Source organism: Collinsella sp. AM24-1 (assembly GCF_003470325.1).
Lineage (GTDB): Bacteria > Actinomycetota > Coriobacteriia > Coriobacteriales > Coriobacteriaceae > Collinsella.
Genome location: NZ_QRHM01000001.1, coordinates 135,647 through 178,709, shown reverse-complemented (window position 1 = coordinate 178,709; position 43,063 = coordinate 135,647). Strand labels below are relative to the sequence as shown.

The following is a 43,063-nucleotide window of genomic DNA, read 5'->3' as shown; positions in this document are numbered from 1 at the left end:
ATGAATGTGGGAGGTGTTCGGATAAAGTCGATAATCAAGGGATTAGTTATATGTGCTAGAAAACTAAAATTGTTCTTGCAACATACAAGCGGAGCGCATATACTGCAGTCATAGCGTATGAGATGGGGTCTCTAAAAGAGGCCAAGCACAGCAATTTGAGTTTATGTAGACGGGACTTGAGCATGAACACCAGCAGTTTCTCCTTTAACAACGATAATAGTGGTTACATTAATCTCGAGACTATCTTTGGTTGCACTGTCGGTTCTCGCGCAGAGAACGGGCTTGTATTTCTAGATGAAGAGAAGCCATGCGGCGAAGAACTCGAGTATTTAGATGAGATTGAGCGCGAGCGGAACTATGAGTTTGGTTTTTGCGGAGATCAGTTTCATCACGATTCAATTCGCTCAATTTAATTACCCCGTTATCACCTCTTTTTAATGGGGCAAGTCAGATCGACTATCTGTGGCAAACAACGGCTCACCGTGGGAAGGAATCGGCAATGAGCAAGAACATGAACAAGGACATGAACGGCAAGGCTTTGGGTAAGGCCAAGGCGGCTGGACGCGTGGCGACAGTTGCTGCGGCGACGATTGCCATGACGGGCGGCTCGCTGCTGTCGCCCCTGGCCGCGGCGGCGCAGGGTGCGGATGGCATTGGCGCTGCGGGCGCAACGGCTGCGGTGATGTCGCCGCTGACGAGCGCTGCGGCCGCCGGTGCTGGCGCGGGTGCTGTGTCTGCGGCGCAAAAGGTCGCCGACCTGCAGGCTGCAGTTGATGCGGCGCGTGCCAAAGCTGCTGCTGCCAAGGCCGATCTGGAAGCGGCTGCTGCTCCCTACGATGCTGCTGCCGCCAACCAGCAGCGGGCGCAGGGCGTCTATGACGCGGCCCGCGGTGCAAGTGATAGCGCGGTTTCCGCTGCCTCGGCCGGGCTGGAAAAGCAGCTGGGCGCTGCGCAGGACAAGGCCGATTTGGATGTCAAGACGCTTGAGGACGCTCAGGCTGCGCTCGATGCCGCCAAGAAGAACCTGACGGACAAGGACGAAGCCCTGGTTGCCGCGCAGAAGGCGGCCGCCAATGCCCAGTCTGCGCTTGAGACCGCACGGGCTGCTGCATCCGACGCCACGCCCGAGGCCGTAGCCGCCGCTCAGGCGGCCGCAGAGCAGGCTGCGAGTGATTTGGAGCAGGCAAAGCAGCAGGCCGCTGATGCGCAAGCCAAACTCTCGGATGCCCAGGCGGCTGCCGATGCCGCCGCTGCCAAGCAGCGGGAAACGCAGGTCAAGCTTTCGGCAGCTCAGCAGGCAAAGACCGCGGCAGATGCGGACGTGGACGCCGCACGGGCGAGCTATGACGCGGCCAAGGCCGATCTGGATCGAGCCGAGCAGGGCGCTGCGGGCCCGGAGTACGAGGACGCCAAGGCAAAGGTGACTGCTGCGTCCGAGGCGCTGACGGCCGCCAAGGCCACGCAGGCGCAGCGCGAGGGCGAGCTTGCCGCCGCCGAGCAAGAGGCGACTGCCGTCGAGGGCGAGGTGCAGACTGCCCAGCAGGCAGTTGCCAATCAGCAGCAGGTTGCCACCGATGCCCAGACCAAGCTGGATGACGCGGCTGCCGCCAAGACGGCAGCCGATGCCGCCCTTGACCAGGCCAAGGCCGATCATGCCTCCGCGCTTACGGAGTTGGCCGACGCCCAGGTCAAGCTCTCGGCAGCCAAGGACGAGAAAGACGCTGCAGACAAGGCGCTCAATCAGGCGAAGGCCCAAAAGCAGCAGGCCGATCAGGCTGTGGCTCAGGCCCAGGCCAAGCTCGATGCCGCTCAGGCAACGGCGAACGCGTCGGCGGAGAATTACCGTCAGGGTGCTATCGCGTTCTTTAAAAGTGTGGGCGCCGACGATGCGGCGAATATCATCCTCAACTGCAAACTCGCTAACTACAACAAGGTGGGCGAGGAGGTCGACGCGACAAGCCTGACCAATATGAAGCAGGCGGTCGTGTGGCTCAAAGCGTGCAACGAGTATCGCGCAAGCGTTGGCCTAGGCGAGCTCAAGGTGACGTATGCCATGATGGCGACTGCCATTGCCGATGCGAACTTCTCGGATACGAAAGTCGCGCACGCTCAGCAGTTTAACGTGGGCGAGAATGTGGCGTGGAACTACGGAAGCAATCCGTTTAAGCAGTGGGTCGATCAGGAGAAGGCCATCTTTAATGCTGCCGCCGCCTCGCTGGGCGCATCGGGCCTTACGGGAAAGGCCGCTTACGATTTCTATACGGCGCATAGCTCCCAGATTGATAACTACGCCGCACTGCACGGTGGATCAAGCCCCTCGGTCGGCCATTACATCAACGTGATCAACCCCGATTACACCGTGACGGGCATGGGCGTTTGCACGCGAGGGACGCTGTACGGGAGTACACAGGCGCAGACATTTGTATATTCTGGTCAATGGTACAAGCCGTATAACCTCAATCCGATGACGGTTGCAGAGTATGAGGCTGCGTTGAACGCGTGGTGTGACGCTCTGGCAAATCCCGAGCAGGGCGTGGACGCGGCACGCAAGGAGCTTGCTGCGGCGCAGGGCGTTGCCGAGGATGCGGGCAACAAGGTGAATGTTGCATCGCAGGCCGTTGCGGCAAAGCAGGCCCAGGTTGAGCGTGCTGCCGCTGACGTCGATACTGCGGCTGCCAAGGCCTCTGATGCCCAGGCTGCTGTGGAGCAGAAACAAGCTGTAGCTGATGCCGCCGCGCGTGCCGTGAGCGATGCCCGCGCCGATTTGAGCGCTGCCAACGCCGTTGTTGCGGCGGCACAGGATGCCGTGGCTGCCAAGTCTGGCGAGCTCGACATTGCCAAGGGCAAGGCGGCTGCTGCCAAACGCGCGCTGGACGCCGCTCGTACCGGTGTTGACGAAAAGCAGGATGCACTTGCCGCGGCCCAGGATGAGCTGGCGGCATACTCAGCCGATATCGCCGCTGCTCAGCGTGCGTTTGATGCGGCATCGTCTGCACTCGAAGACGCTCGTGCCAATCAGCGCGTGGCGGAGGCCGAACTTCTTGCCGCCCAAGGCGATGCCGATCAGGCAGGCATCGATGCTGCTGCCACTCAGGCGGAGCTCGATATGGCCCAGCAGGCTGCGAGCGATGCCGACGCCGTCGTGGCAACGGCTCAGGCAAAATCTGATGCAGCTGCCGGGCGTGCCTCTCAGCTTAAGAATGCCGCTGCGGCACTTGCCAGGGCCACAGAGGGCAAAGCCACTGCCGATGTCGCGCTCGATGCTGCGGAGGTGGCCGTGAGCGATGCCGAGTACGACGTGGTGGAGGCTGGCGATGCCGTGGCGAATGCAACTGCCGCCCGCGATGCCTCTGCCGCCGCGGTTGCCCGCCTGCGCAGCGTCAATCTTGCCGAAGCCATCGTCAATGGCAGCGCTGACGATGCGGACGAGGCGCTCAACGTCAAGATCGCTGCGGCCCACGATGCCGCCGAGCGTGCCGCGACCGCCAAGGCCGAGCTCGATGCCGCCGTGGCTGCGACGGATGCCGTGGCGCCGGCATACTTGGAGGCGCTTGCAAACTACACCGCCGCCAAGGCCGAGCTCGACCAGGCTATTGCCGAGCTCAACGCCGAGATTGCTCGCCAAGAGGCCGCCGAACGCGGGAATGGCGAGCAGGCTCAGACCGCTACGCAGGTGACGTACCAGGCCAAACATGCGGTGGCAACAACCGAGATTGCGACGCAGCAGACGGCGATGCCTGCCACGGGCGATGCGTTCGACCTGCTGGGCGAGACCTTCGTTATCGGCGGCACGGTCCTGGTAGCCGCCGGTGTCTTCCTGTCCGATAAACGCCGCCAGCTGATTCGTTAGGGACAGAAGGGGCTGCGGGCCATTTTCGGCGCGTACCGTGGGGGGTGATGAGGCTCCATGCGGCGCGCGCTGCCTTGTTCTTTAAGAGCGATTAAGGAGGGACATATGCAAATTAGGGGAGAGGCCGCGATCGTCTGTGGATTCATGGCGGGCCTGGCAACGGGGCTGCTGTTCGATGGATGTTTCGACAGCTATATCAATCGGTTCTGCGATTCTGGTTTTTCGAGAGGCAAGCCTTGGAAAACAGCGTCGGCTCATCGAGAAGCGACCGCGCCCATCGAGCCCCGCAGTGTGGATACCTCAAAAATCAAGGTAATCGTCACTAAGAACGGCAAGATTTATCACCGCTCTGCTGGATGCAAGAACCTTCCTCAAAACGCCATCAGAACAAGCGTGCCTTTGGCGACCGCGCTCAAGCGAGGAAAGATCCCCTGTTCAGCATGTTGCCCGTCGGCGGTTTAGGAGATTCTTCAGGGCTGCTCTGCAAGGATATGGGTCCCTGCGGACGCGTGGGTTTAAAAACGTGTCCGCACGACATGTGACACTTAACCTGCCGTCATGCTCCGTCGCGGCGGCATGCATCTGAACAGCGACCCTCTAAGGAGTTCGATATCGATGAGTGACAACACCAAACATCTCGCAAAGAAGTGCGTCAAGGACGCGGGGCCGTGTCTCGCGCTGTGCGCAGCCGGCGCAGCGATCGCGCTGCTGGCTGTTCTGGGGCCATTCGACGTGCTCCGAAGTGCCAGTTCCCTGCACGTCATCATCGCCCTTGCCGGTGCCATGATGACCGGCGGCGTGCTCGATCTGATCTTTTGGGTGTTTGACCCGTTTGGATGGAAGAACGAGGGGTAAGCCCTAAGGGATGCAGATGCCGGGGCAGACCCGCAATTTCTGCTATCGATTTGTCCAGAGTCGCACAGCGCGGAGGTGTTGTTTGATGTCCATTTTCGTTACCGGAGACGTTCACGGTGTTGCCGAGTACGGGGCGAGCCGCTTCTCGTCGCGCGTTTGGCCATTGGGTCGTACGCTGACGCGCGATGACGTGGTGATCGTTGCCGGTGACTTTGGCTTTATATGGAGTGGCTCAAACACCGACAAATACTGGCTCGACTGGTTTGAGTCCAAGCCCTGGACCACGTGTTTTGTCGACGGTAATCACGAGAATCACCATTTGCTGGCGGGGCTGCCGATCCGAGAGTGGAACGGGGGCCTCGTTCACGAGGCTCGCCCACATGTGCTGCACCTGATGCGCGGCGAGGTGTTCGACATCGCGGGGAACACGGTGCTCGCCATGGGTGGAGCCGCGAGCCATGACAAACAGTGGCGCCGGGAGGGAAAGACGTGGTGGCCCGAGGAAATGCCGAGTGAGAGCGAGGTGGAATACTGTCGCGCCTCGCTCGATCGTGTGGGCTGGAAGGTCGACTATGTTGTGACTCACGAGGCGCCGGTCGATTTGGCAGACGAGCTGTGCATGGAGTGCAATCGCGAGTTCTACGACGATTCGCTGCAGGCCTTTTTGGGCGAGCTCGATGGGCGACTCGACTACCGCACCTGGTTCTTTGGCCATTACCATGACGATGAATGGCGCGATGAAAAGCATCGCCTTATCTACCAAGATATCGTGCGGATCGAAGCGCGATGTGCCGACGGATTCGGCGAGACGACGAGCAACTATTCCGAGCAAGAGCGTTAGGAGGTCCCCGTGATCTGGTTTACCAGCGATACTCACTTTGGACACGAGAACATGCTACGGCTTAGCGATAGGCCTTGGTCGACTGTTGCGCAGATGAACGACGCCATGGTCGCCAACATTAACAGCAAGGTTGCTGTGGACGACGAGCTCTACATTTTGGGTGACTTTAGCTTTAAGATGACGGTCAAAGAGGCCTACGAACTGCGCAAAAGCATCGTATGCAAGCGCGTCCACCTGCTGCCCGGCAACCACGACAAAGACTGGACGCAGCCTGCGGTGGCGGATGCCTTTATCGTCGAGCCGTCCATTTGCGTGCTCAAGATCGACCGCCAAAAAATCGTGCTGAGCCACTATCCCATGGCTGACTGGCAGGGCATGTCGCACGGCAGCTGGCATTTGCACGGGCATATCCACAGTTGCGGCGGCGCGTACAACAATTTCAACTGCAGGCAGGGACTGCTGCGCTATGACGTGGGTGTCGACGCCAACGGCTACGCCCCGGTGAGCCTGGGGGAGCTCAAGACGTGGTTTGCGCAGGTCGACGAGCCGACGTGTTGCGTTAAATGGCCGTGGTGGGTCAACGCCACGGGCGACGAGCAGGTCGAGCGCGATCTCGAAGCCTATAAGAGGGAAGTGATGATCCGATGACGGTCTATGTGACGGGTGATGTCCACGGTGGTCTCGACATGCAAAAGCTGCGCGACTGGGATCTTGGGGATAGCCTGACGAGCGACGACTATCTGATTGTCGCGGGCGACTTTGGCTTTCCGTGGGATTTCTCTGCCGAGGAATGCGCCGACATCGCCTGGCTGGAATCGCGTCCCTATACCGTGCTGTTCGTCGACGGCAATCACGAGCGTTTCGATTACTGGGCGGAGCGCCCCCTGGAGTTGTGGCACGGTGGACTGACGCAACGCCTGTCGGACACCTCGCCTATACGGCGCCTGACGCGCGGCGAGGTTTTTGAGCTCGGTGGGTCAACGATCTTTACCATGGGCGGCGCCACGAGTGTGGACAAGGAATACCGCATCCCGTATTCCAGCTGGTGGCCGCAGGAGCTGCCGGGCGAGCGCAACTTTGAGGAGGCGCGGGCAAAGCTCGATAGCGTGGGCTGGAAGGTCGACTACGTGATCACCCATACCTGCTCCACGCGCATGCTCTCGCCCACGCTCTATCCGGCACCTGGCTGGAATTATCCAGCTGTCGATCGGCTTACGGCATTTTTCGACGAGCTGGAAGATCGCTTGGACTACAAGCGCTGGTACTACGGGCATTTTCATCGGGATGCCAACCCGGCCGAGCGCCACGCCGTGCTCTACGACTGCATCGTTCGCTTGGGCGACGAACTCCAGTCCTGGGATGTTGCGTAGAGGCGGGGTGGCTGGCTACTCGACCGTTACAGTGATGTTCTCCCGATGCGCGCGGATGACGTCCCAGCTAAAGTGCTCGACCAGCTGCTCGGCGGTACGCGGCGTGGTGTCCGGCGCGATGCCTGTTTGCCCGGCGAGCCATCCCAACAGTGCCTTGGGTGTGCCAAAGCGGGTGCGGAGCTCGCCCAGGTCCAGATCGCAATCGCGCTTGGAAAGGCGGCGGCCGTCCGGCGACATGAGCAGCGGAATGTGCGCGTAGCGCGGTGTGGGCAGTCCCAGCAGATGTTGCAGATAGATCTGGCGCGTCGTGGAACCAAGCAGGTCGCATCCGCGTACGATCTCGGTGACGCCCATGGCAGCGTCGTCGACCACCACGGCCAGCTGATAGGCAAACACGCCGTCGCTGCGGCGCACCAAAAAGTCGCCGCACTCGGTGGCGAGTGCCTCGCATTGGGCTCCGTACGTGCGGTCCACGAATTCGATCACGTCGCCGGCGAGGTCGTCGACGTCGGGCACACGCAGACGCGTGGCCGGAGCGCGCAGGATGCTGCGGCGGGCAACCTCCTCGGCAGAAAGGCCTCGGCAGGCGCCACGGTAGATGGGCGTGCCGTCGCTCGCGTGCGGTGCACTCGCGGCGTGGAGCTCGGCGCGTGTGCAAAAGCAGGGATAGGTGAGGCCGGCGTATTGCAACTGGTGCAGGGCGTCCTCGTACAAGTCCAGGCGGTCGTGCTGGTAGTAGGGGCCTTCGTCCCACTCCAGCCCCAGCCAGGCCAGGTCGTCAATCAATTGAGCGGCAAGTTCGGGGCGCTTGCAGCGATCGTCCAGGTCCTCAATGCGTAACACGATGCTGCCGCCCTGGCTGCGGGCCGAAAGCCACGCGCACAGGCAGCTGAACACGTTGCCCAGGTGCATGCGGCCCGAGGGTGACGGGGCAAAACGGCCCACGACAGGCGCGGGGGCGGGGACGAGCTTGCTGTTGGTCGCCGTCGACGTGGCCACGGCGGGCGTTGCTATGTTGCATGCGTTGATATCCATGCGGACGAGTATAGCGCGGGGTGAGGTGAGGGGAGGCGTCGTCGATGCTCGCAAGTTGCCGCGGCCACACGTTGCGCGTGCCGGACCACCGGCTCGGCGCCTTAATCGTCGTCAATCAATCTAGCCCTCAAACGACAGAAACCCCGGCAGCTCTTCGCAACTGCCGGGGTTTCCGCGGAAAAGGGGGACATGATCCTCAAGCGGACGGCAAAGGGGCAAACCGTTTTCGCTCAACTGCTTTATGCCCCTCAACTGGCGGCTCAATCAGCGAATGCCGCGCCCACACAAAGCCGCTACACCTGTGATGGAGCTATGAAGTGGTATCTATTGCCGGAGCGGGCTATGCCAAGGAGTGTTCCAGATTACCGGCAGATAGGGAACGTCACCAGGTGCCGGCGGCGGGCGTGACTTTTGTCCCGTTTTGACGCTCCGCTGACCTAGATGTTCGTCACATGAACCCGCAAACGTGGGACAATGACGCTACTGGTACCACAGACAAAGGATGTGCCTATGAACGCCCCCGTTGCCCAGCCCTGTCGGCAGCGCCGCCTGTTTGCGCGGTTCGCTTCCGTCTGCGCACTCGTCGCGCTTGCGTTGTTGCTGCTGCCTGCCGTCGCGCACGCCGACGGCTACTCCATGAGCCAAACCTATATCGGTGCCACGGTTGAGGCCGATGGCTCGCTGACCGTTGTCGAGGGACGCCAGTTCGATTTCGACGATGACATTAACGGCGTGTATTGGGATATCAATACAGGCTCTAACCAGCAAGGCGGCTCGGTGGTCGTCAATGTGCTGAGCGTCGAGGAAGACGACACTGCGTTTAACAAGGTCGACAGCGCAAATAAAGGCGACGACGGCGTTTACACGGTGGAACAGTCCGACGACGGCGTAAAGATTAAGGTGTTCAGCCCTCACGAGAGCGGCGACAGCGCAATCTACTACGTGAGTTATTCCATGACCGGTGCGGTTATGAACTGGGCCGATACCGCCGAGCTCTACTGGAAATTCGTCGGCGACGGCTGGTCGGCGGACTCCGATGACGTCGAGATGGAAGTCTACTTTGCAAATGCCGCTGCCGGGACGGCTGCCGTCAAGGGCGATAACTTCCGCGCATGGGGCCACGGCCCGCTGACGGGCGACGTGTCGCTCGATGCGGACGAGCCCATGGTCACCTATACCATTCCCTGCGTGCACCAGGGCGAATTCGCCGAGGCACGCATCGCCTTCCCTAGCGACTGGGTGCCGCAGCTTGCCGCTTCGGGCGAAGAGCGCATGTCAACGATCCTGAGCGAAGAGAAGGAATGGGCCGACGAAGCTAACGCCCGCCGTGAGCACGCGCGTGCGGTTGCCAGCGCGATTGCCGTGGTGTGTGTTGTTGTGGCGGTTGCCTATACCGGTGTAATCGTGATGCTCAAGCTGCGCAGGCCCAAGCCCAAGCCGCTCTTCCAGGACGAGTACTTCCGCGATGTGCCCTCCGCCGATCATCCCGCGGTGCTTGCAACTCTTATGAGCTGGAACGACGTGCCCGATCAGGCATATATCGCCACGCTGATGAAGCTGACCGACGACCGCGTGATCAAGCTGGAAGAAGCGACCGAGACCAAGAAGAAGGGTCTGCTCCGTCGCGAAAAAGAGGAGCAGACGTATCGCATCACAGTGACCGACGAGGCCTGGAAGGCTGCCAAGAAGGACGGCATCGATCGCGACGTGCTCAAGGTCTTCTTCGCTGGCGTTAAGCCCGATAAAGACGGCGTCCGTTCGCGCACGTTTAGCGAGCTGGAGGAGTATGCCAGCGAGCGTACTGAATCTGTTGGCGACAAGCTCGAGGACTATCAGAGCACGGTTAAGGGCAAGCTGGAGGAGTGCGAGTTTATCGCATCGGATGGCACTATCGCGATGGTGGCCGGCCTGGTTCTCGGCATCATCATTGTCTTTGGCATTTTGGGCTCTCTGTTCTATACCGACTTTGCGGACGCCAACGTCGGTGCCGCTATGATTTCGATCCCCGTCACGATCGTGGGCTTTGTCCTGAGCTGCACCTTCCGCCGTTACACGCCGGAGGGCGCCGAGGTGGCGGCTCGCTGCAAGGCGCTCAAGCATTGGCTCGAGGACTTTACGCGCCTGAAGGAGGCCATTCCCAGCGACCTGATCTTGTGGAACAAACTGCTGGTGATGGGCGTTGCTCTGGGCGTTTCGAAAGAAGTGCTGCGACAGCTGGCCGAGGCCGTGCCGCCCGAGGTGCGCGAGGCCGACGATTTCTACGACAATTATCCCTGCTACTGGTGGTACTACCATCATTACGGTATCGAGTCTCCGCTCGATTCGTTCGATGACGTGTATCACGAGAGCATCCGTGAGCTGGCGTCGAGTTCCGATAGCTCGAGCGGCGGCGGTGGTGGCGGCTTCTCGGGCGGCGGCGGAGGCGGCGGCGGCGGAGGCGGCGGCGGAACGTTCTAGCGAGTTCTGATTTTTGGGATGGATCTTCTCCGGCGACTGCCGACGGATCCATCCCATTTTTATGCGCTACCTACGAAGACTGTCCCCAACGACTAGTCATTTAAGAACGTCCCCAACGACTAGGTGCTGCTGCTTGGGCTAGGCTGTTAGGTCGAGTTCGTAGAGAAAGCTTTCGCGCGGCATGTCGTGACGACGCTCTTCGCGGTTGGCGCGGTGCGTGGCCGTGCGCTTAAAGCCGTGCAACTCGTAGAACTTCCACGAGCAGTTGGAGTCGGTGTACAGGTGCGCCCTTGTCGCCCCGCGCGAGGACAGGTACGAGACCGCGGCATCGAGCAACACTGAGCCTACACCCAGGCCGTGGACATCGGGATCGACGGCGAGCAGCGTGACTTCGTTGTCGTGCGGCAACGGGCTGCTCTCGAGCAGGCGGTTGTTGGTTCGGATGGTTGCGCGCACAAACGAGAGATACTCGGCGCAGACATCGGGCTCCAGCTCGCGCATCTGCGAAAGCAGCGCGCGTTCGGTATCCATCCAGTGTTCCTTAACGGTGGCGCCGGAACTCTGTCCCGCGCGCGCGAGCGCAATGCCACGCGCCTGACCGTCAATCACCGCAACCTGCGAAAACGTCGACGACGAAAGGCAGTAGGCAAGGTCGCACGCGGCCTCGAGGCGGTTGTACTCATCGTTATCCGAATTGTTATGCCAAAGCTGCTGCAGAATCAGCGCGATGGCGTCGAAGTCTTCGGTGTCAAACGGTCGGTAGAGAACCCGCGAGACCATAGTGCCTCTTTCTTTTGCGGATGCATATCGAGCACAGTTCTACCACGCCATTGGCATCTAATTATGGTGCCCCTGTGTTCCATGAACTCACCGCGCCCGGTGCTGCGCCCATGCCCTCCGCTCGCAAGCTTTTTCTGCACATGCGACCGTTGCGGGGTGCATCGACGCGCTCGATGCGCTACATTAAATCAGTATTTTCAATGCCGCTGCGCGAGCGCTGCAGATCGACGTATCACCGACTCACAGAGCACGGCGGCGTACCAGACAGGAGGACTGCATGGGATCTGATGTGAAGATCGCACGCGCGTTGATCTCGGTTACCGATAAGACGGGCGTCGTCGATTTCGCACGGACGCTGGTCGATGACTTTGGCGTCGAGATCATCTCTACGGGCGGCACGGCTCGTGCCATCGAGGACGCGGGCGTTCCCGTAACCCCCATCGAGGAGTTCACGGGCTATCCCGAGATGATGGACGGCCGCGTTAAGACCCTGCACCCCAAGGTTCACGGCGCGCTGCTGGCCCGCCGCGATTCCGAGCAGCACATGCAGGAGGCCGCTCAGCACGGCATTAAGCTGATCGACCTGGTCGTCGTCAACCTGTACGAGTTCGAGAAGACCGTTGCCAACCCCGAGGTCACCTTCGCGGATGCCATCGAGCACATCGACATCGGCGGTCCCTCCATGCTGCGCTCTGCTGCCAAGAACGCCACGAGCGTTACCGTCATCTCCGATCCGGCCGACTACGACGCCGTCCTGGCCGAGATGCACGAGACCGGCGGTTGCACCACGCTTTCCACCCGTCGTCGCCTGCAGGTGAAGGTCTACCAGACCACCGCCGCCTACGACACGGCTATCTCCCGTTGGCTTGCCGCCCAGGCAAGTGACGTGGCGGATACCTCTGCCAAGCTCGAGATTTCGCTGGAGAAGGTCGACGACCTGCGCTATGGCGAGAATCCTCAGCAGAAGGCTACGGTCTACCGCTTTGCCGAGGGTTGCGAGAACACCGCGAGCTCGCAGTTTCCGCTCGTGGGCTCCGAGCAGATCCAGGGCAAGCCGCTCAGCTACAATAACTATCTGGATGCCGATGCCGCTTGGAACCTGGTCCGCGAGTTCGACGAGCCTGCCTGCGTGATCCTCAAGCACCAGAACCCCTGCGGCTCCGCCGTTGCCGAGGACATTACGTCCGCTTACGACCGCGCCTTCGCCTGCGATCCCAAGAGCGCCTTCGGCGGCATCATCGCCTGCAACCGCGAGGTTCCCTTTGAGCTGGTTGAGCACTTTGCCGATCGGAACAAGCAGTTCGTCGAGGTCATCATCGCCCCGAGCTACACCGATGAGGCACTCGAACGCATGGCTAAGCGTCCCAACCTGCGCGTGCTGGCTACCGGCGGCGTGGACCACGGCGCCCAGGTGGAGCTGCGCTCCATCGACGGCGGCATGCTGGTGCAGGAAGTTGACCACGTGACCGAGGATCCCGCGACCTTTACGTTCCCCACCGACCGCAAGCCCACCGACGCCGAGATGGCCGAGCTTGAGTTTGCCTGGAAGGTTTGCAAGGGCGTTAAGTCCAACGCCATCCTGGTCTCCAAGGGCAAGGCCGGCATTGGTATGGGCCCCGGTCAGCCCAACCGCGTGGATTCCGCGTTGCTGGCCTGCGAGCGCGCCGAGGACTTCTGCGAGCGCGAGGACGTGGAAAAGGGCGGCTTTGCCTGCGCAAGCGACGCGTTCTTCCCGTTCCGCGACAACGTCGACGTGCTTGCCGAGCATGGCGTGACCTGCATCATCCAGCCCGGCGGCTCCAAGCGCGACGACGAGAGCATCCAGGCCTGCAACGAGCATGGTATTGCGATGGTCTTCACGGGCGCTCGCCACTTTAGGCACTAAGTAGGGAAGCGGCGCTGCGGCTTGCCCAGCCACCGCACCTTGCCGTTCATTCGTCGCTCGCGTACCCAAGTACGCGTCGCTCCTCTTTCACGGCAATCTGCGGCACCTGGGCAACCCTCGCCGACCTGTTAGGTTGACTGGGGAGGATGGGATGTTATCTCGTCCCTTGGACTGGCCTCGCTTCTAAAATAATCTCTGCAAAAGACGGCCGCTCCGTTTGGAGGGCCGTCTTTTTGGTATAAGAGGACGGAATGACTAACACGAAAGGTATGACCATGCCCCAGATTGATGATGCAGAGCTGTTTGGCAATGCCGAGGACCAGCGTGCGTACGAGGACTTTTGCGCCAATCAGGAGGCGGTCGAGAAGTTTACGCTCGACAAGCCCGCGCTTATCTGCCGTTGGCGCATGTCCAACAAAAAGGTGCCCATGCTCAACCGTCACATTCGCGCGCTGTCCGAGCGCTTGGTGCAGGGCGAGCCGCTTACCCATAACATGCTCAGCTGGGCCAAGCAGCACGTTGAGTGGTCGCTTGCCGAGGGCGATTACACCGCGCACGACGGCGTACTCATGCTGGTGATCGACATCAACGGCAACGCTGCCATGACGGTGGGGGAGTACGAGCCGCTAGCCGATACGTCGGCCAAGGCGCTGCGTGCCCGCTCCGCCGAGGCCCGCTCCGAGGCCGACGAAACCGGCGTGGCGCCCGAGCTGCTCGCTGCCGTCAACAACGGCGAGCTGGCCTTTGTGGCGCCGGCGGACGAGTGCCTGTGTGGCACGGCGACGCTCATCGAGCAGCTGGCCCAGACCAAGGGCATCTCGGTCACGCGCGTAGACATTCCCGCGCAGCTCAAGGGTGCCTTGTTCCTGGTGAGCGACGAGCACGGCGTGGTTCCCGCTGCCGATGCCGACGCCGCCGAGTCCGATGCAGCGACGGTCGCCTTTTTTGCCGACGGCTACGAAAAGCTCCGCGCCCGCCGCTAAATGATTTTTCTGGGACGGGGATTTTATAATCATTTGATCCCCGCACCCGTTGCGAGCGAGGGCGAGTCGGACCTTTCGTTCGCGAACAGTTCTGTCACCTTGTTGCCGCGCGAGGCGCGTACTTGCGGCTCCGCAGCCATAATGGTGGCAAGACAACCAAGAAGGGAACGGAATCCATGGCGCTGATCTATATCGTTGAGGACGACGAGCCCATTCGTCGCGAGCTTGCCGACATCCTTGCCCGTGCCGGTTTTGAGGTCGAGGCCTGCGAGTCGTTCGAGCATGTCTCGCGTGACATCCTGGCCGCTGCACCCGACTTGGTACTGCTCGACCTGACGCTTCCCGTCAAAGACGGCCAGCATATCTGCCACGAAGTCCGCCACGAATCCGAGGTCCCCATCATCGTCCTCACCTCGCGCACGACCGAGATCGACGAGGTCATGGCCATGACGCTCGGCGCGGACGACTTTGTTCCCAAGCCCTATAGCGCGCGCGTGCTCGTGGCGCGCATCAACGCACTGCTGCGTCGCACCGCGGCGTCAGGCGAGCGCAGCACGCTCGTCCACAAGGGGCTGGAGCTCGACCTCGCCCGCTCTATGGTCACCAACACGGCGACCGGCGACAGCACCGAGCTCACCAAAAATGAGCTGCGCATTCTCTCGCTGCTCCTGAGCCGCGCGGGCAAGATCGTCTCGCGCTCGGCCATCATGCAGGACCTGTGGGACTCCGACGCCTTCGTGGACGACAATACGCTCACCGTCAACATCAACCGCCTGCGCACCACGCTCGAAAAAATCGGCATCAAGGGGTATTTGACGACGCATCGCGGCCAAGGCTATTCGGTCTAGGGGCCGGCTATGTCGTTTGGCAAGTTCTTTAAAGATGCACTGCTTCCCGTCGCCGTGTGGACGTGCGGCGTGCTGCTGAGCTGCTTTGTGCTGACGGTCGCCGGCGCACCCGTTTCTATCGTGGTCGTGGCGGTTGGCGTGTCCTTTATCTTCGGTATGCTCGGCATCGTGATCGAGTACGCTCGCCGTCGCCGTTTTCTGCGTCAGTTGGAGCGCGCGGCAGAGGAGCTCGAGAGTCCCGCATGGGTGCAGGAGATGGTGCAATGCCCAACCTATGCCGAGGGCGAGCTCGAGTACGAGGTCCTGTGCCGGGTGGGCAAAGCCGCCTGCGACGAGGTTGCCGAGGGCCGGCGTCAGACCGAAGACTATCGCGACTATATCGAGAGCTGGGTCCACGAGGCCAAGCTGCCCCTGGCGGCGGCCCATCTGATTCTTGAAAACCTAGACGGCAGCGAAGACGACCTGTCGCGTGTGGATGACCTGGGTCGCGAGCTGGCTCGCGTTGAGCGCTATATCGACCAGGCACTGTACTATGCGCGCTCGGAAGTCGTGGAGCGCGATTACCTGATTCGCCGCTGGGATCTCAAGACCTTGGTGACGGGTGCGATTAAGGCCAACGCGCGCGAACTCATTGCAGCGCACGTGGCTCCGGTGTGCGAAAACCTCGACTTCGAGGTCTTTACCGACGAGAAGTGGCTGGAGTTCATCTTAGGTCAGCTCATCCAGAACAGCATTAAATATGCGCGCGAGGACGGCGCGAAGATCGTGTTTTCGGGCGCGTTGCTGGATGAGGGCCTGGCGAGTGAGCGCATTGAGCTTACCGTTGCCGACAACGGTTGTGGCGTGAGCGCGGCCGACCTGCCGCGCGTGTTCGAGAAGGGCTTTACCGGCGACAACGGCCGCACCACCAAGCGCGCAACGGGCATCGGCCTCTACCTGGTGGCGCGCCTATGCTCCAAGATGGGCATCGACGTCACGGCGGCATCCGACTCCGGCGAAGGCTTTGTCGTAACGTTCGCGTTTTCAACGAATAAGTTCCAATATTTCGAGTAACGCATGCGGCAGACGTCCGCCCAAACAAAACGTGCCACCCCAAACGGGGCGGCACGCCATCTTTTATCAGCCAACTCGCTGAAGTAAGGCTGCGAAGGCCGCGAGGCCGGGAGGGGTTTCCTAAGGGCACATCCCGCAGCCGCAACGCGGCGAGGACGTGCCCGTGGAAACCCCTCAGGCCCCGCGGCCGGTGGGAGCAACGCTACTTTACGACCAAAATGTCGCAGTCGGTATTGCGCAGCAGGAACGTCGAAATCGAACCCAGAAGCGCATACTTGATCGAGGACAGGCCGCGAGCGCCGCAGAGCACCAGGTCGGGCTTGACCACGTCGAGCATCTCGTCTTTGAGCGTCTCGCGAATACGACCGGCGCGTATCATGACCTCGACCTCGGGAATATCGGGATTGGCCTTGGCCTCTTCGAGCTGCTTTTCGATGGAGTTCTTAAAGGCCTCCTCCAGACCGTTGACCAAATCGACCGGATAGGAGCCGGCGCTCTCGAGCGCCGTGGAATCGATAACGTGGCCGATAATCAGCTTGGCGCCGTTGTTCGCGGCGACCTTGATGGCGCGTGCGAGCACAAAATCCTGCTGCTCAGTACCGTCGAGTGAAACAAATACCTTGGTGTAACCCTCGTTCATGGTTTCCTCCTTGGTCTATCGCACGGGCGCGGGGCTCGTGCGTCGGGCGGGCGCGGGTGCGTTGACCGCCGGACACTTTATCTTGTTGCAGTTATACCCAAGGATTTCGGTTTAACTGCTCGCAATTCTGTGAACGGGCGAGTTTTTTGGTAAGGGTAGGCGCGGTCGCACCGCCAACGGTTGATAATGGGACATCGCCCGCATCGTCCGCAGAACATCTACCGGCGGGTGTCTAACGAGGGGGTCCCTTTGGATATTATCGAGCTTCTAAAATCTGCCTTCATGGGCCTGGTCGAGGGCATCACCGAATGGCTGCCCGTTTCGTCGACGGGCCACATGATCTTGGTGGACGAGTTCGTCAAGATGAACGTGAGCGAGACGTTCTGGAATATGTTCCTGGTCGTGATTCAGCTCGGCGCCATTCTGGCCGTCTGCGTGCTGTTTTTCCACGAGCTCAACCCGTTCTCGCCCAGCAAGGGCAAGGAGGGCCGTCGCGACACCTGGGTGCTGTGGGGCAAGATTGTGCTCGGTTGCATTCCTGCGGCGGCGATCGGCCTGCCGCTCAACGACTGGATGGAGGAGCATTTCTACAACGCTCCCGTCGTGGCGCTGGCGCTCATTGTGTACGGCGTGCTGTTTATCGTGATCGAGAACTGGCGCGCGAGCAAGCGCGAGGAAATGGCCGTTGCCGGTTCGTTTGGTTCGCGTGCTGTGGTGTCGGGTGGACGTCCCGCCGGTGCGCACTTTGCGGCGCCCCCCACGGCTACCGCTGAGGATGAGGACGATGACGAGAATCTGGACTTTGGTTCCATCGCCACGCTCGAGGACCTCAGCTGGAAGACTGCGCTGGGTATCGGCTGCTTCCAGGTGCTTTCGCTGGTGCCTGGTACGTCTCGCTCCGGTTCTACCATCATCGGCGGCCTGCTTTTGGGCTGCACGCGCTCGGTGGCGTCTAAGTTCACGTTCTTCCTGGCTATTCCTGTTATGTTTGGCGCGAGTGCGCTCAAGCTGGTCAAGTACTTCATCAAGGGCGGCACGTTCGGCACCAACGAGATCGCCATCTTGGGCGTGGGCTGCGTTGTGGCCTTTGTGGTTTCGCTCATCGCCATCAAGTGGCTCATGGGCTTCGTCCGCCGTCACGACTTCAAGTGCTTCGGCGTCTACCGCATCATCCTGGGCATCGTAGTGCTCGCGTACTTCTTCGTTCTGGAGCCTATGCTCGGCCTGTAACTTGGTTGACGCTGCGCGGCGGCCAGAGCGACAACTTGTCATTCAAAGAGGACGGCATGACCAAAAGGTCTATGCCGTCCTCTTTTTTGGGCGATGGGGCGGGCTTGACGGTGGCGCACGGAGTCGTGGTGTGATTTGCGTCGGTGTCCGCGCGGCTCGGTATACTGGTACGGCTCAAACTATGGCGCTGCCCGCAGGCGCGCCGTCTGTCAGATGAGGAGTCGCCCATGACCCAGCCCTTGCCCTGGGAAAAGAACGCTGCGGTACCCGTGCCGCCCGCGCCGGAGCCCGTGCCGCTCGATGCATACACCGTCCCCGCCGCGCCGGAACCCGAGCTCGTTCCGCTCGACATCTACGACGCCCCGGCTCCGGCGCCCAAGCCCGCCAAGCCGTTCGTCGATATCGATAGCCTGAACCCCGCCCAGCGCGAGGCGGTCCTGACCACTGAGGGCCCACTGCTGGTCCTTGCCGGCGCCGGCTCGGGCAAGACCCGCGTCCTGACCTTCCGCATCGCGCATATGCTTGGCGACCTGGGCGTTAAGCCCTGGCAGGTTCTGGCCATCACGTTTACCAACAAGGCCGCGGCCGAGATGCGCGAGCGTCTGGCAGCACTTATTCCCAGCGGTACCCGCGGCATGTGGGTGTGCACCTTCCATGCCATGTGCGTGCGCATGCTGCGCGAGGACGCCGACCTGCTGGGCTACACCGGTCAGTTCACCATCTACGATGACGATGATTCCAAGCGCATGGTGCGCGACATTATGCAGGCACTCGGCATCGAGCAAAAGCAGTTCCCCATCAACATGATCCGCAGCAAGATCAGCTCGGCCAAAAACGCCATGATCGGGCCCGAGGACATGCTCAAATCCGCCGACAGCCCCAATGACAAAAAGACCGCACAGGTCTATATGGAGCTGGAGCGCCGCCTGCGCGCCGCCAACGCGATGGACTTCGACGACCTGCTCGTGCGCACGCTCGAGCTGCTGCGCACCCGCCCCGAGGTGCTCGACAAGTATCAGGAGCGCTTCCGCTACATTAGCGTCGACGAGTATCAGGACACCAACCACGTCCAGTACGAGATCGCCAACCTGCTGGCCGCCAAGTACCAAAACCTCATGGTCGTGGGCGACGATGACCAGTCCATTTATAGCTGGCGTGGCGCCGACATCACCAATATCCTGGACTTTGAGAAGGACTTTAAAAACTGCAAGACCGTCAAGCTGGAGCAGAACTACCGCTCCACGGGTCATATCCTGAGCGCCGCCAACGCCGTGGTGCGCCACAACTCGCAGCGCAAGGACAAGCGCCTGTTTACGGCCGAGGGCGACGGCGAGAAGATTCAGGCCTTCCAGGCGAGCGACGAGCGCGACGAAGGCCGCTGGATTGCCGGCGAGATCGAGAAACTGCATGCCAAGGGTACGAGCTACGACGATATCGCCGTGTTCTATCGCACCAACGCCCAGTCGCGTATCCTCGAAGATATGTTCCTGCGCGCGGGCGTGCCCTACAAGATCGTCGGCGGCACGCGATTCTTCGACCGTGCCGAGATCCGCGACGTCATGGCCTACCTCAAGATGATCGTGAACCCGGCCGACGAGATGAGCGTCAAGCGCGTCATCAACACGCCGCGCCGCGGCATCGGCTCCACCTCGATTCAAAAGATTGAGCAGCTGGCGCGCGACAACCGTTGCTCGTTCTTCCAGGCCTGCGAAATCGCAACAGCCGAAACGGGCATGTTTAGCGCCAAGGTGCGCAATGGCCTGTCGAGCTTTGTCTCGCTGGTGCGCGAGGGTCGCCGCATGGACGGCGAGCTCAAGGACGTCGTCGAGATGATCGTCGATAAGACGGGCCTGCTGCAGGCTTTCCGCGCCGAGGGCACCATGGAGTCCGAGAGCCGCGCCGAGAACATCCAGGAATTCCTGGGCGTCGCCGCCGAATTTGAGGAGACGCACGAGGATATCGAAGGCACGCTCGAGAGCTTGGAAGAGCTGCGCGCGGCTGGCGTTGCCGATGTGCCGGTTGGCGCTGAGCCCGAGCCCGTTGTGGTGAGCACACCTGCGCCCGAGCCGGGACCGTCCGCACCTGCGTCCTCGTTTGAGGCGCTCGTTGGCGCGCGTGATGCCGCAGGTTCCAATCCGCTCGATAGCCTAGCCGCCCCGGCGCTCTCGCCGCAGGATGCCCTGGCCGCCGCCATTGCGGGCAACGCCTATGCCGCGCCGACGGAGATGCCGGCGGGCGCCGTGCATGCTGACGAGATTGAGCGCACCTACGGCCCGCTCACCTGTAAGGCGCTGCCCGCTCTCATGGAGTGGCTTGCCCTGCGCTCCGACCTGGATTCCCTTGCCGGCGAGACGCATGCCATCACCATGATGACCATCCACTCCGCCAAGGGCCTGGAGTTCCCGGCGGTGTTCGTGGCCGGTATGGAGGAGGGTATCTTCCCGCACGTGCACGACTTTGGCGGCAGCGATGATCCGGGCAAGCTCGAGGAGGAGCGCCGCCTGGCCTACGTCGCCATCACGCGTGCCCGTAAGCGCCTGTTCTTGACCTATGCGGCCACGCGTCGCACCTACGGCTCGACCTCTGCCAACCCGCGCTCGCGCTTCCTCAACGAGATTCCGTTTGAGGATATCGAGTTTAGCGGTATCGGCTCTGCCGGTTTTGAGGGCACGGGCTGGGAGAAGCGCGGCGACCGTCACGGCACCTTTGGTTCGGGCATGGGCTCGGATATGTATGGCGGCAAGGTGTTCGGTTCGCATACGCGCTCGACCGGCGGTTCCGGTTCGCGCGGCGGATCGAGCTTTGACGACTTCTTTGGCGGCAGCACTTATGGCACCGAGCGCCATCGTGGGGTTTCGCCCGACGCCGGCCGCGTTGCCTCGACCTTTGGCTCGGGCGCGCCGCGAGCCAAAAAGCCGTCGTCCAAGGTGTCGCCGACGGTGGAGCGCAAGGTCGATCACGCTAGCGCGTCGCAGGACTTTGCCGCGGGCGATACCGTGAGCCACAAGACCTTTGGCACGGGTACCGTGATCTCGGTCGCCGGAGACATGATCGAGGTCCAGTTCGAAAAGACCGGCCAGACCAAAAAGCTGATGAAGGGCTTTGCACCGATCGTTAAGCTGTCGTGATCCCGGCGGACCTGGGCGGGCGTATAGGGCAACATCGCCTGCTCGGGCAGTCCTGCGCAAGACGGAGAGCACATTAAGTGCTCTCCTTTGCGTGCGGAACTCGCGACCGATGTTGCCCTATACGCCCGCCCAGGTCCTTAGGTAACGGTGCTTGCGAACATCGCTCTGCTCGTCCGCCTTTTTGGTCTGGAGAGCCGGGTGGGCTGATATATGGATATGAGTAGGGGCTCTCCCGTATGTGGACGGGGGAGCCCCTTGTTGCGTTTGGGTTGTTGTGGTGGCTTACAGGTGGCTGATGATTAGCTCCATTTTGCCTTCGAGGTCGATGGAGGCGACGGTGCTGGGGGCTAGCAGATGGCTTCCCTTATGGACTGCCTCGCCGCAGACGGTGCCTTCGCCGTCGATGACCGACAGGCACATGAAGGGCCAGTGCTGGTCGAGGGTCTTGCTGCCGTCGACGCGCACGCGATCGACGGTGTAGCAGGGGTTGGACTCGAGCTCGGTCACGCCGTCGATCTCGGGTGCGGTCACAGTGCCGTCGGTCGGAGCCTGGACATCAAAATCGATGCAGTCGAGGCTCTGCTCAATGTGCAGTGGACGCAGTTTGCCGTCGGTGCCGGGGCGGTCGTAGTCGTACAGGCGATAGGTCACATCGCTCGACTGCTGCGTCTCCAAAATGAGCGTGCCGGTCTTGATGGCGTGCACGGTACCGGAGTCAATCTGGAAAAAGTCGCCCTTGTGGATCGGCAGCACGTTGAGCATGTCGTCCCAGCGGCCGTCCTTGATCATCTGTGCGGCCTCAGCGCGATCCTTGGCGCGCTGCCCGACGATAATCGTGGCGCCGGGCTCGCAGTCCAGGACATACCAACACTCGGTCTTGCCCAGACTGCCGTTCTCGTGCTCGGCGGCGTACTCGTCGTTGGGATGAATCTGAATCGAAAGGTCGTCCTTGGCGTCCAGAATCTTAATGAGCAGCGGGAACTCCTTGCCCTCGCAGTCGCCAAAGAGCTCACGGTGCTCGGACCACAGCCACGACAGCGTGTGGCCGGCATACGGGCCCTCCGCAATCTGGCAGTCGCCGTTGGGGTGGGCCGAGATGGCCCAGCACTCACCGATGGGGCCCTCGGGAATGTCGTAACCAAACACGGTCTCCAGCTGGCGGCCGCCCCAGATCTTCTCGTGGAAGATCGGCGTCAGTTTAATCAAATCGGACATGTGCATACTCCCATAAGGTTGTGCGGGCGCCGCGTAAGACAGCTCAAAACGAGCACCCACCGGATTACAAAACTAGGCCAGCGTTACGTTGTGCAGCTCAAAGCGGTCGCCTACGTTGTGCGAGATAGAATATTCAAACGCGGTGCCGCTATCCAAGAAGCCAATCTGGTTGAGTTCGAGCAGGGGAGAGCCGGGTTTGGTATCCAGGCGCTCAGCCTCTTCCTCAGTTGCCGCGACAGCGCGAATGGTGCGATGGAAGCTCGAAATCTTCAGCCCGCATTGCTCGCGGATAAAGCCGTAGACCGATCCGTACAGGTCCTTCTTTTTAAGGCCCGGGATCAGTTCGAGCGGCATATAGGTGTACTCGATGACGATGGGCTTCTCGTCGACCTGGCGCACGCGCACGATGTGATAGGCGAAGTCATCCTCGGCCATTCCCAGCTGGGTCGCAACCTCTGCCGGCGGATTGACGATCGAGAAATCGTAGACCACCGAGGTCACCTTTTCCCCGCGGTGCTCATACGAAAAGCCCTGGGCACGGTCGTTCTTGCCTTGAAAAAACACCTGGCCGGGAAGCCCCGCCGTGTCCTTGACGTAGGTGCCCGATCCGCGCCGGCTGGTAATAAGGCCTTCCTCGGTGATCTGCTCAATCGCTCGTTTGACGGTGATTTTGGAAACGCTATAGAGCTCACAGAACTCAACGACGGTGGGCAACTTATCGCCCGGCTTAAGGGCGCCATCCTCGATGCTTCGACGGATATCTGCAGCTATTGCCTCGTATTTGGGAATCATGCAATCCTCCCTTCATATTTGCGTCGATATTTAGAAAGTATACCTACTTAAAAAGCATCCATATGGCTTTCATGAAAGAAGTTCGATAAAGAAAAATGAAAAAGACGCTTTACATAGAAAATTAGAGCGCTATAGTTACAGACAACAAGCGAGATGCATTGGCGTTTCCTTGTACTGTTTGAGGACGGTTTTATTTTGGCGGGTTGGATATCGGTATGACCGGTGTGCGCCCGCGCCGGATAACCTGCCAAAGCAAACCCGTCTCCAACCGGAAGCTCTAAGACACGAAAGCGAGGACTTTGATGGCACAGTATCAGCTGCCCCGTGACTTCTTCTTTGGCGCCGCTATGTCCGGCCCGCAGACTGAGGGTCAGTGGAACCAGGGAGGCAAGCTCGAGAACCTGTGGGACACCTGGTCCATCCAGGATCTGGGTTCGTTCTACAACTGCGTTGGCTCTTATGCCGGCAATGACTTTATGGCCAAGTACCAGGAAGACCTTCGCATTCTGAAGGACTTGGGCCTGAATACCTATCGCACTTCCATCCAGTGGAGCCGTCTGCTCGATGCCGACGGCAACCTCAACGAGGAAGGCGCCGCGTGGTATCACGAGTTGTTCCGCGCCTCTCGCGAGGCCGGCCTGGAGCCGTTTGTCAACTTGTACCACTTTGACATGCCCACCTACCTCTTTAACCGCGGCGGCTGGGAGAGCCGTGAGGTCGTCGAGGCTTACGCGCATTATGCCGACGTCGCCTTCCACGAGTTTGGCCAGGAGATTAAGTACTGGTTCACCTTTAACGAGCCCATCGTCGAGCCCGAGCAGCGCTATCAGGAGGGCGTGTGGTTCCCGCAGCTCCACGACTTTAGCCGCGCCCGCACCGTGCAGTATCACATTTCGCTGGCGCATGCGCTGGCCGTGGCCAACTATCGCAAGGCCTATGACGAGGGCGCTACTCGCGCCGATGCCAAAATCGGCATGATCAACTGCTTTACCCCGGTCTATACCAAGGAGAACCCCAACGAGGCAGACCTCGAGGCCGTGCGTATGACCAGCGGCATCAACAATCGCTGGTGGCTCGACCTTATTACCAAGGGCGAGCTTCCTGCCGACGTGCTCGACAGCCTGGCCAAGGGCGGCGTTAAGCTCCCGTTCCGTGCCGGCGACCAAGAGATTCTCAAGCAGGGTGTTGTTGACTGGCTCGGCTGCAACTACTACCACCCCACGCGCGTTCAAGCGCCGGCGAGCAAGGTCGACCAGTACGGCCTGCCGCACTTTGCCGACGAGTACGTATGGCCCGACGCCGTTATGAACGAGAGCCGCGGCTGGGAGATCTACCCGCAGGGCCTCTACGACTTTGGCATGGACTGCGCCAAGAACTACCCCGATCTTGAGTGGTTCGTTTCCGAGAACGGCATCGGCATCATGGACGAATATAAGAACCGTGACGCCGAAGGAACCATTCAGGATGACTACCGCGTCGACTTTGTACGCCAGCACCTGGAGTGGGTTGCCAAGGCAATTGCCGAGGGCGCCAAGTGCCGCGGATACCATTATTGGGCCGTTATCGATAACTGGTCTTGGGCCAATGCCTTTAAGAATCGTTACGGCTTTGTCGAGGTCGACCTTATGGACGGCTACAAGCGCCGCCTTAAGAAGTCGGCGGCCTGGCTCAAGCAGGTCGCCACGACCCACGTGGTTGACTAGCGACCGGGCGAACGCCCAGACCGCGCGCCGCCGCGCGCAACACATGGCACATCTGGTGGCAGAGGGCGACAGGCCACCGTGCGTATAGGAAAAGGCCGGATTTGAAAGTTAGGAGCAATCATGGCCAGTGACAACGGAAAGAGCTTCCTCGACAAGTTTGCCGAGGTCTCTGCGAAGGTGGGAAACCAGGTTCACCTGCGTTCCCTGCGCGACGCCTTCGCGACCATCACGCCGCTCTATATCCTTGCGGGTATCGCGGTTCTTATCAACAACGTCGTGTTCCCCCTGTTCCCGCTCGATGCGGCGGGCCTTGCCAACCTTCAGACGTGGGGTTCGGCAATTACGCTGGGCACCCTCAACGTCTCTGCCATTATCTTGGCCGGATTGATTGGCTACAGCCTCGCTAAGAACAAGCGTTTCGATAACCCGCTCGCTTGCGTGGTCGTCGCCATCTCTGCTTTCGTCATCATGATGCCGCAGCAGATCACCGCCACGCTTGCCGCCACGAGCCCGCTGCTCACCGACAAGATCACCTCCGCCGAGGTCACGGGCGCCCTTTCGACTGCCAATACCGGCACCAACGGTCTGTTCTCGGCTATTATCATCGCCCTGCTTTCCGTCTCGCTCTTCATCAAGATTTCTGGCGTCGAGAAGCTCAAGGTTAAGCTGGGCGAGGGTGTGCCTCCCGCGGTCTCCAACTCCTTCAACGTCATGATCCCGATGCTGCTCAACCTCGCGATCTTCGCTCTTGCCGCAGCCCTGCTCGCCGTGTGTGCCGGCACCGATCTGTGCACCATCATCTCCACGTGCATCTCCAACCCGCTCAAGAACATCATGAACGCCGGTCCGTGGGCTGTTATCCTTATCTACACCCTTGCCAACCTGCTGTTCTGCGTCGGTATTCACCAGTCCACCATCTCTGGCGCTACCGTCGAGCCGATCCTGACCATGCTCATCGTCGACAACATGGCTACCTTTGCCGCCGGTGGCACCATCCAGCCCGATCACTACATGAACATGCAGATCGTTAACAGCTTCGCCCTCATCGGCGGCTCGGGCTGCACCCTCATGCTTCTGCTCGACACGCTCCTGTTCTCCAAGAACAAGGCTTCCGAGACCGTTTCCAAGATGGCTATCCTGCCTGGTCTGTTCAACATCAACGAGCCGGTTATCTACGGTTACCCCATCGTGTACAACCTGCCGCTCATGATCCCGTTTGTCCTCCTCCCCGATCTGTTCATCGGCATCACCTATGGCCTTACCTGCGCAGGCATCATCAGCCCCTGCATCGCCCAGGTGCCCTGGACTATGCCTCCCGTCATCAATGCCCTGCTCGCTACGGGCTTTGACTGGCGCGCCGGCGTGTGGCAGGCTCTCGAGATTGTCATTGGCATGGCCGTCTACCTGCCCTTTATGAAGATTTCCGAGAAGGCAATCGCCAAGCAGGAGGCTCTCGCCGAGCAGAACGCCTAACGTTCGTCCCTTTCACCTTTGCGGGCGCCGGTACGCGGTGCCGGTGCCCGCAGCTCTCTCCCTTGCGTAAAGATGCAGGGGGGGTGGGAACAATAGCCGCAAAGAATGAAACCAGTCGTCGTCTGCGCGCCGCGCAGTTATAAGGAGGAAACCATGAAGAAGATCATGCTCTGCTGCAATGCCGGTATGTCCACGAGCCTGCTGGTCCAGAAGATGCAGGCCGAGGTCGCGAACCGTGGCCTGGAAATTGAGATCGAGGCTCGCCCCATGAACGAGGCCCACGATCACCTGGACGAGTGCGACATGTTGCTGCTTGGCCCGCAGATCGGCTACACCAAGGGCGATTTTGAGAAGGAGGCCGCTGGCCGCTTCCCAGTCGAGGTCATCAACATGGTCGACTACGGCCGCATGAACGCTGCCGGCATCATCGACCACTGCGTCAGCGTGATGGGCTAGGTGCAGCATATGGAGGATATGAACGAGTTGCAGATGACCTGCTTCGAGATTATCAGCTACGTCGGTACCGCCAAGAGCATGTATATCAATGCCGTGCAAAAGGCCAAGGAGGGCGATTTTGACGCCGCCGAGGAGCTTATCAAGCAGGGCGACGAGGCCTATAGCGGTGGCCACGATGTCCATATGGGGCTCCTTAAAAAGGAGGCCAACGGCGAGCGTAACGGCGAGGCCCCGTTGATTCTGCTGCATGCCGAGGACCAGATGGCCGGCACCGAGACCATGCGCGTCATGGCGACGGAGCTCATCGAGATCCACAAGCAGCTGCAGGCGCTTCAGGCCTAGTCGGCGTTATCGCCGCGATGGACCGTGCAGTCCAACAGACAATACAGTCCCTTTCACGGGCGCCGGGAGCCTCCGCCTCTCGGCGCTCGTTGTTTTTGGCAAAGGTTTACGCGGCCTGTTGGCTGGTACCGCGTGTTTCCCCAGATAAAACCTGCCAAAACAAACCTGTTCCTTTTTGGTAGGTTTTTGCCTTGGGAGCGGTACCATACAGGCAATGTTTAAACGAGAAAGGTGGGCTCCCATGGAACCTAAGCAGTACTATATCGGCATTGACGTCGGCGGCACTTCGGTTAAGGAGGGCCTGTTCGACGAAGACGGTAACCTGCTTGCCAAGGCCAGCGTGCCTACGCCTCCCATCGTTGACGCTGCGGGCTTTGCCGCGGTGACCGAGGCTATCGACCAGGTGGTCGCCAAAGCCCAGATTCCGCGTGCCTTTGTGGCGGGTGTTGGCCTGGCCGTTCCGTGCCCCATCCCGGCATCGGGCGATGCCAAGGTCAAGGCCAACATTGCCATTAACCTGCCCGAGCTGAGGATCGCCATTCAGGAGCACTGCCCCGACGCGGTCGTTAAGTACGAAAACGATGCCAACGCCGCTGCCATGGGCGAGGCCTGGCTCGGCTCTGCCAAGGGCGTGCAGAACGTCGTGATGGTCACCATCGGTACCGGCGTGGGCGGCGGCGTTATCGTTAACGGCGACGTGGTGTCGGGCGTTGTGGGTGCCGGCGGCGAGATTGGCCACATGTGCCTGAACCCGGCTGAGGAGCGCACCTGCGGCTGCGGCGGCCATGGCCACCTGGAGCAGTATTCCAGCGCTACCGGCGTGGTGAGCAACTATCTTGCCGAGTGCGAGAAGGCGGGCGTCGACCCCATCGAGCTCACCGGCCCCTCCGATTCCAAGGACGTGTTCCAGGCCTGTCGCGAGGGTGACAAGCTCGCGCTAGCCGCGGCCGATACCATGGCCGACTATCTCGGCCGCGCTCTGGCGCTTATCGCCAACGTGGTCGACCCCGAGATGTTCCTGATCGGCGGCGGCGCATCCGCCTCGGCCGATGTCTACCTCGACAAGGTCCGCGAGCACTTTAAGCAGTACGCGCTTTCTGCCTCGCGCGAGACGCCCATTAAGGTCGCCTCGCTCGGCAACGACGCCGGCATCATCGGTGCCGCCTACGTAGCCCTGCGCGCCGCCGGCAAATAGCTAGTGCAAGGAGGCCAGGTTACTTTGCACTAACATGGTGCGAAAGGGATAGACTTTGCTCCAACGCCTGCTCCAAATTGTGCCGCGGCCCTTCCGTGCCCAAGGGTTCGCCGCCAGCGTGCTACCATAGCTACGTCCAAGTACACATATCAAGTGGAGGATATCCATGGCAAACGTTCTTGTCTTTGGTCACCAGAACCCCGATAACGACGCCATCATGAGCGCCGTCGTCCTGTCCCAGCTGCTCAACCAGGTTGAGTATGCCGGCAACACCTACGAGGCCTGCGCGCTGGGCCAGCTTCCGGCCGAGTCCGCCAAGCTGCTCGCCGACGCCGGCATTGCCGAGCCCCGCGTGATCGAGTCCGTCGAGGCCGGTCAGCTCGTCGTCCTCACCGACCACAACGAGTCCGCCCAGTCCGTCGCCGGCCTTAAGGACGCCACGGTCTTTGGCGTTGTCGACCATCACCGCATCGGCGACTTCGAGACTGCCGGTCCGCTGCACTACATCTGCCTGCCCTGGGGCTCCAGCTGCACCATCGTCACCAAGCTCGCCGGCGTGCTCGGCGTTGAGCTTTCCGACGTTCAGGCCAAGCTGCTGCTCTCGGCCATGATGACCGACACGCTCATGCTCAAGAGCCCCACCACCACCGATGTCGACCGCGCCGTCGCTGCTAAGCTCGGCGAGCAGGTGGGCGTCGACCCGGTCAAGTTTGGCATGGAGGTCTTCCTCACTCGTCCGTCCGGCTCCTTCACCGCAGCCGAGATGGTCGGCAACGACATCAAGATGTTCGAGCCCGCCGGCAAGAAGCTGCTCATCGGCCAGTACGAGACCGTCGACAAGAGCCGCGCGCTCGGCATGATCGACGAGATTCGCGAGGCCATGCGCGCCTACGCCGCCGAGAAGGGTGCCGACGGCATCGTCCTGTGCATCACCGACATCATGGAGGAGGGCTCGCAGGTCCTGCTCGAGGGTGAGACCGAGGCCGCTCAGAAGGGCCTGGGCATCGCTGACGAGCACGACGGCGTCTGGATGCCGGGCGTCCTTTCCCGCAAGAAGCAGGTCGCTGCTCCCATCATGGCCGCCTGCTAGGTTTTGTTGACCTAACACCGACGACCGGACCGCGGACGCCCCGCGCTCCGGTCGTTTTTTGTGCGCGGGACCGCGTCCCCTATTGGACAGGGGCGCTCGCACCGTTGAGCAAATAATGTTCAACCTGTGGTTCCGCTTTTCGGCCGCGCTTGCGCGTTTGTCGCGCAGGGTAGGCTAGATGCAAGCGTAATACGTTGGAGCGCGGCGCCGCCATTTGGGCGGGCCGTGCTTTTTTAAGACGGGAACCTTCCCGCGAAAGGAGCCGCCCATGGCAGCAACCGAGCAGCTGTTCAACACCCGTGAGCGCAAGCGTTTTGAGCGTCACGACATTTGGGAGCGCATTGCCGAGAACGGCACGATTTCCGCCGCCGTCATGGTGATCGCCGCCATCGCCGCCGTCATCTGTGCAAACACCGATGCCTACGAGGCCATTCATCACTTTTTGGAGACCCCGCTGTATGTGGGTCTGGGCAACCTTACGGCCGGTCTCACCGTTGAGCTTTTCGTCAACGACTTCCTCATGGCGATTTTCTTTTTGTTGGTGGGCATCGAGCTTAAGTACGAGATGACGGTCGGTGAACTCAAGAATCCGCGTCAGGCCATGCTTCCCATGCTGGCGGCCGTGGGCGGCGTTGTCGTTCCCGCCTGCATCTACCTGATCTTTAACCATGCCGGCGCCCGCAACGGTTGGGCCATCCCCATGGCAACCGATATTGCCTTTGCGCTGGGCGTGCTGTCGCTTTTGGGCAATCGCGTGCCCAACGGCGTGCGCGTGTTCTTCTCGACGCTCGCCATCGCCGACGACCTCATCTCCATCGCCGCCATCGCCATCTTCTACGGTCAGAGCCCCAATCCGTTTTGGTTGGGCGCCGCCGCGCTTGTGACCTGCGCGCTCGTGTGGCTCAACAAGACGCAGCACTACCGCCTTGCCCCGTATTCGGTACTGGGTCTGCTGTTGTGGTTCTGCATGTTCAAGAGCGGCGTGCACGCTACGCTTGCTGGCGTCATCTTGGCCTTTACCATCCCGGCCAAGTGCGGTGTCAAGCTCGATAGTCTCACCGATTGGTTGGGCGAGTGCCTGCCGCTGCTCGATGATCGCTACGACGACGAGGCGCACATCCTGGGCCAGCATGACTTTACCGTCTCGACCACCAAGGTCGAGCGCGTCATGCACCGCGTGACCCCGCCGCTCATCCGCATGGAGCGTCTGATCTCCACGCCGGTCAACTTCGTGATCCTGCCGATCTTTGCGTTCGTGAACGCGCAGGTTCGCCTGGTGGGCGTGGACATGAGCACGCTGCTCACCGACCCGGTGACGCTCGGCGTGTACTTTGGCATGCTGCTGGGCAAGCCGATCGGTATCTTTGGCATGACGTTTGCCCTGGTTAAACTCAAGATTTCCGAGTTGCCGCGCAACGTTAACTGGCACATGATTGCCGGCGTGGGCATTCTGGGCGGTATCGGCTTTACCATGTCGATCCTCATCAGCGGCCTCGCCTTCCCGACGGCCCAGTTTGAGGTTCTGGCCGCAAAGGCCGCCATTCTTGCCGGATCCGTTACCGCCGCGGTGCTGGGCATGATCTACATGAGTGTGGTCTGCAAGCACCCCGCGTCCAAGGACGAGTAAGGGCACATGCAAGTTTGAAAACGCCGCCTGTGAACACCATCACAGGCGGCGTTTTAGTCATTGGGGACGTTCTTAAATGACTAGGTTTATTCCACCGTTCCGTAGACGGCGCCCCAGCCGTGGGCGGCCAAGGCGGAGTTGAGCTGGTCGCAAAGTGACTGGCGATCGTAATAGCCGGGCGGCAGCAGGTTGACGATTTCCATGAGATCGGGCGCCAGGTCCAAGATTTCGGCCTGTACGATCAAATCGAGGCGGTCGATGGCGTGGCGGTCGTAAAACAGTCCGTCGACCAGGCGCTGCAGGTCGCCGAATTCCTCGGCCTGAAACGATCCGTACTCCATAGTGCCTCCTTGGGCGCCCCACGCCGGCATGCGCGGCGATTCGTAATTCATTGCGATGAACTTAATCTATCACGGCTTCATAACGTTGCGGCGGTGGCGGTCTATACTTAGACAAACTGCAACGTACCGCTTCGCGAAAGGTCGCACCCATGCAGACGATCTACCAGAAGATGGAAACCACCGAACTCGATGCCGCCATCGAGGCGCTCAAAGCCGAGGTCGCCGAGGTCAAGGCCAAGGGCCTGGCGCTTGACATGGCCCGCGGCAAGCCGTCGCCCGCCCAGGTGGACATCTCGCGCCCCATGCTCGATATCCTCAATGCCGACGCCGATCTGCACGACGGCAACGTCGATTGTTCCAACTACGGCTGCTTTGAGGGCATTCCCTCGGCACGCAAGCTGGCGGGGGAGTTTCTGGGCTGCCCCGCCGAGCAGACGCTTGTGCTGGGTTCGTCGAGCCTTTTGATCGAGCATGACATCGCCGGCATGTTCTGGCGCTGTGGCTCGTGCGGCAGCGAGCCCTGGGACGCCTACGAGGCCGCGCACGACGGCAAGAAGGTCAAGTTCCTGTGCCCCGTTCCCGGCTACGATCGCCACTTTGGCATCACCGCCGACTTGGGTATCGAGAACGTCCCCGTCGCGATGACCGACAACGGCCCCGACATGGACGAGGTCGAGCGCCTCGTTGCCGCCGACGATTCCATCAAGGGTATCTGGTGCGTGCCCAAGTATTCCAACCCCACGGGCATCACCTTTAGCGAGGACACCGTGCGCCGCCTGGTTGAGATGCCCACGGCCGCGCCCGATTTCCGCATCTTCTGGGACAACGCCTACTGCGTGCACGACCTGTACGACGAGACCGACGAGCTCGCAAACATTTTTGACCTCGCTCGCGCGGCGGGCACCGAGGATCGCGTGGTGGCCTTTGCCTCGACGTCCAAGATCACCTTCCCGGGCGCCGGCATCGGCTTTATCGGTGCGAGCCCCGCGGTTATCGCCGAGTTCTCCAAGCGCCTGAAGGCCGGCCTCATCAGCGCCGACAAGCTCAACCAGCTGCGTCACGTGCGCTTCCTTCCCACCATCGAGGCGGTCAAGGAGCACATGAAAAAGCACGCCGAGTTCCTGCGTCCGCGCTTTGAGGCCGTCGAGCGCAAACTCACCGAGGGCTTGGGCGACACGGGTTGCGCCACCTGGACGCATCCCCGCGGCGGCTACTTTGTGAGCTTCGATGGCCCCGAGGGCTCGGCCCAGAAGGTCGCCGCGCTTTGCGCCGACTTGGGCGTCAAGCTCACACCGGCCGGTGCTACCTGGCCCTATGGCAAGGACCCGCGCGACACCAACATCCGCATCGCGCCGAGCTATCCCACGGTCGAGGACCTGGAGGCTGCGCTCGATGTGCTGGTGCTGGCCGTTAAGCTTGTCGCTGCCGAGCTTGCGCGTGCCGAGCGCGCCTAACGCGTAGGGCCCCGCAAGTCCGCGCCTAGTACTATCCGCACTTTCGATACGTAAAGGAGCGTATACATGGATTTGGGTATTTCCACAAACCCCACGCCAGAGCTCTACACCATTAAGGTGACCGGTGAGATCGATATCTCTAACGCCGATAGCCTGCGCAATGCCATCGACCTGGCGCTCGAGCAGCCCACTGAGGCCGTTGAGCTCGATTTTGCCCAGGTGAGCTACATCGATTCGACGGGCATTGGCGTGCTTGTGGGCGCCGCACACCACGCAGCTGATCATGGTAAGCGTTTTAGCTGCGTCAACGTGCAGCCCCCGGTGATGCGCGTGGTTCAGCTGTTGGGCGTCGACCAGGAGATTTCGATCACCGCTGCATAATCTTTGCCCCCAAAAGGGCGTGCCGTTTGGCATATGTTTGTGATGCGCTCGGACGTTTTGGCGTCCGGGCGCTATACTTGACCGAATGAATAGACGAGTTCCGGCCGAATGGCGCGGTGCGGGCTCGAATCACATCGAGCCTTGGAGGTATGTGTGTTTGGTATTGGAGAAGGTGAGCTGGCAATCATCGTGGTCTTCGGCTTTTTGCTGTTTGGCCCGGATAAGCTCCCGCAGATGGGCCGTACGATCGGCCGTGCCATCCGTCAGTTCCGCGAGACGCAGGAAAAGATGACGGCGGTTGTCCAGTCCGAGATCATCGATCCGGTGAGCGAGGCCGCTTCGGCTCCGGTCAAGCCCAAGAAGGCTGCCGTCGATGACGATTCCGATGCGGACGAGGATGCCGCCGAGACGGTAGCGCCCGCCAAGAAGGAGACCTTTGCCGAGCGTCGTGCCCGCCTTGCTGCCGAGAAGGCCGCGAGCGAGGCTGCCGCCGAGGGCGAGGGTGCTGCTGAGGAGTCCGAGGCCGCTGCCGCCGAGGCCGAGCCTGCCGCTGCCGCCGAGCCTGCCGTCGAGCCCGAGCCTGCTGCAGAGCCCGAGCCCGAGCCGGCAGAGCCCACGACGGCTGACCTCTACGCCCGTCGTCCCCGCAAGCGCAAGGCCGTCGTCGACCAGCTCGCTCGCGAGCTCGAGGCCGAGGACGCTGCCGAGACTGCTGCCGCCGACGCCCCGAAGGGAGGCGATGAGTAATGCCTATCGGACCTGCTCGTATGCCGCTCTTCGATCACTTGGGAGAGCTCCGTCGCCGCCTGACCATCGTGATCGTGTCGGTGTTTGCCGCCGCCATCGTGCTGTACTTTGCCACGCCCGTGGTGCTCGATATCCTGGAAGACCCCATCCGCTCGTTTGTGCCGGACGGTAAGTTCTACATCACCACCACACTCGGCGGCTTTGGCCTGCGCTTCTCGCTGGCCATCAAGATGGCCGTGGTCATGTGCACGCCCATGATCATCTGGCAGATCCTGGCATTTTTCCTGCCGGCGCTGCGCCCCAACGAGCGCAAGTGGGTCGTGCCCACGGTGCTCGCCTCGACGGTGCTGTTCTTCCTGGGTGCCATCTTCTGCTATTTCATCATCATCCCGGCGGGCTTTGAGTGGCTCATCGGCGAGACCTCGGCCGTCGCTACGGCGCTGCCCGACCTGGAGAACTACGTCAACATGGAGCTGCTCTTTATGATCGGCTTTGGTGTGGCGTTTGAGCTGCCGCTCATCATCTTCTATCTGTCCGTCTTTCACATCGTGTCCTATGCGGCCTTCCGCAGCGCCTGGCGCTACGTGTACGTAGGCCTGCTTGTGGGCTCGGCTGTGATTACGCCCGACGGCTCGCCCGTTACGCTGGGTCTCATGTATGGCGCCCTGCTCTCGCTCTACGAGATTTCGCTCGCCATTGCTCGCGTGGTCATTACCGCGCGCGAGGGCAAGGAGGGCCTGTTCGTGAGCCGTCTGGACCTGTTCTCGGACGACGAGGACGACGAGGAGTAAATCGGTATGCACGAGGTTGGCATTGTCAACGGCATACTCGATACAGTGATTCGCGCGGCGCGTGGGGCGGGGGCCTCGCGCGCCGTTTTGGTAACGCTGCGTATCGGGGATATGACCGAGGTCGTGCGCGAGGCGCTTGACTTTGCGTGGGAGACGTTTCGCGACGAGGACTCGCTCACGCGCGGCTGCGAGCTTGCCGTGGAGGAAGTCCATCCACAAAGCGAGTGTCTGGACTGCGGTGAGGTCTTTGAGCACGACCGTTTCCATTGCCGTTGTCCCCAATGTGGCGGTGCCAACGTGCGTCTGCTGCATGGCCGCGAACTCGACATCGCAAGTATCGAGATCGAGACCCCCGACGATTAGCACGCTCGCCATCTAGCGATGGGGTATAAAAGGGCCAAAGTAAGGAGCGCTAAGTATGGCCGAGAAAACGATTGATATCGCGTCGCCGATTCTGTCGCGCAACGAGCGCCTGGCAGATCAGCTGCGTCAGCGGTTTGAGCAGACGAACACCTACGTGATCAATGTGCTGTCGAGCCCTGGCTCGGGTAAGACCACCACGATTCTGGGCACCAACGAGCGCCTGCGTGACAAAGCCAGCCTGCGCTGTGCCGTTATCGAGGGCGATATCGCCTCGGACGTCGACGCCATCACCATGAAGGAAGCCGGCATGCCCGCCATCCAGATCAACACGGGCGGCCTGTGCCACCTCGAGGGCAACATGATCATGGAGGCCGTCGACGCCTTCGACCAGGCCGTCGGTCTGGAGAACATCGACGTCATCTTTATCGAAAATGTGGGTAACCTGGTCTGCCCGGTCGACTTTGACCTGGGCGAGAACCTGTCCATCATGATCCTCTCGGTGCCCGAGGGCGACGACAAGCCCATCAAGTACCCGGGCATCTTCCAGCACGCCGGCGCGCAGCTGCTCAATAAGGTCGACGTGGCTCCGGCTTTCGATTTTGACATGGATAGGTATACTAAGACACTCGATGACCTCAATCCGCAGGCGCCGCGGTTTGCCGTGAGCGCGCGCAAGGGCGAGGGCATGGATGCCTGGTGCGATTGGCTCATCGGGCAGATTGAGCAAGCAAGGGCGTAAGTCGGCCGCCAAGAGGGCGGGCGCAGCCGCAGACACACGAGATAGGAGCCTCTTTTGAAGCTCATCATCGCTGAGAAAAACGACGCCGCGCGTCAGATCGCCGAGCGTCTGTCCACGGGCAAGCCCAAAAAGGACAAGGTGTACAACACCGCCATCTACCGTTTTGAGTGGAAGGGCGAGGAGTGCGTGACGATCGGCCTTGCCGGTCACATCCTGGCACCCGATTTTTGCGACAGTGTGCTGTTCGATAAAAAGTTGGGCTGGTATTCGGTCACGGAGGACGGCGAAATGCTGCCGGCCGATATGCCCGATGGCCTGGCCCGCCCGCCGTACGACACCAAGCGCAAGCCGTTCCTTGCCGATGGCATTTCCATCAAGGGCTGGAAGCTCGAGAGCCTGCCCTATCTCACCTGGGCGCCCGTCATTAAGCTTCCGGCCGAGAAAGAGCTCATCCGCTCGCTTAAGAACCTCGCCAAAAAGTCCGACAGCGTCATCATCGCCACGGACTTCGATCGCGAGGGCGAGCTGATCGGTTCGGACGCCCTCAACAAGGTGCGCGAGGTGGCGCCCGACTTGCCGGTCGCCCGCGCCCAGTATTCTTCGTTTACCAAGGCCGAGATCACGCAGGCCTTCGATAACCTTGTCTCGCTCGACCAGAACCTGGCCGACGCCGGCGAGAGCCGTCAGCACATCGACCTCATTTGGGGTGCAGTGCTCACGCGCTACCTGACGCTCGCCAAGTTTGGCGGCTTTGGCAACGTGCGTTCCGCCGGCCGCGTGCAGACGCCGACGCTTGCCCTGGTGGTCGAGCGCGAGCGCGAGCGCATGGCGTTTGTGCCCGAGGACTATTGGCAGATTCGCGGCATGGGCGCCGCGCAGGGCGCTGCCGAGGATGACCGCTTTAAGATTGCGCACAAGACGGCACGTTTTACCGACAAGGATGCTGCCGAGACGGCGTACGGCCACGTCGACGGCGCTACGACGGCAACCGTCGCCGCGGTGACCAAGCGCTCCCGCAAGCAGCAGCCGCCCACGCCGTTTGCGACGACCTCGCTGCAGGCTGCCGCCGCGGCCGAGGGCATCTCACCTGCACGTACCATGCGCATCGCCGAGTCCCTCTACATGGCGGGCCTCATCAGCTACCCGCGTGTCGACAATACCGTGTACCCTGCGACGCTCGATCTGGGCGCCGTGGTGAGCGACCTGGCAAAGATTAACCCGGCGCTGGCGCCCGTGTGTAAAAAGGTGCTCGCCGGTCCCATGAAGCCCACGCGCGGCAAGGTCGAGACCACCGACCACCCGCCTATCTATCCCACGGGCGAGGGCGATCCGTCCACGCTCGATGGCGGCCAGCGCAAGCTCTACGATCTCATCGCCCGCCGCTTCCTGGCGACGCTTATGGGTCCTGCGACCATCGAGAACACCAAGCTCGAGCTCGACGTCAACGGCGAGCCGTTCGTGGCCTCGGGCGACGTGCTCGTGACCCCGGGCTTCCGCGAGGCGTACCCGTACGGCCTTAAGCGCGACGAGCAGATGCCGCCGCTGGAACAGGGTGATACGGTCGACGTGTTCGACATTAAGCTCGAGGCCAAGCAGACCGAGCCGCCCGCGCGCTACAGCCAGGGCAAGCTCGTGCAGGAGATGGAGAAGCGCGGCCTGGGTACCAAGTCCACGCGCGCGAGCATCATCGAGCGCCTGTATGCCGTGCGCTATCTCAAAAATGATCCCGTGGAGCCGAGTCAGCTGGGTATTGCCATTATCGATGCGCTGACGCAGTTTGCCCCGCGCATCACGAGCCCCGATATGACCAGCGAGCTCGACGGCGACATGACTCGCGTGGAGCGCGGCGAGGACACCGAAGAGCATGTCGTGACGCACTCGCGTGCGCTGCTGGCCGGCGTGCTCGACGAGCTGCTCAAGCATACGCAGGAGCTCGGCGACGCCATCAGCGACGCCGTTACGGCCGATGCGCGCGTGGGCGCCTGCCCCAAGTGCGGCAAGGACCTGGTTATGAAGACGAGCGCCAAGACCCGCGGCAGCTTTATCGGTTGCATGGGCTGGCCCGACTGCGACGTGACCTATCCGGTGCCGAGCGGCGTCAAGGTGAGCCCGCTCGAGGGCGAGGCCGCCGTGTGCCCCGAGTGTGGCGCGCCGCGCATCAAGTGCCAGCCGTTCCGCCAGAAGGCCTTTGAGATTTGCGTGAACCCCACGTGCCCCACCAACTACGAGCCCGACCTTAAAGTGGGCGAGTGCAAGGTGTGCGCCGAGGCTGGACGCCATGGCGACCTGATTGCGCACAAGAGCGAGAAGAGCGGCAAGCGCTTTATCCGCTGCACCAACTACGATGACTGCGGCGTGAGCTATCCGCTGCCGGCGCGTGGCAAGCTCGAGGCGACGGGCGAGACCTGTCCCGAGTGCGGCGCCCCCATCGTGGTGGTTAACACGGCGCGCGGTCCGTGGCGTATCTGCGTCAACATGGACTGCCCGACCAAGGAGAAGAAGCCCGCCCGCGGCCGCAAGACTACGACCAAGACGAGCGCGGCGAAGAAGACCACGGCAGCCAAGAAGACGACGGCTAAGAAAGCCACTGCCGCCAAGAAGACGACCGCGAAGAAGTCGACTGCCAAGAAAGCAGCCGCCGACAAGTAACAGCGCAGCCGAAACATTGACCAAAACAAAAATGAGCGAGGATCCCGCGATCCTCGCTCATTTTCTAGGCAGTCATTGGGGACGTTCTTGAATGACTAGTCGTTTAAGAACGTCGCATGCGACTAGTTCACCTCGACAGGCTTGGCGCCGGGATAGCGCTCCTCAAAGTCTAGGCGGTACTTATTGTCATTGGTGCCCGCCACGTTGTCGCGTGACAGCGGCGCCACGATCTCATTCTTGTGGTCCGCGGGCTTTGCGTACTTCAGGCTGATCTCCCAGGCATCGCAGATCGCGTCAATGCGGTGGTCCAGGTCGTCATACAGGGCAACGATGTCTTTCCAGGAGCTGTAGTTCTTAGAGCTCGTCGGGACGTCCAGGTCCTCGACGATGTCGTAATACTGCTCGATGGTGTCCTCCGTGCGCTCGGCGACGTCGGCGAGATTTTGACGGGTGGTTCGATCCTCTTCCAGATAGCTGCCGTTGAAGTTCTGTGCGCAGCCACGGACGTAGTTGTCGAGGTCTTCGAGCAAGTCGTAGTATTCGCTCAGTCGGCGGTAGAGGTTCTGCTCAGAGAGCGTTGCTTCGCCGCCATCCTCGTCGTCATCGTCATCATCGTCGTACAGGCTGTTGGGATTGCCGAGAGGCTTTAGGTCATCGTCGTCGACGTCATGGTGCAGCTTAGCTACCTCGGCAGTCGTCTGCGTGGCGGCGTTGTCGAACGGTCTGATCGCAAAGAAGATGACCAGGGCGATGATGATCGCCACCAGCACAACGATAACGGCGATAAGCGGCCCGGTGCCGCTCTTTTTGGGAGCGGGGGTCTGTGGCGAAGCGGGCGCGTATGCGGGAGCCGGCTGCTGTTGGGGCGAGCCGCTCGCGACGGGTATGCGCTGCGTGGTCTCGACGGCTTCGGTCCTTGCGGCGGGGTCGGGGCTATAGGCGAGGGGGTCGTCCGCCTTGGCTTGCGGCGTATCAAGGGAGCCGGTCTGCTCAAAAGCGGGCTGGCTATCGCTCGCGGCTGTTTGCTCAACGGGTGCACCGCACGAGGTGCAGAACTTGGCATTATCTTCAAGAAGCTTGCCGCACGAGGCGCAATACCGAGACATTGCCACTCCTTTCGCCACATTTCAATGCAATACGACGATTATACCCAGCATCCAAAATTCCCCATCATACGTTGCGGTGAAATAGGGACTGTTTGGCGGTCTCAGAGCTTCAATCAGTCCCTATTTCACCGCAACTTTAGCCGGCAGTTGGGGACGTTCCTTTTCTGCCGGCAGTTTAGGATCGTCCCTAACTGCCGCCCTAATGACTAGGTTCGATTTGGGGTGCGCCGGACGCTGGGGTATCATGGCTTGGTTGTTATATCTGCATTTACGCGCCTTGTAGGAAGGGGCTGCGCCCATGGCTTTTGAGCCTGCTCAACATAGCTTTATCACGCTCGAGGGCGTCGACGGTGCCGGCAAGTCCACGCAGGCGCGCCTGCTTGCCCGCGCGCTCGAGCTCGCTGGCCACCAGGTTGTGAGCCTGCGCGAACCGGGCGGCACCGCCATCAGCGAAAAGATCCGCGCCCTGCTGCTCGACCCCGCCAATATGGCGATGGGCGACACCTGCGAGTTGCTGCTCTACGAGGCTGCGCGTGCCCAGCTGGTACACGAGGTCATAGCCCCCGCCCTTGCGGCCGGCAAGGTGGTCCTGTGCGATCGCTTCTACGATTCCACGACCTGCTACCAGGCGTTTGCCGATGGCCTCGACCGCCAGATGGTGCGCGACGCCAACAACCTGGCCGTCGCGGGAACGCACCCGGCGCTCACGCTCGTCTACCACATCACGCCCGAGCAGGCGGCGCTACGCATGGCAGCCCGTGGCGCGGCAGATCGCATGGAGGCTAAGGGCATGGCATTCCAGGAGCGTGTGTACCAGGGATTTTGTGCCATTGCTGCCGAGGAGCCAGACCGCGTAAAGCTCATCGACGCCACTACGACCGTCGAGGAAGTCTTCGAGAAGACGGTCGAGCAGGTTCGCGCGTACGGTCTCGACATTTCGCAGGAAGCCGTCGCCGCCGCGCTTGCCAAGGAGGCCGAGTAACATGGCCCCCGCTCAGGCAAGCCTGCTGGCCAAGCTCGACACCCAAGAGCGCGTGCGTGACTTTTTGACCAATGCCGTCGCTAGCGGTCGCGCATCGCACGCCTACCTGTTTTTGGGCGCTCCCGGCGCGGGCAAGCTCGACGCCGCGTGGGCGCTCGCCCAAGCCTTCCTGTGCGAGCAGGATGGCTGCGGCTCATGCGATAGCTGCGTGCGCGTCGCCCGCCATACGCACCCCGACGTGCACTATTACACGCCCGAGAGCGCCACGGGTTACCTCATTGCCCAGACCCGCGAGCTGCTCGATGACGTGCCACTGGCGCCCATCCGTGCCAACGCCAAGGTCTACATCATCGACCGTGCCGAGCAACTGCGTGCCAACACCGCCAACGCACTGCTCAAAACGCTCGAGGAGCCGCCCGAGGGCGTTATGTTTATCTTGCTGGGCACCTCGGCCGACGTGATGCTGCCCACTATCGTGAGTCGTTGCCAGTGCGTGCCGTTTCGGCTGGTGTCGCCCGCCGTCGCCGCGCAGGCCGTGAGCCGCGCCACCGGTCAGTACCCTGCGCGTTGCCGCATGGCGGTCGCCGTGGCGGGAAGCCCCACACGCGGCATCGAGTTCCTCAAGAGCGCCGAGCGCCAGGACGCCCGCCGTCAGATGGTCCGTGCCATCGACTCACTCATTGCCGCCGACGAGGCCGACGTGCTCAGTCGCGCCAAGTCGCTCATCGTCGCCGTCAAGGCGCCGCTTGCCGAGGTCAAGTCCACGCAGGAAAAGGTACTCGAGCAAAACGCCGACTACCTGTCGCGTGGAGCATTGAAGCAGCTTGAGGACCGCAACAAGCGCGAACTCAACGCGCGCGAGCGTTCGGGTATCATGGAAGCGCTGGCGAGCGCGCGGACGCTCATGCGCGACGTGCTGCTGACACTTCAGGACGAGGCAGCCGACGTGGTGAACGAGGACGTGCGCGACACGATCGGTCGGCTTGCCGCCGCGACCAATGTTGCGGGTGCCACCCAGGCGCTCGAGGCGGTCGCGACCGCCGAGCGCAACATCGCCAGAAACGTTACTCCCCAGCTGGCCATCGAGGTCATGCTGTTCGATATCAGGAAGGCACTGAAATGCCGTTAGTCGTACCCGTTAAGTTTACCTACGCCTCGCGCGACCTGTGGTTTGACCCGCAGGACCTGGATATCCTCGAGGCAGATTACGCTATTTGCTCCACCGAGCGCGGAACCGAGATCGGCCTGGTCACGGCCGATCCCTTTGAGGTACCGCAAGACGAGATCGGTCAGCCGCTCAAGCCCGTGCTGCGTGTGGCGAGCGACATCGACCTGCAGCTTGCCGACGACCTGGCCATCCAGGGTGACGAGGCCATGGTCGATTTCCGCCGTCTGGTCAAAGAGCTCGACCTCGAGATGAAGCCGGTCGGCGTCGAGTACCTGTTTGGCGGCGAGAAGGCCGTGTTCTACTTTGCCGCCGAGGAGCGCGTCGATTTTCGCCAGCTCGTCAAGGACCTGTCCTCGACGCTGCACATTCGCGTCGACATGCGCCAGATCGGCGTGCGCGACGAGACCCGCCTGGTGGGCGGCTATGCCCAGTGCGGCCAGGAGCTCTGCTGCACGCGCTTCGGCGGACAATTTGAGCCCGTCTCGATCCGCATGGCAAAAGAGCAGGACCTGCCGCTCAATTCCTCCAAGATCAGCGGCGTGTGTGGCCGCCTAATGTGCTGCCTGCGCTATGAGTTCGAGGCGTACAAGGACTTTAAGAGCCGTGCGCCCAAAAAGAAGACGCTCATCGATACGCCGCTTGGCAAGGCGCGTATTCAGGAATATGACACGCCGCGCGAGCAGCTGGTGCTGCGCCTGGAGAATGGCAAGGTCTTTAAGGTCAACCTGGCCGATATGACCTGCTCGGAGGGCTGCAAAAAGAAGGCTGCCGAGCAGGGCTGCAATTGCCGCCCCGACTGCGTGACGCGCGATGTGCTCGAGCGCATCGAGTCGCCCGAGATGCGTCTGGCGCTCATGGAGCTCGATCGCGAGAACGGCGTCGACGTGGGCGATGGTCTGTCGAGCGCCGACCGTCTTGCCGGCACGTCGATGCCCAAGCGCCGTCGTCGCGATGCCGATTCCGATACCCGCGCTGCTCAGAGCCAGGTCGAGGGCCGTGGCCGTGGAAAGGGCCGCGGCAAGGCCGAGGCACCCGAGGCCGAGGAGGCCGCCGGTGGCCGTCGTCGTCGCAAGCGCGCGGGCTCGGGCGATGCTACCGAGGCTGCAGCCGCGGGCAAGAACGCCTCTCGCGAGCGCGAGGTTCAGCAGCCCCAGCAGCAGAATCGCGGCGGTGGCATGAACCCCACACGTCGCCGCCGCCGTCATCTGTCGAGCGAGGAGCGCGAGGACGCCTTCCGCGCCGCAGCTGCTCGCGAGGCCGGTGCCGCTTCCAAGGGTCCCTCGGCCTCCGATGCGTCTGCCGACAAGGGCGGCAAGTCACGTGGCGAGGAGGAGCGCGCGCCGCGTCCGCGCCGTCGCCATTCCTCGGGCGCGCAACAGAAGCCCTCAGTGCCCTCCGTGGCCGATCAGGTCTCGGATGGCGAGGTCAAGGTCACGCGCCGTCGTCCCGGAGATGGCGGGGGAGCGGCTGCCAAGGCTTCGCGTGGCGCGGCTC

General features: G+C 61.6%; 37 protein-coding genes. 30 read left to right on the top strand and 7 right to left on the bottom strand.

What is annotated here, in order from left to right:
- Nucleotides 1-499 precede the first annotated feature (499 nt).
- The 6 genes from DW661_RS00805 (at nt 500) to DW661_RS00780 (ending at nt 6,916) form a co-directional block, all read left to right on the top strand.
- Nucleotides 500-3,850: a CAP domain-containing protein gene (locus DW661_RS00805; protein ID WP_118934162.1), complete on the top strand. Its 3,351-nt coding sequence runs from the start codon at nt 500-502 to the stop codon at nt 3,848-3,850.
- Between the two features lie 105 nt (nt 3,851-3,955).
- Nucleotides 3,956-4,312 (top strand): hypothetical protein, encoded by a 357-nt coding sequence (locus DW661_RS00800; RefSeq protein ID WP_118450621.1) that lies wholly within the window; start codon nt 3,956-3,958, stop codon nt 4,310-4,312.
- Between the two features lie 153 nt (nt 4,313-4,465).
- On the top strand, nt 4,466-4,705 hold the full coding sequence (locus tag DW661_RS00795) for a hypothetical protein (RefSeq protein WP_117635619.1): 240 nt from the start codon (nt 4,466-4,468) through the stop codon (nt 4,703-4,705).
- A gap of 85 nt (nt 4,706-4,790) precedes the next feature.
- Nucleotides 4,791-5,546, top strand: coding sequence for a metallophosphoesterase (locus tag DW661_RS00790; RefSeq protein ID WP_118450619.1), 756 nt, complete (start codon nt 4,791-4,793; stop codon nt 5,544-5,546).
- 9 nt (nt 5,547-5,555) lie between these two features.
- Nucleotides 5,556-6,194 carry a metallophosphoesterase gene (locus DW661_RS00785; RefSeq protein WP_118450617.1) on the top strand — a complete coding sequence of 213 codons (639 nt, stop codon included), beginning with the start codon at nt 5,556-5,558 and terminating at the stop codon, nt 6,192-6,194.
- Nucleotides 6,191-6,916, top strand: coding sequence for a metallophosphoesterase (locus tag DW661_RS00780; protein ID WP_118934160.1), 726 nt, complete (start codon nt 6,191-6,193; stop codon nt 6,914-6,916). Before DW661_RS00785 ends, DW661_RS00780 begins: the two co-directional genes overlap by 4 nt.
- A 15-nt stretch (nt 6,917-6,931) precedes the next feature.
- Here DW661_RS00780 and gluQRS read toward each other — a convergent pair whose 3' ends face one another.
- On the bottom strand, nt 6,932-7,951 hold the full coding sequence (gluQRS, locus tag DW661_RS00775) for a tRNA glutamyl-Q(34) synthetase GluQRS (RefSeq protein ID WP_255413574.1): 1,020 nt from the start codon (nt 7,949-7,951) through the stop codon (nt 6,932-6,934).
- A gap of 510 nt (nt 7,952-8,461) precedes the next feature.
- Between gluQRS and DW661_RS00770 the strand changes: the two genes are divergently transcribed.
- Complete coding sequence (locus DW661_RS00770) at nt 8,462-10,408, top strand: DUF2207 domain-containing protein (RefSeq protein WP_158568395.1); 1,947 nt, start codon at nt 8,462-8,464, stop codon at nt 10,406-10,408.
- Between the two features lie 138 nt (nt 10,409-10,546).
- On the opposite strand, the gene DW661_RS00765 is transcribed toward DW661_RS00770, so the two are convergent.
- Complete coding sequence (locus DW661_RS00765) at nt 10,547-11,188, bottom strand: GNAT family N-acetyltransferase (RefSeq protein ID WP_118934153.1); 642 nt, start codon at nt 11,186-11,188, stop codon at nt 10,547-10,549.
- A 277-nt stretch (nt 11,189-11,465) separates the two neighbouring features.
- Between DW661_RS00765 and purH the strand changes: the two genes are divergently transcribed.
- The 4 genes from purH (at nt 11,466) to DW661_RS00745 (ending at nt 15,957) form a co-directional block, all read left to right on the top strand.
- Nucleotides 11,466-13,073, top strand: a complete 1,608-nt coding sequence (gene purH, locus DW661_RS00760; RefSeq protein ID WP_118934152.1) for a bifunctional phosphoribosylaminoimidazolecarboxamide formyltransferase/IMP cyclohydrolase — start codon at nt 11,466-11,468, stop codon at nt 13,071-13,073.
- A gap of 251 nt (nt 13,074-13,324) precedes the next feature.
- Entirely contained in the window at nt 13,325-14,056 is a 732-nt protein-coding gene (locus tag DW661_RS00755) for a hypothetical protein (protein ID WP_118934150.1), read from the top strand.
- Between the two features lie 176 nt (nt 14,057-14,232).
- Nucleotides 14,233-14,904 (top strand): response regulator transcription factor, encoded by a 672-nt coding sequence (locus DW661_RS00750; protein ID WP_118934148.1) that lies wholly within the window; start codon nt 14,233-14,235, stop codon nt 14,902-14,904.
- A 9-nt stretch (nt 14,905-14,913) separates the two neighbouring features.
- Nucleotides 14,914-15,957, top strand: a complete 1,044-nt coding sequence (locus tag DW661_RS00745; protein ID WP_118934145.1) for a sensor histidine kinase — start codon at nt 14,914-14,916, stop codon at nt 15,955-15,957.
- A gap of 202 nt (nt 15,958-16,159) precedes the next feature.
- On the opposite strand, the gene DW661_RS00740 is transcribed toward DW661_RS00745, so the two are convergent.
- Nucleotides 16,160-16,597 carry a universal stress protein gene (locus tag DW661_RS00740; RefSeq protein WP_117583590.1) on the bottom strand — a complete coding sequence of 146 codons (438 nt, stop codon included), beginning with the start codon at nt 16,595-16,597 and terminating at the stop codon, nt 16,160-16,162.
- 249 nt (nt 16,598-16,846) lie between these two features.
- On the opposite strand from DW661_RS00740, the gene DW661_RS00735 reads away from it, so the two are divergent.
- The gene (locus tag DW661_RS00735) at nt 16,847-17,827 is read left to right on the top strand and encodes an undecaprenyl-diphosphate phosphatase (protein WP_089572431.1); all 981 of its coding nucleotides are present in this window, start codon (nt 16,847-16,849) and stop codon (nt 17,825-17,827) included.
- A gap of 227 nt (nt 17,828-18,054) precedes the next feature.
- Complete coding sequence (locus tag DW661_RS00730) at nt 18,055-20,955, top strand: ATP-dependent helicase (protein ID WP_118934143.1); 2,901 nt, start codon at nt 18,055-18,057, stop codon at nt 20,953-20,955.
- A 282-nt stretch (nt 20,956-21,237) separates the two neighbouring features.
- Here the strand turns inward: DW661_RS00730 and DW661_RS00725 are convergent, their stop codons facing one another.
- Nucleotides 21,238-22,170: a type I phosphomannose isomerase catalytic subunit gene (locus tag DW661_RS00725; protein WP_370448132.1), complete on the bottom strand. Its 933-nt coding sequence runs from the start codon at nt 22,168-22,170 to the stop codon at nt 21,238-21,240.
- A 72-nt stretch (nt 22,171-22,242) separates the two neighbouring features.
- Nucleotides 22,243-22,962 (bottom strand): GntR family transcriptional regulator, encoded by a 720-nt coding sequence (locus DW661_RS00720; RefSeq protein WP_118934139.1) that lies wholly within the window; start codon nt 22,960-22,962, stop codon nt 22,243-22,245.
- 302 nt (nt 22,963-23,264) lie between these two features.
- Here DW661_RS00720 and DW661_RS00715 point away from each other — a divergent pair, with 302 nt between their 5' ends.
- The 7 genes from DW661_RS00715 (at nt 23,265) to nhaA (ending at nt 30,848) form a co-directional block, all read left to right on the top strand.
- Nucleotides 23,265-24,665, top strand: coding sequence for a glycoside hydrolase family 1 protein (locus DW661_RS00715; protein ID WP_118934137.1), 1,401 nt, complete (start codon nt 23,265-23,267; stop codon nt 24,663-24,665).
- A gap of 120 nt (nt 24,666-24,785) precedes the next feature.
- Nucleotides 24,786-26,138: a PTS sugar transporter subunit IIC gene (locus tag DW661_RS00710; protein WP_118934135.1), complete on the top strand. Its 1,353-nt coding sequence runs from the start codon at nt 24,786-24,788 to the stop codon at nt 26,136-26,138.
- A gap of 153 nt (nt 26,139-26,291) precedes the next feature.
- Complete coding sequence (locus DW661_RS00705) at nt 26,292-26,594, top strand: PTS sugar transporter subunit IIB (RefSeq protein ID WP_118271091.1); 303 nt, start codon at nt 26,292-26,294, stop codon at nt 26,592-26,594.
- A 9-nt stretch (nt 26,595-26,603) separates the two neighbouring features.
- Nucleotides 26,604-26,936, top strand: coding sequence for a PTS lactose/cellobiose transporter subunit IIA (locus DW661_RS00700; RefSeq protein ID WP_199584814.1), 333 nt, complete (start codon nt 26,604-26,606; stop codon nt 26,934-26,936).
- Between the two features lie 241 nt (nt 26,937-27,177).
- Entirely contained in the window at nt 27,178-28,131 is a 954-nt protein-coding gene (locus DW661_RS00695; protein WP_233547426.1) for an ROK family protein, read from the top strand.
- Nucleotides 28,132-28,297: 166 nt separating this feature from the next.
- Nucleotides 28,298-29,221 (top strand): manganese-dependent inorganic pyrophosphatase, encoded by a 924-nt coding sequence (locus tag DW661_RS00690; protein WP_006235927.1) that lies wholly within the window; start codon nt 28,298-28,300, stop codon nt 29,219-29,221.
- A 268-nt stretch (nt 29,222-29,489) separates the two neighbouring features.
- A complete protein-coding gene (gene nhaA, locus DW661_RS00685) occupies nt 29,490-30,848 on the top strand; it encodes a Na+/H+ antiporter NhaA (RefSeq protein ID WP_118934131.1) in 1,359 nt (452 codons plus the stop codon).
- 86 nt (nt 30,849-30,934) lie between these two features.
- Here nhaA and DW661_RS00680 read toward each other — a convergent pair whose 3' ends face one another.
- On the bottom strand, nt 30,935-31,189 hold the full coding sequence (locus DW661_RS00680; protein ID WP_022093864.1) for a hypothetical protein: 255 nt from the start codon (nt 31,187-31,189) through the stop codon (nt 30,935-30,937).
- Nucleotides 31,190-31,338: 149 nt separating this feature from the next.
- Between DW661_RS00680 and DW661_RS00675 the strand changes: the two genes are divergently transcribed.
- The 7 genes from DW661_RS00675 (at nt 31,339) to DW661_RS00645 (ending at nt 38,313) form a co-directional block, all read left to right on the top strand.
- Nucleotides 31,339-32,643 carry an aminotransferase class I/II-fold pyridoxal phosphate-dependent enzyme gene (locus DW661_RS00675; protein ID WP_118237192.1) on the top strand — a complete coding sequence of 435 codons (1,305 nt, stop codon included), beginning with the start codon at nt 31,339-31,341 and terminating at the stop codon, nt 32,641-32,643.
- Between the two features lie 66 nt (nt 32,644-32,709).
- Entirely contained in the window at nt 32,710-33,024 is a 315-nt protein-coding gene (locus DW661_RS00670; protein ID WP_089572422.1) for an STAS domain-containing protein, read from the top strand.
- 153 nt (nt 33,025-33,177) lie between these two features.
- The gene (locus DW661_RS00665) at nt 33,178-33,771 is read left to right on the top strand and encodes a twin-arginine translocase TatA/TatE family subunit (protein WP_158568394.1); all 594 of its coding nucleotides are present in this window, start codon (nt 33,178-33,180) and stop codon (nt 33,769-33,771) included.
- On the top strand, nt 33,771-34,562 hold the full coding sequence (gene tatC, locus DW661_RS00660; RefSeq protein WP_199569364.1) for a twin-arginine translocase subunit TatC: 792 nt from the start codon (nt 33,771-33,773) through the stop codon (nt 34,560-34,562). Before DW661_RS00665 ends, tatC begins: the two co-directional genes overlap by 1 nt.
- Before the next feature lie 6 nt (nt 34,563-34,568).
- Nucleotides 34,569-34,925: a hydrogenase maturation nickel metallochaperone HypA gene (hypA, locus tag DW661_RS00655; protein WP_117817250.1), complete on the top strand. Its 357-nt coding sequence runs from the start codon at nt 34,569-34,571 to the stop codon at nt 34,923-34,925.
- A 55-nt stretch (nt 34,926-34,980) separates the two neighbouring features.
- Nucleotides 34,981-35,664 (top strand): hydrogenase nickel incorporation protein HypB, encoded by a 684-nt coding sequence (hypB, locus tag DW661_RS00650; protein ID WP_117736066.1) that lies wholly within the window; start codon nt 34,981-34,983, stop codon nt 35,662-35,664.
- Nucleotides 35,665-35,718: 54 nt separating this feature from the next.
- Nucleotides 35,719-38,313, top strand: a complete 2,595-nt coding sequence (locus DW661_RS00645; protein WP_118934126.1) for a DNA topoisomerase I — start codon at nt 35,719-35,721, stop codon at nt 38,311-38,313.
- Nucleotides 38,314-38,435: 122 nt separating this feature from the next.
- On the opposite strand, the gene DW661_RS00640 is transcribed toward DW661_RS00645, so the two are convergent.
- The gene (locus DW661_RS00640; RefSeq protein WP_118934124.1) at nt 38,436-39,419 is read right to left on the bottom strand and encodes a zinc-ribbon domain-containing protein; all 984 of its coding nucleotides are present in this window, start codon (nt 39,417-39,419) and stop codon (nt 38,436-38,438) included.
- Nucleotides 39,420-39,717: 298 nt separating this feature from the next.
- Between DW661_RS00640 and tmk the strand changes: the two genes are divergently transcribed.
- From tmk to DW661_RS00625, 3 genes are all read left to right on the top strand, one after another.
- Nucleotides 39,718-40,401: a dTMP kinase gene (tmk, locus tag DW661_RS00635; protein ID WP_118934122.1), complete on the top strand. Its 684-nt coding sequence runs from the start codon at nt 39,718-39,720 to the stop codon at nt 40,399-40,401.
- Nucleotide 40,402: 1 nt separating this feature from the next.
- Nucleotides 40,403-41,530 carry an ATP-binding protein gene (locus DW661_RS00630; protein ID WP_118934120.1) on the top strand — a complete coding sequence of 376 codons (1,128 nt, stop codon included), beginning with the start codon at nt 40,403-40,405 and terminating at the stop codon, nt 41,528-41,530.
- A partial coding sequence (locus DW661_RS00625; protein ID WP_233547425.1) for a regulatory iron-sulfur-containing complex subunit RicT occupies nt 41,521-43,063 on the top strand: 1,543 nt, incomplete at its 3' end. The genes DW661_RS00630 and DW661_RS00625, both read left to right, overlap by 10 nt.

Bases quoted from the DNA above. Each gene is read 5' to 3' on its own strand.
- DW661_RS00740 (WP_117583590.1), bottom strand. From the start codon at position 16,597: ATGAACGAGGGTTACACCAAGGTATTTGTTTCACTCGACGGTACTGAG.
- hypA (WP_117817250.1), top strand. From the start codon at position 34,569: ATGCACGAGGTTGGCATTGTCAACGGCATACTCGATACAGTGATTCGC.
- DW661_RS00705 (WP_118271091.1), top strand. From the start codon at position 26,292: ATGAAGAAGATCATGCTCTGCTGCAATGCCGGTATGTCCACGAGCCTG.
- hypB (WP_117736066.1), top strand. From the start codon at position 34,981: ATGGCCGAGAAAACGATTGATATCGCGTCGCCGATTCTGTCGCGCAAC.
- DW661_RS00715 (WP_118934137.1), top strand. From the start codon at position 23,265: ATGGCACAGTATCAGCTGCCCCGTGACTTCTTCTTTGGCGCCGCTATG.
- DW661_RS00795 (WP_117635619.1), top strand. From the start codon at position 4,466: ATGAGTGACAACACCAAACATCTCGCAAAGAAGTGCGTCAAGGACGCG.
- DW661_RS00640 (WP_118934124.1), bottom strand. From the start codon at position 39,419: ATGTCTCGGTATTGCGCCTCGTGCGGCAAGCTTCTTGAAGATAATGCC.
- DW661_RS00790 (WP_118450619.1), top strand. From the start codon at position 4,791: ATGTCCATTTTCGTTACCGGAGACGTTCACGGTGTTGCCGAGTACGGG.
- DW661_RS00710 (WP_118934135.1), top strand. From the start codon at position 24,786: ATGGCCAGTGACAACGGAAAGAGCTTCCTCGACAAGTTTGCCGAGGTC.
- DW661_RS00670 (WP_089572422.1), top strand. From the start codon at position 32,710: ATGGATTTGGGTATTTCCACAAACCCCACGCCAGAGCTCTACACCATT.
- DW661_RS00745 (WP_118934145.1), top strand. From the start codon at position 14,914: ATGTCGTTTGGCAAGTTCTTTAAAGATGCACTGCTTCCCGTCGCCGTG.
- DW661_RS00730 (WP_118934143.1), top strand. From the start codon at position 18,055: ATGACCCAGCCCTTGCCCTGGGAAAAGAACGCTGCGGTACCCGTGCCG.
- DW661_RS00630 (WP_118934120.1), top strand. From the start codon at position 40,403: ATGGCCCCCGCTCAGGCAAGCCTGCTGGCCAAGCTCGACACCCAAGAG.
- DW661_RS00770 (WP_158568395.1), top strand. From the start codon at position 8,462: ATGAACGCCCCCGTTGCCCAGCCCTGTCGGCAGCGCCGCCTGTTTGCG.
- DW661_RS00680 (WP_022093864.1), bottom strand. From the start codon at position 31,189: ATGGAGTACGGATCGTTTCAGGCCGAGGAATTCGGCGACCTGCAGCGC.
- DW661_RS00695 (WP_233547426.1), top strand. From the start codon at position 27,178: ATGGAACCTAAGCAGTACTATATCGGCATTGACGTCGGCGGCACTTCG.
- DW661_RS00780 (WP_118934160.1), top strand. From the start codon at position 6,191: ATGACGGTCTATGTGACGGGTGATGTCCACGGTGGTCTCGACATGCAA.
- DW661_RS00805 (WP_118934162.1), top strand. From the start codon at position 500: ATGAGCAAGAACATGAACAAGGACATGAACGGCAAGGCTTTGGGTAAG.
- DW661_RS00700 (WP_199584814.1), top strand. From the start codon at position 26,604: ATGGAGGATATGAACGAGTTGCAGATGACCTGCTTCGAGATTATCAGC.
- DW661_RS00750 (WP_118934148.1), top strand. From the start codon at position 14,233: ATGGCGCTGATCTATATCGTTGAGGACGACGAGCCCATTCGTCGCGAG.
- tmk (WP_118934122.1), top strand. From the start codon at position 39,718: ATGGCTTTTGAGCCTGCTCAACATAGCTTTATCACGCTCGAGGGCGTC.
- DW661_RS00765 (WP_118934153.1), bottom strand. From the start codon at position 11,188: ATGGTCTCGCGGGTTCTCTACCGACCGTTTGACACCGAAGACTTCGAC.
- gluQRS (WP_255413574.1), bottom strand. From the start codon at position 7,951: ATGGATATCAACGCATGCAACATAGCAACGCCCGCCGTGGCCACGTCG.
- DW661_RS00725 (WP_370448132.1), bottom strand. From the start codon at position 22,170: ATGTCCGATTTGATTAAACTGACGCCGATCTTCCACGAGAAGATCTGG.
- tatC (WP_199569364.1), top strand. From the start codon at position 33,771: ATGCCTATCGGACCTGCTCGTATGCCGCTCTTCGATCACTTGGGAGAG.
- nhaA (WP_118934131.1), top strand. From the start codon at position 29,490: ATGGCAGCAACCGAGCAGCTGTTCAACACCCGTGAGCGCAAGCGTTTT.
- DW661_RS00755 (WP_118934150.1), top strand. From the start codon at position 13,325: ATGACTAACACGAAAGGTATGACCATGCCCCAGATTGATGATGCAGAG.
- DW661_RS00690 (WP_006235927.1), top strand. From the start codon at position 28,298: ATGGCAAACGTTCTTGTCTTTGGTCACCAGAACCCCGATAACGACGCC.
- DW661_RS00675 (WP_118237192.1), top strand. From the start codon at position 31,339: ATGCAGACGATCTACCAGAAGATGGAAACCACCGAACTCGATGCCGCC.
- DW661_RS00800 (WP_118450621.1), top strand. From the start codon at position 3,956: ATGCAAATTAGGGGAGAGGCCGCGATCGTCTGTGGATTCATGGCGGGC.
- purH (WP_118934152.1), top strand. From the start codon at position 11,466: ATGGGATCTGATGTGAAGATCGCACGCGCGTTGATCTCGGTTACCGAT.
- DW661_RS00720 (WP_118934139.1), bottom strand. From the start codon at position 22,962: ATGATTCCCAAATACGAGGCAATAGCTGCAGATATCCGTCGAAGCATC.